Annotated in this window: 45 protein-coding genes and 2 pseudogenes (2 of these 47 running past the window's edge); 21 read left to right on the top strand and 26 right to left on the bottom strand. The window is 68.6% G+C overall.

Annotated elements, in window-relative coordinates; translation table 11 throughout:
- Window positions 1-1,093, bottom strand: the beginning of a protein-coding gene (gene recC / locus B7P44_RS06260; protein ID WP_084901860.1) for an exodeoxyribonuclease V subunit gamma. The gene continues 2,246 nt to the left of window position 1, outside the view; 1,093 of the gene's 3,339 nt are visible here — the first part of the coding sequence; the start codon lies at window positions 1,091-1,093; its stop codon lies beyond the left edge, outside the window.
- Between the two features lie 185 nt (window positions 1,094-1,278).
- Here recC and B7P44_RS06255 point away from each other — a divergent pair, with 185 nt between their 5' ends.
- Window positions 1,279-3,570, top strand: coding sequence for an FUSC family protein (locus tag B7P44_RS06255; protein WP_084901857.1), 2,292 nt, complete (start codon window positions 1,279-1,281; stop codon window positions 3,568-3,570).
- 241 nt (window positions 3,571-3,811) lie between these two features.
- Window positions 3,812-5,179: an amino acid permease gene (locus tag B7P44_RS06250; protein ID WP_084901855.1), complete on the top strand. Its 1,368-nt coding sequence runs from the start codon at window positions 3,812-3,814 to the stop codon at window positions 5,177-5,179.
- Between the two features lie 114 nt (window positions 5,180-5,293).
- Here the strand turns inward: B7P44_RS06250 and B7P44_RS35905 are convergent, their stop codons facing one another.
- A complete protein-coding gene (locus tag B7P44_RS35905; protein WP_088511418.1) occupies window positions 5,294-5,458 on the bottom strand; it encodes a hypothetical protein in 165 nt (54 codons plus the stop codon).
- 254 nt (window positions 5,459-5,712) lie between these two features.
- On the opposite strand from B7P44_RS35905, the gene B7P44_RS06245 reads away from it, so the two are divergent.
- Genes B7P44_RS06245 through B7P44_RS06235 form a run of 3 tightly spaced genes read left to right on the top strand, consistent with a single transcriptional unit; the run spans window position 5,713 to window position 9,227 of the window.
- Window positions 5,713-6,780: a Fe(3+) ABC transporter substrate-binding protein gene (locus tag B7P44_RS06245; RefSeq protein ID WP_084901852.1), complete on the top strand. Its 1,068-nt coding sequence runs from the start codon at window positions 5,713-5,715 to the stop codon at window positions 6,778-6,780.
- Window positions 6,770-8,449, top strand: coding sequence for an ABC transporter permease (locus B7P44_RS06240; protein WP_084901849.1), 1,680 nt, complete (start codon window positions 6,770-6,772; stop codon window positions 8,447-8,449). The genes B7P44_RS06245 and B7P44_RS06240 overlap by 11 nt, the downstream gene beginning before the upstream one ends.
- 4 nt (window positions 8,450-8,453) lie before the next feature.
- The gene (locus B7P44_RS06235; protein ID WP_084901847.1) at window positions 8,454-9,227 is read left to right on the top strand and encodes an ABC transporter ATP-binding protein; all 774 of its coding nucleotides are present in this window, start codon (window positions 8,454-8,456) and stop codon (window positions 9,225-9,227) included.
- Window positions 9,228-9,285: 58 nt separating this feature from the next.
- On the opposite strand, the gene B7P44_RS06230 is transcribed toward B7P44_RS06235, so the two are convergent.
- A complete protein-coding gene (locus tag B7P44_RS06230; RefSeq protein ID WP_084901844.1) occupies window positions 9,286-9,753 on the bottom strand; it encodes an Lrp/AsnC family transcriptional regulator in 468 nt (155 codons plus the stop codon).
- A gap of 142 nt (window positions 9,754-9,895) precedes the next feature.
- Here B7P44_RS06230 and B7P44_RS06225 point away from each other — a divergent pair, with 142 nt between their 5' ends.
- Window positions 9,896-10,570 (top strand): cysteine dioxygenase family protein, encoded by a 675-nt coding sequence (locus B7P44_RS06225; RefSeq protein ID WP_084906461.1) that lies wholly within the window; start codon window positions 9,896-9,898, stop codon window positions 10,568-10,570.
- Window positions 10,571-10,655: 85 nt separating this feature from the next.
- On the opposite strand, the gene B7P44_RS06220 is transcribed toward B7P44_RS06225, so the two are convergent.
- The 4 genes from B7P44_RS06220 to B7P44_RS06205 form a co-directional block, all read right to left on the bottom strand.
- Complete coding sequence (locus B7P44_RS06220; protein ID WP_231716658.1) at window positions 10,656-12,992, bottom strand: mechanosensitive ion channel family protein; 2,337 nt, start codon at window positions 12,990-12,992, stop codon at window positions 10,656-10,658.
- A 313-nt stretch (window positions 12,993-13,305) separates the two neighbouring features.
- Window positions 13,306-13,947, bottom strand: coding sequence for an NAD(P)-dependent oxidoreductase (locus B7P44_RS06215; protein WP_084901842.1), 642 nt, complete (start codon window positions 13,945-13,947; stop codon window positions 13,306-13,308).
- Between the two features lie 140 nt (window positions 13,948-14,087).
- Window positions 14,088-14,543 (bottom strand): Rrf2 family transcriptional regulator, encoded by a 456-nt coding sequence (locus B7P44_RS06210; RefSeq protein ID WP_084901839.1) that lies wholly within the window; start codon window positions 14,541-14,543, stop codon window positions 14,088-14,090.
- Between the two features lie 94 nt (window positions 14,544-14,637).
- Window positions 14,638-15,066 (bottom strand): BCAL1086 family glycoprotein, encoded by a 429-nt coding sequence (locus tag B7P44_RS06205; RefSeq protein ID WP_407924006.1) that lies wholly within the window; start codon window positions 15,064-15,066, stop codon window positions 14,638-14,640.
- 186 nt (window positions 15,067-15,252) lie between these two features.
- Between B7P44_RS06205 and B7P44_RS06200 the strand changes: the two genes are divergently transcribed.
- From B7P44_RS06200 to B7P44_RS06165, 8 genes and pseudogenes are all read left to right on the top strand, one after another.
- On the top strand, window positions 15,253-15,588 hold the full coding sequence (locus B7P44_RS06200) for a hypothetical protein (protein ID WP_084901837.1): 336 nt from the start codon (window positions 15,253-15,255) through the stop codon (window positions 15,586-15,588).
- Window positions 15,589-15,840: 252 nt separating this feature from the next.
- Window positions 15,841-17,034 carry an ammonium transporter gene (locus tag B7P44_RS06195; RefSeq protein WP_084901835.1) on the top strand — a complete coding sequence of 398 codons (1,194 nt, stop codon included), beginning with the start codon at window positions 15,841-15,843 and terminating at the stop codon, window positions 17,032-17,034.
- 160 nt (window positions 17,035-17,194) lie between these two features.
- Entirely contained in the window at window positions 17,195-19,153 is a 1,959-nt protein-coding gene (locus B7P44_RS06190) for a PhoX family protein (protein ID WP_084901832.1), read from the top strand.
- A gap of 496 nt (window positions 19,154-19,649) precedes the next feature.
- Complete coding sequence (locus B7P44_RS06185) at window positions 19,650-20,474, top strand: IclR family transcriptional regulator (protein ID WP_084901830.1); 825 nt, start codon at window positions 19,650-19,652, stop codon at window positions 20,472-20,474.
- 225 nt (window positions 20,475-20,699) lie between these two features.
- A complete protein-coding gene (locus B7P44_RS06180) occupies window positions 20,700-22,052 on the top strand; it encodes an MdtA/MuxA family multidrug efflux RND transporter periplasmic adaptor subunit (protein ID WP_084901827.1) in 1,353 nt (450 codons plus the stop codon).
- A gap of 15 nt (window positions 22,053-22,067) precedes the next feature.
- Window positions 22,068-25,181 carry an MdtB/MuxB family multidrug efflux RND transporter permease subunit gene (locus B7P44_RS06175; protein WP_084901825.1) on the top strand — a complete coding sequence of 1,038 codons (3,114 nt, stop codon included), beginning with the start codon at window positions 22,068-22,070 and terminating at the stop codon, window positions 25,179-25,181.
- Window positions 25,182-28,487, top strand: coding sequence for an efflux RND transporter permease subunit (locus tag B7P44_RS06170; RefSeq protein WP_084901823.1), 3,306 nt, complete (start codon window positions 25,182-25,184; stop codon window positions 28,485-28,487).
- Between the two features lie 78 nt (window positions 28,488-28,565).
- A pseudogene (locus B7P44_RS06165) lies at window positions 28,566-28,949 on the top strand (VOC family protein).
- A 49-nt stretch (window positions 28,950-28,998) separates the two neighbouring features.
- Here B7P44_RS06165 and B7P44_RS06160 read toward each other — a convergent pair.
- Window positions 28,999-30,495: an NYN domain-containing protein gene (locus B7P44_RS06160; protein ID WP_084901821.1), complete on the bottom strand. Its 1,497-nt coding sequence runs from the start codon at window positions 30,493-30,495 to the stop codon at window positions 28,999-29,001.
- Window positions 30,496-30,728: 233 nt separating this feature from the next.
- Between B7P44_RS06160 and B7P44_RS06155 the strand changes: the two genes are divergently transcribed.
- Window positions 30,729-31,358, top strand: a complete 630-nt coding sequence (locus B7P44_RS06155) for an SDR family oxidoreductase (RefSeq protein WP_084901819.1) — start codon at window positions 30,729-30,731, stop codon at window positions 31,356-31,358.
- Between the two features lie 84 nt (window positions 31,359-31,442).
- On the opposite strand, the gene B7P44_RS06150 is transcribed toward B7P44_RS06155, so the two are convergent.
- Complete coding sequence (locus tag B7P44_RS06150; RefSeq protein WP_084906456.1) at window positions 31,443-31,994, bottom strand: peroxiredoxin; 552 nt, start codon at window positions 31,992-31,994, stop codon at window positions 31,443-31,445.
- Between the two features lie 281 nt (window positions 31,995-32,275).
- Here B7P44_RS06150 and cdpA point away from each other — a divergent pair, with 281 nt between their 5' ends.
- Window positions 32,276-34,018 (top strand): cyclic di-GMP phosphodiesterase CdpA, encoded by a 1,743-nt coding sequence (cdpA, locus tag B7P44_RS06145; protein ID WP_193834355.1) that lies wholly within the window; start codon window positions 32,276-32,278, stop codon window positions 34,016-34,018.
- A 31-nt stretch (window positions 34,019-34,049) separates the two neighbouring features.
- The gene (locus tag B7P44_RS06140) at window positions 34,050-35,534 is read left to right on the top strand and encodes an HDOD domain-containing protein (protein WP_084901814.1); all 1,485 of its coding nucleotides are present in this window, start codon (window positions 34,050-34,052) and stop codon (window positions 35,532-35,534) included.
- A gap of 90 nt (window positions 35,535-35,624) precedes the next feature.
- Here the strand turns inward: B7P44_RS06140 and B7P44_RS06135 are convergent, their stop codons facing one another.
- The 7 genes from B7P44_RS06135 to B7P44_RS06105 form a co-directional block, all read right to left on the bottom strand.
- A complete protein-coding gene (locus B7P44_RS06135; RefSeq protein WP_084901811.1) occupies window positions 35,625-36,419 on the bottom strand; it encodes an ABC transporter substrate-binding protein in 795 nt (264 codons plus the stop codon).
- 268 nt (window positions 36,420-36,687) lie between these two features.
- On the bottom strand, window positions 36,688-37,719 hold the full coding sequence (gene astE, locus B7P44_RS06130; RefSeq protein ID WP_193834354.1) for a succinylglutamate desuccinylase: 1,032 nt from the start codon (window positions 37,717-37,719) through the stop codon (window positions 36,688-36,690).
- A gap of 7 nt (window positions 37,720-37,726) precedes the next feature.
- Window positions 37,727-39,067 (bottom strand): N-succinylarginine dihydrolase, encoded by a 1,341-nt coding sequence (gene astB / locus B7P44_RS06125; protein WP_084901806.1) that lies wholly within the window; start codon window positions 39,065-39,067, stop codon window positions 37,727-37,729.
- Between the two features lie 14 nt (window positions 39,068-39,081).
- Window positions 39,082-40,545, bottom strand: coding sequence for a succinylglutamate-semialdehyde dehydrogenase (astD, locus tag B7P44_RS06120; protein WP_084901803.1), 1,464 nt, complete (start codon window positions 40,543-40,545; stop codon window positions 39,082-39,084).
- 7 nt (window positions 40,546-40,552) lie between these two features.
- Window positions 40,553-41,584 (bottom strand): arginine N-succinyltransferase, encoded by a 1,032-nt coding sequence (gene astA, locus B7P44_RS06115; RefSeq protein ID WP_084901801.1) that lies wholly within the window; start codon window positions 41,582-41,584, stop codon window positions 40,553-40,555.
- A complete protein-coding gene (gene aruF / locus B7P44_RS06110) occupies window positions 41,581-42,636 on the bottom strand; it encodes an arginine/ornithine succinyltransferase subunit alpha (protein ID WP_084901798.1) in 1,056 nt (351 codons plus the stop codon). Before aruF ends, astA begins: the two co-directional genes overlap by 4 nt.
- A gap of 30 nt (window positions 42,637-42,666) precedes the next feature.
- Complete coding sequence (locus B7P44_RS06105; RefSeq protein WP_084901795.1) at window positions 42,667-43,899, bottom strand: aspartate aminotransferase family protein; 1,233 nt, start codon at window positions 43,897-43,899, stop codon at window positions 42,667-42,669.
- A gap of 192 nt (window positions 43,900-44,091) precedes the next feature.
- On the opposite strand from B7P44_RS06105, the pseudogene B7P44_RS37905 reads away from it, so the two are divergent.
- Window positions 44,092-44,167: pseudogene (locus B7P44_RS37905) on the top strand (ion transporter); the annotation flags it as partial.
- Window positions 44,168-44,512: 345 nt separating this feature from the next.
- Here the strand turns inward: B7P44_RS37905 and B7P44_RS06100 are convergent.
- From B7P44_RS06100 to hpnI, 9 genes are all read right to left on the bottom strand, one after another.
- On the bottom strand, window positions 44,513-45,556 hold the full coding sequence (locus B7P44_RS06100) for a GlxA family transcriptional regulator (protein ID WP_084901792.1): 1,044 nt from the start codon (window positions 45,554-45,556) through the stop codon (window positions 44,513-44,515).
- 22 nt (window positions 45,557-45,578) lie between these two features.
- Complete coding sequence (locus B7P44_RS06095; protein ID WP_084901790.1) at window positions 45,579-46,373, bottom strand: ABC transporter ATP-binding protein; 795 nt, start codon at window positions 46,371-46,373, stop codon at window positions 45,579-45,581.
- A gap of 21 nt (window positions 46,374-46,394) precedes the next feature.
- Entirely contained in the window at window positions 46,395-47,108 is a 714-nt protein-coding gene (locus B7P44_RS06090) for an ABC transporter permease (RefSeq protein ID WP_059564785.1), read from the bottom strand.
- Window positions 47,105-47,794, bottom strand: a complete 690-nt coding sequence (locus B7P44_RS06085; RefSeq protein WP_084901787.1) for an ABC transporter permease — start codon at window positions 47,792-47,794, stop codon at window positions 47,105-47,107. The genes B7P44_RS06090 and B7P44_RS06085 overlap by 4 nt, the downstream gene beginning before the upstream one ends.
- Before the next feature lie 302 nt (window positions 47,795-48,096).
- Complete coding sequence (locus tag B7P44_RS06080; RefSeq protein WP_084901785.1) at window positions 48,097-48,654, bottom strand: hypothetical protein; 558 nt, start codon at window positions 48,652-48,654, stop codon at window positions 48,097-48,099.
- A gap of 86 nt (window positions 48,655-48,740) precedes the next feature.
- Window positions 48,741-49,775 (bottom strand): HpnL family protein, encoded by a 1,035-nt coding sequence (locus tag B7P44_RS06075; RefSeq protein ID WP_084901782.1) that lies wholly within the window; start codon window positions 49,773-49,775, stop codon window positions 48,741-48,743.
- A complete protein-coding gene (hpnK, locus tag B7P44_RS06070; protein ID WP_084901780.1) occupies window positions 49,772-50,656 on the bottom strand; it encodes a hopanoid biosynthesis-associated protein HpnK in 885 nt (294 codons plus the stop codon). The genes B7P44_RS06075 and hpnK overlap by 4 nt, the downstream gene beginning before the upstream one ends.
- 3 nt (window positions 50,657-50,659) lie before the next feature.
- Window positions 50,660-52,102 (bottom strand): hopanoid biosynthesis associated radical SAM protein HpnJ, encoded by a 1,443-nt coding sequence (gene hpnJ / locus B7P44_RS06065; protein WP_306426965.1) that lies wholly within the window; start codon window positions 52,100-52,102, stop codon window positions 50,660-50,662.
- 97 nt (window positions 52,103-52,199) lie between these two features.
- Entirely contained in the window at window positions 52,200-53,375 is a 1,176-nt protein-coding gene (hpnI, locus tag B7P44_RS06060) for a bacteriohopanetetrol glucosamine biosynthesis glycosyltransferase HpnI (protein ID WP_084906453.1), read from the bottom strand.
- 626 nt (window positions 53,376-54,001) lie between these two features.
- Between hpnI and B7P44_RS06055 the strand changes: the two genes are divergently transcribed.
- Window positions 54,002-55,000 carry an LLM class flavin-dependent oxidoreductase gene (locus B7P44_RS06055; RefSeq protein ID WP_084901777.1) on the top strand — a complete coding sequence of 333 codons (999 nt, stop codon included), beginning with the start codon at window positions 54,002-54,004 and terminating at the stop codon, window positions 54,998-55,000.
- A gap of 37 nt (window positions 55,001-55,037) precedes the next feature.
- Here the strand turns inward: B7P44_RS06055 and B7P44_RS06050 are convergent, their stop codons facing one another.
- Window positions 55,038-56,099 carry an alpha/beta fold hydrolase gene (locus tag B7P44_RS06050; RefSeq protein ID WP_084901774.1) on the bottom strand — a complete coding sequence of 354 codons (1,062 nt, stop codon included), beginning with the start codon at window positions 56,097-56,099 and terminating at the stop codon, window positions 55,038-55,040.
- 175 nt (window positions 56,100-56,274) lie between these two features.
- On the opposite strand from B7P44_RS06050, the gene pdxY reads away from it, so the two are divergent.
- A complete protein-coding gene (gene pdxY, locus B7P44_RS06045) occupies window positions 56,275-57,135 on the top strand; it encodes a pyridoxal kinase PdxY (RefSeq protein WP_084901770.1) in 861 nt (286 codons plus the stop codon).
- 285 nt (window positions 57,136-57,420) lie between these two features.
- Window positions 57,421-57,671 carry the 5' portion of a phosphocholine-specific phospholipase C gene (locus B7P44_RS06040; RefSeq protein ID WP_084901769.1) on the top strand. It continues 1,909 nt past the right edge of the window, so the window shows 251 of its 2,160 coding nt (coding positions 1-251); the start codon lies at window positions 57,421-57,423; its stop codon lies beyond the right edge, outside the window.

Raw genomic sequence — 57,671 nt, 5'->3', positions numbered from 1 at the left:
GCAGCACTTCGAGCTGGCGCGCGAGACTGTGGCACACATGCACCTCGATCCCGTGTTCGGCCGGCGGCTCGCCGAGCTCCGCCTCGGACTGCAGGTCGAGGATCGCGTTCTGAATCCGCGCGAGCCACGTCGGCGCGGGATTGCCGACGTAGCGCGACGCGTCGCTCGACGCCGCGCTTTCGGTCAGTTCATGCAGCATGTGCAGCTGCGCCTGCGTCTGGCGGCCCCATTCGGCGAGCAGCGGATGCCCGACTTCCTGGTAGTCGAGCCGCCCCGCCGCGTCGAGCGCCTCGGCATGCGCGGCGGTGACGATGTCGAACCAGAATTCGCGGCACGGATTGAGCGCGTAGATGCGCACGTCGATCCAGCGCGACAGCTCGCGCAGCAGCGCGACGTGCAGCGGCGGCATCGTCGGCAGCGCGAACACGCTGACCGATTCCGGCCAGTCCGCGCGCGCGACGGTGTCGAGATCGAGATGCCGCGCGTCGCCGAGGAAGCGGTGCGCGGGCGGCGTGCCGCTGTCGCTCAGCTCCGCGAGCAGCGCGCGCCACAGCGCCGCCTGCCAGCGCTCGTCGTCGCGGGCCGCGTCGCCGATCCCGCGCGGCGCGCCGTCGCCCGCGAGCACCGATTCGCCCGCCTGCCACGCGGCAAGCCATTCGGGACGATAGGTCAGGTAGTGATCGAGGACCGTCGCGACGCGCTGCGCGAGCTCGTAGCGCATCGCGTCGTCGGACGCGGACAGATACCCGGCGAGCCGCGGCGACGCGAGCCAGGGCGCGTCGCCGCTCGCCTGCGCGAGCAGCCGGTAGCAGCGCCACACGAGGCGGTCGGGCGCGAACGGCGAACGCGCCGGCACCGTCATCACGCGGCCGATCTGCGCCCACAGCCACTGCGCGAGATAGGTGAACTCGACGTTCGCGCACACGCCGTGGCGCTCGGCGATATCGAGCTCGAGACGGCGACGCAGCGCCGCGCTCGGCACGATGATCTGCTGAGGCGCCCACGGCGCGTTGCGGGCCGGGAACGCGGCCAGGTCGTCGAGCAACGCGTCGGCCAGCGTTTCGTGACGGTTCGAATAGAAGAGATGGAGCATGAGGCAAGCATTGGGACGTCGCGCCGGCCGGGCCGGGCGAACGGAAGCACCAAGGATAGCAAAGGGGCGCCGCGAAGCGTATCTGTCGAACGGCCAGGGGCTTGGGCCCCGCGAAATACGATAGACTCGTCGCCAGTCTCGATGCCGCCCGGGCGTCGTCTCGTCGTCAGCCATTCCGCCCATCGATGCGCTATTCCGTCGAAATCAGAAAGTTTCTTTACAGCCAGTATTTTTTCGGTGGTCTGCGGATCGCGATCGGCGTGTCGCTGCCGGCCGTGCTGTGCCTGATCGTGTTCAACAACCGCGAGATCGGCTTCACGATCTCGACCGGCGCGCTCGGCGCCTGCGTCGTCGACATGCCGGGCCCGCTCAAGTACAAGCACAACGAAATGCTCGCGTGCAGCGTGATCGGCTTTCTCGCCGCGCTCGCGACGGGCCTCGCGACGCCCAACATCTTCGCGCTGTGGCTGACGATCGTGCCGCTCACGTTCGCGCTGTCGCTGATCGTCGTGTACGGCAACCGCTGGCCGCAGATCAGCTTCGCGACGCTGTTCATGATGGTGATGACGCTCGAGGAGAAGCTCACGCCGCTGCAGGCGTTCATCAACGCAGGCTGGATTCTCGCGGGCGGCCTCTGGTACACGTACTGGGCCACTGTCGTGTCGAGCTGGCAGGCGCGCCGGATCGAGCAGCAGGCGCTCGCCGAGAGCCTGTTCGCGTGCGCCGACTACCTGCTCGCGCGCGCGGCATTCTACGACCTCGACGCCGATCTCGACGAGTGCTATCGCAACCTGGTCGCGAAGCAGATCACCGCGGTCGAGACGCAGGAAACCGCGCGCGACATCGTGCTGCGCAACCTGCCGAAGCTGCGGCGCGGCAAGCTCGACCCGGGCCGCGTGGCGATGTACAACCTGTTCATCAACAGCGTCGACCTGCACGAGCTGTTCGTCGGCGCGCACACCGACTACCCGCTCGTGCGCAACACGTTCGGCGGCTCGGACCTGATCATCTTCTACCGCGACCTGATCCGCAAGGCGGCCATCGACCTCGAGCAGATCGGCCTCGCCGTGCTCGAGAACCGCGCGCCGCATTCGCGGATCAGCGTGAAGGCCGAACTGCGCGCGATCGAGTACGAGATCGAGCTGATGCGCAAGAAGAACTTCCCGACCACCAACGCCGAAGCGTACGCGGCGGTGCTCGCGACGTTCCGGCGCATCTGGAGCGCGACGCGCCTGATCGACCGGATGCGCCGCAACCTGTCCGGCCGCGCCGATCCGCAGCAGACCGAACTGCGGATCGACAAGGCGCTCACGCGCTTCCTGCAGCGCCGCAGCGTGTCGCCGCTGCTGATCCTCTCGAACCTGAACATGCGCTCGCCGAGCTTCCGCCATGCGCTGCGCGTGACGATCGCGGTCGCGGTCGGCTTCTGGCTCGGGCGGCTCCTGCCGCTCACCAACGCGTACTGGATCGTGATGACCACCATCATCATCCTGAAGCCCGGCTATTCGCTGACCAAGCAGCGCAACACGGCGCGTATCGTCGGCACGCTGATCGGCTGCGCGGCGAGCGTTGCGCTGATCTACACGGTCAAGGATGCGCACCTGCTGATCGCGATCATGTTCGGCTCGATGGTGATGAGCTACAGCCTGCTGCTGTTCAACTACGCGGCGAGCGTCGTGTTCACGTCGGCCTACGTGCTGCTGATGTTCCACCTGCTCGCGCCGGGCAACATGGCGATCATCGGCGAGCGCGCGATCGACACCGTGGTCGGCTGCATGATCGCGATCGCCGCGAGCCGGCTGTTCCCGTATTGGGAATACCGGCTGATGGGCAAGCAGGTCGCCGACATGCTGACGGCCACCCGCAAGTACTTCCAGGCCGCATGGCACGCCGGGCGCGGCACGTCCGCGCCGGCGGTGCCGACCGCCGACGGCGCGGCCGTCGTGCCGGTCGTCGCCGCGGTGGTCGAGGCGCCGGCCGCGGGCCTCGACGACGATTACCCGTACCGCCTTGCCCGCAAGAACGTGCACATCGCGTTCGCGAACCTCGGCCAGGCGTTCCAGCGGATGATGATCGAGCCGAAGGCGCACCAGCGCTTCGTGCCGGAGCTGAACGACCTGCTCGTGCAGACGCACGTGCTCGGCGCGCAGATCACGGCCGCCGCGCCGCTGATCCGCACCGCGTGCGCGGCCGAGCCGGGCGCAAGCCATGGCGACACGCTCGAACGCGGGCTCACCGCGATCCTCGAGAACCTCGAAAAGGCCGAGGCCGGCGAACCGCCGCCCGCACACCAGCTCGAAGCCACGAAGCAGATCACGCGCGAGCTCGACGCGATGGTGGTCGCCGCCGAGCAGTCCGACGCGGTCGGCGCGGAACTCACGCACGACCTGAAGGTGCTCGCGCACCAGTGCAAGCAGATGCTCGCGTCGTCGCTGCTGATCCGCAAGGATGCGAGCGTCATCCGCCTGCCCGCATGACGTTTGCCGCCGCGGGCCGGCCCGCGGCGTTTCCGGATAAAGCGAAGCCCCACGCATGACCTGCCCGCCTCGCGCGCACGCCGCGCGCCATTCCGTCCAGCGCGCCAGTCAGGGAATACCCGATTCCAGCTACCCGGCCCCGCTTGTTATCATTCGTTCACAATTAAGTTGTATAGACAACTTGAGACGACCGGACCGGCCCGCTCGCCCGGTTCGTCGCATAAACAATATCGGAGACTCGATGAAGAACTTGCAGCGCCACCTGAGCGCGCGGCACATCCGCTTTCTCGCGCTGGGCTCGGCGATCGGCACCGGCCTCTTCTACGGCTCGGCGTCCGCGATCCAGCTTGCGGGCCCGGCGGTGATCCTGGCGTACATCCTCGGCGGCGCGGCCGTCTACATGGTGATGCGCGCGCTCGGCGAGATGGCCGTGCGCGAACCGGTCGCCGGCTCGTTCGGTCACTACGCGACCGAGAACCTCGGCCCGTTCGCGGGCTTCGTCACCGGCTGGACCTACACGCTCGAGATGGTGATCGTCGCGATCGCGGACATCACCGCGTTCGGCATCTACATGGGCTTCTGGTTTCCGGGCGTGCCGCAGTGGATCTGGGTGCTCGCGGTCGTGACGATCATCTGCGGGCTCAACCTGTGCCACGTGAAGGTGTTCGGCGAGCTCGAGTTCTGGCTGTCGATCATCAAGGTCGGCGCGATCGTCGCGATGATCGGCGGCGGCGTCGCGATCCTCGCGACCGGCATGCGCATCGGCCACGCGGCCGATGCGCCGTCGTTCGCGAACCTGTGGAATCACGGCGGCTTCCTGCCGAACGGCATCGGGGGGCTCGTCGCGTCGCTGTCGGTCGTGATCTTCGCGTATGGCGGCATCGAGGTGATCGGGATGAGCGCCGGCGAGGCGAAGGACCCGGAGCGCGTGATCCCGCGCGCGATCAACGCGGTGCCGGCGCGGATCCTGCTGTTCTACGTGCTGACGATGGTCGTGCTGATGTCGATCAGCCCCTGGACGACCGTCGGCAACGACGGCAGCCCGTTCGTGCAGATCTTCTCCGCGCTCGGCGTGAAATCGGCGGCGACGATCCTCAACCTCGTCGTGATCAGCGCGGCGATCTCGGCGATCAACAGCGACATCTTCGGCGCGGGCCGCATGATGTTCGGGATGGCGCGGCAAGGCCAGGCGCCGCGCGTGCTGACGAAGACGTCGCGGCACGGGGTGCCGTGGGTCACGGTGCTCGTGATGGCCGGCGCACTGTTCGTCGGCGTGCTGCTCAACTACCTGATGCCGAAGGACGTGTTCCTGATGGTCGCGGCCATCGCGACGTTCGCGACGGTCTGGGTATGGCTGATGATCCTGCTGTCGCAGGTCGCGATGCGGCGGCGCCTGTCGGCCGCGGAAGTCGCGGCGCTGAAGTTCAAGGTGCCGCTGTGGCCGGTCGCGCCGGCGCTGACGATCGCGTTCATGGGCTTCGTGATCGCGATGCTCGGCTGGTTCGAGGACACCCGCATCGCGCTGGTCGTCGGCGCCGCCTGGCTCGTGCTGCTCGCAGCGGTCTTCTTCGTGCGGATCCGGCCGAAATTCGCCCCTGCGTCACGTTGACGCACGGTTGCGCACGCGCGCGGCGCTCTGCTCCGGCGGGCGCCCGCGCCGCTTCATCGCCGGCCGCGTGCCGGCCCTCCTCTCGCGGCGCCCTGCCGCCCGCGTCACGCCGCGTCAGTGCGCGGCCGACGCGCTCGACGCCACGGCCGGGTGCGCCTCGTCGTACGCGCGCTTCTCCGAGATCGCGTTGTAAAGGATCGTGCCGATCACGAGCAGCACGGCCACGACGATCAGGATGCTCACATTGCGTACAGGATTCTTCTTGCGCTGATCGTTCATGATTCGGCCCGGCTCCGTCAAATTCATCGAAGCGGGCATTCTACGCGCTTGCGCGCGCGCCGCCGCGCATTTCCCCACCCACCCCGCCCGCCCCTCCGCCTGTCCTTCCCCGCGCCCACCCCAAGCTTTCATTTGATAATCGTTTCCATTTCGATCTAGAATTCAGAATCTTTCATTCTGTAATGTTCCGGGTCGATCGAACGGCAGGCGCTGCCCGGAGCGCCCTCTTCGTCCGCCTGCCTCACGGAGCTCCCATGTCGCACTCGCGCACCCGCCTGCTTCCGCTCGCCGGCGCCTTCGCCTTCGCCTTCGCCTTCGCCTTCGCCTTCGCCGCCGCCACGTTCGCGCCGCTCGCCCACGCCGCCGAGGAAGTCAGCCTGTACACCACCCGCGAGCCGAAGCTGATCCAGCCGCTGATCGACGCGTTCACGAAGCAGAGCGGCATCAAGGTCAACACGGTGTTCGTGAAGGACGGCCTGCTCGAGCGCGTGAAGGCGGAAGGCGGCCAGTCGCCGGCCGACGTACTGATGACGGTCGACATCGGCAACCTGCTCGACCTCGTCGACGGCGGGCTCACGCAGCCCATCCGCTCGAAGGCGCTCGACGACGCGATTCCCGCGAACCTGCGCGGCGCGCAGGGCGACTGGTACGCGCTGTCGCTGCGCGACCGCGTGCTGTACGTCGAGAAGGACCTGAAGGTCGATGCGTTCCGCTACGAGGATCTCGCCGATCCGAAGTGGAAAGGCAAGGTGTGCATCCGCTCGGGCCAGCATCCGTACAACACGGCGCTCGTCGCCGCGATGATCGCGCACGACGGCGAGGCCGCGACCGAGAAATGGCTGCGCGGCGTGAAGGCGAACCTCGCGCGCAAGGCGACGGGCGGCGACCGCGACGTCGCGCGCGACATCCTCGGCGGCATCTGCGACGTCGGCCTCGCGAACGCGTACTACGTCGGCCACATGAAGCACTCGGAGCCCGGCAGCGACGCACGCAAGTGGGGCGACGCGATCAAGGTCGTGCGGCCGACCTTCGCGAACGAGAAGAGCGGCGGCACGCATGTCAACATCAGCGGCGCGGCGGTCGCGAAGCACGCGCCGCACAAGGCCAACGCGGTCAGGCTGCTCGAATACCTCGTGTCGCCCGACGCGCAGACGCTGTACGCGCAGGCGAACTACGAGTATCCGGTGCGCGCGAACGTGAAGCTCGATCCGGTCGTCGCGAGCTTCGGCACGCTGAAGGTCGATCCGCTGCCGCTCGCGGAAATCGCGAAGTACCGCAAGCAGGCGAGCCAGCTCGTCGACAAGGTCGGCTTTGACAACTGACGCCTCGTCCGCGCCCGCGCGCCGCTTGCGGCGCTCGCCGCGCCTGAAGGGCGGCCTGTGGCTCGCCGCGGCGCTCGCGATCGCCGCGGCGGTCGCGGCGCCGCTCGCCACGCTCGTCGCCGCCGCGTTCGATGCCGACCTCGCGCACTGGCGGCATCTCGCCGAATTCGTGCTGCCGCAGGCGCTCGCGAACACGCTGCTGCTGCTCGCGGGCGTCGGCGCGATCGTCACGCTGGTCGGCACCGGCTGCGCGTGGCTTGTCACCGCGTACGACTTCCCGGGGCGCCGCGCGCTGACCTGGGCGCTGCTGCTGCCGCTCGCGGTGCCGACCTACATCGTCGCGTTCGCGTATCTCGACCTGCTGCACCCTATCGGCCCCGTGCAGGGCGCGATCCGCTGGCTGCTCGGCTACGACAGCCCGCGCCAGTTCCGCCTGCCCGACCTGCGCTCGCTGCCCGGCGCGATCTTCGTGCTCGGCTTCGTGCTGTACCCGTACGTGTACCTGAGCACCCGCGCGATGTTCGTCACGCAGTCGGCGAGCCTGCTCGAAGCCGCGCGCACGCTCGGCGCGGGACGCATCGCGACGTTCTGGCGGGTCGTCGTGCCGCTCGCGCGGCCGGCGATCGCGGTCGGCGTGAGCCTCGCGCTGCTCGAGACGCTGAACGACATCGGCGCATCGGAATTTCTCGGCGTGCAGACGCTGACCGTGTCCGTCTACACCACCTGGATCACGCGCTCCGATCTCGCCGGCGCCGCGCAGATCGCGCTCGCGATGCTCGCGATCGTCGTCGGCATGATCGTGCTCGAGCGCTACGGGCGCCGCCGCCAGCGCTATGCGCACGGCCGCCGCATGCGCCCGCTCGCGCCGCGCCGCCTCTGCGGCCCGGCCGCGTGGGGCGCCGCCACGCTCGGCTGGCTGCCGGTGCTGCTCGGCTTCGGCGCGCCGGCCGCGTATCTCGCGGTCGAAACGGGCAAGCGGCTGCATCTCGTCGGCGGCGTGTCCGCGCAGCTGCTGACGGGGCTCGCCAACACGCTGACGATCGCGGGCACCGCGACCGCGGCGACGCTCGCCTGCGGGCTGATCGTCGCGTGGGCCGCGCGCGCGCAGCGCGACAGCGCGGGCGCGGGCCCGGCGCGCGTGGGCGCGCGGATCGCGAGCCTCGGCTACGCGGTGCCGGGCACGGTGCTCGCGATCGGCCTGCTGCTGCCGCTCGCGGCCGCCGATCGCGCGATCGGCGCGGCGTTCGGCCGCGACGGGCTGATCCTGATGGGGTCCGCGGCCGCGCTCGTGATCGCGTATACCGTGCGCTTCCTCGCGATCTCGGCCGGCAGCATCGAAGCCGGCCTCGCGCGCATCCCGCCGTCGCTCGAACAGGCGGCGCGCTCGCTCGGCGAAACCGCGGGTGGCACGCTGCGGCGCGTGCACCTGCCGCTCCTGCGGCCCGCGCTGACGACGAGCGCGCTGCTGGTGTTCGTCGACGCGATGAAGGAACTGCCCGCGACGCTGCTGCTGCGCCCGCTCAACTTCGACACGCTCGCAACCTGGCTGTATGCGGAGGCTGCGCGCGGCACCTACGAGGAAGGCGCGGTCGCCGCGCTCGCGATCGTGCTCGCGGGGCTGGTGCCCGTGATCCTGCTCGCCCGTACCCGCCACCCGATCGGATCCTGACACCGTGACCCTGCTTGAACTCGACGCCCTCACCCTCGCCTACGACACGCCGCACGGCCGCCGCACCGTGGTCGACGGGCTGAGCCTCGCGCTGGCCCGCGGCGACATCGGCTGCCTGCTCGGCGCGTCCGGCTGCGGCAAGACGACCGTGCTGCGCGCGATCGCCGGCTTCGAGCCGGTGCGCGCGGGCCGCATCCTGCTGGACGGCGCGCCGGTCGCGACGCCGACGCTCGACGTGCCGCCCGAGCGGCGGCGCATCGGCATGATGTTCCAGGATTACGCGCTGTTCCCGCACCTGAACGCCGCGGACAACGTCGGGTTCGGCCTGCGGAAACAGGCGAAGGCTGCGCGGCGCGCGCGCGTCGCGGAAATGCTCGAACTCGTCGGCCTCGCCGACGCCGCCGGCGCGTATCCGCACGAGCTGTCCGGCGGCCAGCAGCAGCGCGTCGCGCTCGCCCGCGCGCTCGCGCCGTCGCCGGAACTGCTGCTGCTCGACGAGCCGTTCTCGAATCTCGACGTGGATACCCGCGAACGGCTGGCGTTCGAGGTGCGCGACATCCTGAAGGAAACCGGCCACACGGCGATCGTCGTCACGCACAACCAGGCGGAAGCCGTCGCGCTCGGCGACCGGATCGGCGTGATGCACGAGGGCCGCCTCGCGCAGTGGGACACGCCGTATGCGCTGCGTCACCAGCCGGCCGACGCGTTCGTCGCATCGTTCGTGCGCGACGACGCGCTCGCCGACGAGCGCCGGCGCGCGCTCGCGCGCGGCTGCTGACGCCCCGCTCGGACGCTCGCGCCGAAGCAACGGGCCGCGCGCCCGTCAGCGCAAGCGGCTAGGCGCCGTCGCCGGCACGCACCGGCAGCGCGGTCGAATACTTGATCTGCTCCATCGCGAACGACGAGCTGACGTCGAACAGCGGCACCGCGCGGATCAGCTGCTTGTAGACGCGGTCGTAGTCGTCGATGCCGGCCACCACCACACGCAGCAGGTAATCGGTCTCGCCGCTCATCCGGTAGACCTCGACGACTTCCGGCATGTCGCGCACCGCCTGCGTGAAGCGCTGCGCCCATTCCTCGGTGTGCTGGTTCGTGCGCACCGCGACGAACACCGTCGTGCCGACCCCCAGCTTGCGCGGATCGCACAGCGCGACCTGCGCGCGGATCGCGCCGGTTTCCTTGAGCCGCTGAACGCGCTTCCAGCACGGCGTCTGCGACAGGTTCACGCGTTGCGCAAGCTCCGCGATCGGCAGCGTGGCATCCGTCTGCAATAACTCCAGCAGCTTGCGATCGATGGCATCCATTTCCCCGTTCCTTCGTGAATAGAAATTTATTCTATGCATACTTCGTTCGGGGGAACAATATGAAAACCGTTTCCCTGCGTCGACCGGTATAAATACCGACATGCGAGCGTGGCTCCGCCACGCGATCGACAACGAGAACGCCATGTCACCGTCAGCCGTTCTTTCCGCCGGCGCGCGTCATCGCGCCGCCCCGGGCGTCACGCAGGGCGCGCCCGCTGATGCGTCCGTCTGCGCGAACCCGCTGCGCCCGGCACTCGCGCGCCTGTGCCGGCAGATCGACGCCGCATTCGACGCGGCACTGGCCGCCGCTGCCGCGGGCGCGTCCACCGATCCGGCGCGGCACGCCAATTTCGCGCGCAGCGTGCGCGCGGCACTCGCCGAAGCCGGGGCAGCCGCACCGTGGCTGACCGGCGCGGAGCGCGCATGCGATCCGCAGAAATACTGCCGCCATCTGCTCGCGGCCGATCCGTCCGGCCGCTACGCGATCGTCTCGCTGGTCTGGCGACCCGGCCAGATGAGTCCCGTGCATGGCCACCGCACGTGGTGCGGCTATACGGTGCTCGACGGCACGCTGACCGAAACGCTGTACGACTGGGATGAGGCCACGGGTCTCGCGACCGACGCGCGCCGCCACGCGCGCGAAGCGGGTGCGGTGTCGTTCGTGCGCGCCGGCGCGCACGGCATCCACCAGCTCGGCCACGCCGGCGCGGCCGGTGATGCGCCGGCCGTGTCGCTGCACGTGTACGGCGTGCCGGGCGAACAGATCGCGACGCACGTGAACGATCTCGTGCGCGTCGCAACGCCGCTTCATGCGTGAATGATCGACCGCGCGCCGTGCGCGGCGCGCATGGACGCGAACCCTGGTCAGCGCGTCGCGATCGTCATCCGTCAATCGCGGCGGCTCACGCGCCGCCGCTGTTGCGCGCGGCCTGCGCTGCTGCCGCTGCTGCCGACGCAGACGCGCCGTGCGTCGACGCCAACGCTTCATTGGCCGCCCCCGCCTCGCCGGCGCCCACGACCGGCCCTTCGGCCGCCCCCTCTTCCGCCGCGCCGCGTGGCGGCGACACCACCTGCATCTGCGGCACCGGAATCGCGATGCCTGCCGCCTCCATCCGCGCCTTCACGCGCGCGTTGAACGCGCGCATCACGGTCGACTGCTGCAGTGGCTGCGTGCGGATCTGCCCCTTGAAGATCAGCCAGTTCGGCTCGAAGCGGTCGAGCCCCCACACCTCGACGCCGCCGAGCATCAGGCGCCGCACCGTGACGTCGCTCCACAGGTCGCCGCCCGCGTCGCGGATCAGATGCGTGATCTCGTCGACGTCGGCGGACAGCGGCGCGCGCACCTCGAACACCGCGCAGCCGAAGTCGCGCGACAGGTTCTTGACGATCTTGATCTGCGAGAACGGAATCGCGTGCAGCGCGCCCTGCCCGTCGCGCAGCCGCACGGTGCGGATCGACAGGTGCTCGACGGTGCCCGCGTGGCCGCCGTCGACGTCGATCCAGTCGCCGACCGAGATCGTGTCCTCGACGATGATGAAGAGCCCGGTGATCAGGTCGGACACGAGCGACTGCGCGCCGAAGCCGACCGCGAGGCCGATCACGCCGGCGCCGGCGAGCAGCGGCGTGACGTTGATGCCGAGGCTCGCCGCGGTGACGACCGCGGCGATCGTGAGGATCGTGACGAACACGACGTTGCGCACGAGCGGCAGCATCGTGCGCGCGCGCACGCTCGGATTGCGGCCGCGGCGCGCGGCCGCCGAATTGAGCGCCTCGAGGATCGCCGTATCGACGATGATCCACGTGAGCCACGACACGAACCACGTGACGACGATCGCGCTCATCGCCTGCGCGATGCCGCGCGCCGCGACGCTGTGCTCGACGATGCGCGCGATCGAGATGCCCCACAGCCGCGACGTCAGCTCGACGTAGCCGAGCCAGATGAACAGCGTCATCAGCGAGCCGGCGAAGCGCACGAGCCGCGCGACGTACGCGGACTGGTTGCGCCGCACGCGGCGGTGCGCGGGGTTCGGACGCGTGACGCGCAGCACGACCGCCGACAGGAAGAACGCGAGCACCAGCAGCAGCGCGGTGACGATCGACGTCTGCAGCAGGTTCGACGACGAACGGCTGCCGGCAAGCGTGCCGAACACCGCGGCGAACGCCAGCAGCAACACCGGCACCGGCCAGATCCAAGCGGCGAATTCGGCCATCTCGGTCGTCGCGCGATGCCCCGTGCGCAGCGCATAGCTGCGGTTGCGGATCAGGTGCGCGACCGGGCGCCGGAACGCGAGCGCGAAATACGCGCACAGCGTGGCCGCGATCATGTTCGCAACCGTCGCGATCAGGCCCGCGAGATTGGTGCCGAGCAGATGGGCGACGTCGTAGTTGAGCGCCGCGTCGCCGAGCGCGCCGAACGCGCCGATCACGCGCAGCAGGCGCCACGATCGCTCGATCAGCACGCGCCCCGCCGCGCGGCGGTGCCCGGCGCTGAACAGCGCGAACATGATCAGGCACAGCGCCGCGAACACCGAGCCCGCCACGATCGCATACGCGATCACGAGCGCGACGGTGCGGCCGAGCGATTCCGGCAGGTTGCGCGCGATCGACAGCACGAGCACGAACGCGATGATCCACGGGCCGACCCGGCGCAGCGCGAACATCAGCATCTCGTGCGCGCTCGGGTTCGGATTCAGCCTGGCGGCGGCGCCCAGGCGCGCAGCGAGCCGCTGCTGCACGGCGATCAGCGCGACCGCGCACGCGCCCCAGCCGACCAGCAGCAGCACGCAGTCGAGCAGGGTCATGCCGAACGATTCGGGGCCGTGGCCGCTCACGATCGTATAGAGCTCGTTGCCGGCCGCGGTGAAGCGCCCCGCCCAGTAGTGCAGCGGCGAATCGCCCTGCTTCATGCTCGATTCGACAGACGCCATCCCGGATGCGATCGCGCCCCACAGGCCGGCGTTCGCCGCCGACGGGGCCGATGCGGCGGATGCCGCCTGCGCGGACTGCGCGACGTCGCGCAACGCCTTGAGCTGCGACACGAGCGCGGTCCGCTGCCGATCGTTGTCGAGCATGCGGATCACGGCATTGAACGACTGGGCGATCTCGGCGGCGCTCGCCGGCGACGGCGCAGAGGCCGCCGCGGCGCCCGACGCGGCCGCGCCCGAGGCCGCCGACGCGGGCGCCTCCGCGACCGCGGGCGCGATCAGCTTCTGGAACGTCGCGAGTCCGGGCACGGGCACGGTCGCCGCCGGCGCGGGCTGCGCGAACCCGACCCCGAACACGAGCCCGAGCGCGGCGGCACACGGCGTGAGACGGGCCGCAATACGGGGCCGGACTGGCCGGCGCACTGCGACAAGGCTGGACAGCAAAACGACACAACAGGCCGTCACTGCCCAGCCCAGAAATTGCAAGGAGAACGAAAGCAAATTGCGATCCTGTCTGGGGAAGCACGGATCGCCTAGTGTAGCGTCAACCGGCAGCGGCCCCGCCGAAATGGCGGGGCGGGCAGCTGGGCGGGCAGCCCGGGAGCGGTCTCGCGCCGCCGGCCGCCGCTCAGTACGCGACGGTCGCGATCTCGCGCACGAAGCTGCCCTGCTCGAGCGCATCGACGAACGCGATCGCGTAGTCCTCGGCCGAAATCTTGCTGTCGCCGTTCGCGTCGACGATCAGCTTGCCGGCGCCGGTGCGGAACGTGCCCGTGCGCTCGCCCGGCGCGATCAGCGCGGCCGGCGCGAAGAACGTCCAGTCGAGATCGCCGGCGCTGCGCAGGTACGCGAGCGCATCGCGGTGCGCAAGCGCGACCGCCTTGTACGCGTCCGGGAAGCCTTCGGCATCGACGAGCTGCTTGCCCGGCGCGACTTCGAGCGAACCCGCGCCGCCGACCACGACGAGCCGCTTCAGGCCAGCCGCGCGCACGCCGGCGACGAGCGCGTGGGTCGCCGCGACGACCTTCGCCGGATCGTCCTGCTTCGGGCCGTATGCGCTCGCGACGACGTCGTGGCCCGGCAGCGCGGCCGCGATGCTCGCCGGGTCGAACAGGTCGGCGGCCTTCGCGGTGATGCCGTCGCCGCCCGCGCCCGGCGTGCGCGACAGCGCCGTCACACGATGGCCGCGCCGCGCGGCTTCCGCGGCGATGCGCGAGCCGATCGTGCCGGTTGCGCCGAACAGGGCGATGTTCAAGGTACGTTGCGTCATGTCGATTCTCCAGAAAGAAAAAATATGTAACTTATTTAATTACATATAAGGCCGAAAAAAATGGGGTGATCCACCCCGTTGTGCCGGCCGCGCGTCGCGCAGCCGGCTCACCGCTCTGTCATTCGCTCATCCGCGTCAGCTCATCCGCCGGCGCCGGCCCGATGCAGCAGAAGCTGCTCGGAATTCAGCACGTCGGCCGTCACGTCGGCCAGCGTGCGGGTGGCGAGGGACGCTTCCATCGCACGCTGCGCGTCGCCGATGTAGTCCGTCAGCACGCCCTGGATGTGCCGCCCGACGAGACACGCCGGGTTCGGCGCCTCGCGGTGCAGCGCAAACAGCTGCGCGTCGTCGACCGCCCGGTACACGTCGAGCAGCGTGATGCTGGCCGGCTCGCGTGCGAGCAGCGCGCCGCCGCCCGCGCCGAGCTGGGACGTCGTCAGCCCGACCGCCGCGAGCATCGACAGCAGCCGGCGAATCAGCGCCGGATTCGTGTTCACGCTGCCGGCGATGATGTCGGACGACAACGGAACGCCCTCCTGCATCGACAGCAAGGCGAGCACGTGCACGGCAAACGCGAATCGGCTGCTGGTATTCATTCCTTGCTCACTCGACCGGCGCCGGTTCGAACCGGCTGCCGGCGACAATGTGTAACCATGATAATTACATTTTGTGGATCATGCAAGCGGCCGGTCACTGGCCGCTGGCAGGCTTGGTGGCGGACGCACCCTGCTGGCTCCATTGCTGGAGCTTGCGCCCGGCTTCCGCGAGCTTCGCGCCGGCTTCGGACGCGGCGTGCGCGACGACCGCGGACGCCGCCGCGTCGATCTGCGCCTGCGCGGCGGACGCGAGGCCGCTCGCGGAGAGCGGCGGCACGGCGGACGCCGCGGACGCGATGCCGGCCTTCGCCGCGCCGAGCTGCTGGTTCACCGCGCTCGTCACCTGGTCGATAGCCTGCGTCGCCTGCTTCGCGGCGTCGGCGGCCGCGCTCGCGGCCGTGTCGGGTTGCGCGGGCGCGCCGGACTTCTCGCATCCGCCGAGCAGCAGCGCCGCGCACGCGGCGGCGACCGCCAGCACGGGACCACGCCCGCTCACTCGCCATTCACTTACCTTCATCTGCATTCTCCGGCCACGCGCCGCGCGGCCCTTTCTGGTTGAAACGATGTCGATGATACCGCCGATGTGCGCCGCATTTCGCTCACTCCGGGTTAAAAACAGCTTTCAATTTCGGACTCGTCTGATTCAATCGCGCGGGCGATCGCCCTAAAGTGAAGCCCCCCGACCCGCATCGCCCGCGATCCGCATTCCATGGATTTTCTCGTCAACTGGCTCATCGTCCTGGCCGTCCTGCTGGCCGCCACCTGGTTCCTGTGCCTGCGCGCGCCGCCCTCGCGCCATCCGCCGGAGCTCGGCCGCGCGCGCCGCATCGAATCCGCGCGCCTGCTCACGCAGGCGATTTTCGGCTTCTGGACGGCCGCGCTGATCGTCGCGCGCGAAATGCTGGTCGCCGACAGCGCCGACGCGTCCCCGGCCGGCTTCGCGGCAATCGCGTTCGCTGCGCTCGGGCTCGCGGCGGTCGCCGCCTACTGGTCCGCCTGCGCCGTGCGGCTGCGCCGCCCGCGCCTGTTCATCCGGCGCTCCTGACGCGCCAGGCCGGTGCGCGATGCCACATGATCGCGCACCATCGCGCGCCCCGCCCGCACCAGATCGGAACGTCCCGCACCACGCCCGTGCGACCGACGCCGCCCGGCCCGAACGACCGCCGGGCCCCGGTGCGCATGCACCGCGCCCGCGCCCCACGCGGCAGCGCGCGCCGCACCATTTCCACGCAATCATTCACCAAGTTGGCTCGATTTTTGCGTTCCTCGCCCATTTTTTGAGCAAGGAAGCTTCGGAATGGATGGTCTGAAATCCGGCGTCGACACGCTGTTCCTGTTGATCGGCGCCGTCATGGTGCTCGCGATGCACGCGGGCTTCGCGTTCCTCGAACTGGGCACGGTGCGCAAGAAGAACCAGGTCAACGCACTCGTGAAGATCCTGGTTGATTTCTCGGTGTCGACCATCGCGTATTTCTTCATCGGCTACACGATCGCGTACGGCGTCGAGTTCTTCGACGACATCGGCACGCTGTCGCAGCACAGCGGCTATGCGCTCGTGCGCTTCTTCTTCCTGCTGACGTTCGCCGCGGCGATTCCGGCGATCATCTCCGGCGGCATCGCCGAACGCGCGAAATTCAACCCGCAGCTCGTCGCGACGCTGATCATCGTCGGCTTCATTTATCCGTTCTTCGAAGGCATTGCGTGGAACGAACGCTTCGGCATCCAGGCGTGGCTCGCGCACGCGTTCGGCGCGCCGTTCCACGATTTCGCGGGCTCGGTCGTCGTGCACGCGTTCGGCGGCTGGGTCGCGCTGCCCGCCGTGCTGCTGCTCGGCGCGCGCCACGGCCGCTACGGCAACGACGGCCGGATCGCCGCGCACCCGCCGTCGAACATCCCGTTCCTTGCGCTCGGCGCGTGGGTGCTCGCGGTCGGGTGGTTCGGCTTCAACGTGATGAGCGCGCAGACGCTCGACAAGGTGAGCGGCCTCGTCGCGCTGAACTCGCTGATGGCGATGGTCGGCGGCACGCTCGCCGCGTGGCTCGCCGGCCGCAACGATCCGGGCTTCACGTACAACGGCCCGCTCGCGGGGCTCGTCGCGGTCTGCGCGGGGTCCGACGTGATGCACCCGATCGGCGCGCTCGCGACCGGCGCCGCGGCCGGCGCGCTGTTCGTCGCGATGTTCACCTGCGTGCAGAACAAATGGCGCATCGACGACGTGCTCGGCGTGTGGCCGCTGCACGGCATGTGCGGCGCGCTCGGCGGCATCGCGGCCGGCGTGTTCGGGCTGCCCGCGCTGGGCGGTCTCGGCGGCGTCGCGTTCGGCTCGCAGGTCGTCGGCACGCTCGGCGGCATCGCTATCGCGCTCGCCGGCGGCACGCTCGTCTACGGCGCGCTGAAGGCGACCGTCGGCCTGCGCCTCGACCGCGAGGCCGAGTTCGACGGCGCGGACCTGTCGATCCACCGCATCTCGGCGACGCCCGAACGCGATTGAGATTCGAACGGACGCTCGATCACCCTACAACTTCAATTCAAAAAACTTTCATCTAGCGTCCCTACACTTCCGTCCAGTTTTCAATTTGCCTTCGCATCGCTTGCCGTTTGCAAACGGTGCGGGGGCGACAACTCTTCCAACAATCGAAACTGGACACCACATGCCCGCGTTGCCCAATGCTTCCCGTCGTCAGGCCCTGAAGATTCTCGCCGGCGCGCCCATGCTGCCCCTTTCCGGACTCGCGCTGCCCGCCCTGCTGACGGGCTGCGGCGGCGACGACCATCCGGCCGCGACGCCGACCGCTGCGGCATTCGCCGCGGCAACCTTCGCGTCGATGGCCGCGCCCGCGCTCGACAACCCGGCGGCGATGGCGACGACGACGGTGGGCTCGACGCTGTCGGTGTCCTTCTCCGACGGCACGTCGCGCAACTTCAAGCTCGCGTACCGGCCGTTCTTCGTGACGGGCGACCTGGTGCCGGACGGCAAGGGCGGCACGATCCTCGCAGGCGGCTACTACGACATCAACAACCAGCCGATCATCGACCGCTCGGTCGCGGGCAAGGAGCGCCAGTTCTATTCGGACTGCCCGGACGGCAGTTCGCTGCTGACGCTGAAGAACGCCAGCGTGGCGGGCGTGAAGGGCAACACGGTGTTCGCGGTCGTGCAGTTCGAATACACGACACGCGACCAGGCGAGCGTGTCGCAATACGGCCAGCTGCCTTCGCCGATCGCGGTGCTCTCGCTCGACCAGGATCCGGCGAGCGGCGCGCTCAAGCTCGTCAAGTACCACAACGTCGACACGTCGAAGGCGCACGGGCTGTGGATCACCTGCGGCGCGAGCCTGTCGCCGTGGGGCACCCACCTGTCGAGCGAGGAATACGAGCCGGACGCGACGAAGGCCGCGACCGACGCCCAGTTCAAGGCGTTCAGCCGCAACACGTTCGGCGACGAGACCCGGGCCAACCCGTATCACTACGGCCACCTGCCCGAGATCACCGTCAACCCGGACGGCACCGGCACCGCGAAGAAGCACTACTGCCTCGGCCGCATCTCGCACGAGCTGATCCAAGTGATGCCGGACCAGCGCACGGTGATGATGGGCGACGACGCGACCAACGGCGGCCTCTTCATGTTCGTCGCGGACAAGCCGGCCGACCTGTCGGCGGGCACGCTGTACGTCGCGAAGTGGACGCAAACGTCGTCGGCGGGCGCCGGTTCCGCGACGCTCACGTGGTTCAAGATCGGCCACGCGACGAGCGCCGAGATCGAGGCGCTCGCGAACACGCTGAAGTGGTCGGACATCATGGACGTCGCGACGACCGATCCGGCCGACGCGAGCTACACGAAGATCCATTTCAGCGGCAAATTCAACTGGGTTCGCGTGAAGCCGGGCATGGAAAAGGCCGCCGCGTTCCTCGAGACGCACCGCTACGCGGCGCTGATCGGCGGCAGCATGGCGTTCACGAAGCTCGAAGGCACGACGGTGAACGCGAAGGACAAGATCGTCTACACGGCGATGTCGCGGATCGAGACGTCGATGGTCAAGGGCAACGCGGTGTCGCGCGACGTCGCGCTCGACAAGAAGATCGCCGCGGGCGCCGTCTACGCGCTGAACCTGAAGGGCGGCCAGCGCGACACGTCGGGCGCCGCGATCGACAGCGACTGGGTGCCGGTCGACATGAGCGCGCCGGCCGCGCTGGTCGGCGAGGACCTCGCCGCTGCCGACGCGCTCGGCAACCTCGCGAACCCGGACAAGATCGCGAACCCGGACAACCTGAAGTTCTCGGAGAAGCTGCGCACGCTCTTCATCGGCGAGGACTCGGGCATGCACGTGAACAACTTCCTGTGGGCGTACAACGTCGACACGAAAGCGCTCACGCGCGTGCTGTCCTGCCCGGCCGGCGCCGAATCGACGGGCCTGCACGCGGTCGACGAGATCAACGGCTGGACCTACATCATGAGCAACTTCCAGCACGCGGGCGACTGGGAGTCGCCGCTGCACGACAAGGTCAAGCCGACCCTCGATCCGCTGGTGCGCGCGAACTTCAAGGACCGCTTCGGCGCGAGCGTCGGCTACCTGACGGCCGAGCCGACCAGCATCAAGCTCGCGAAGGCCTGACGCCCTGCACCGGTTCCCGCCGCCGGCGGGAACCGCCCCCTGCTTCATCACGTTTCATTCGTGGCGCTACGCCGCTTCACGCGCGATGCCCCTTGCGGGCGTCGCGCTTTTTTTTTGCGTGCGCAAACGACGCGCGCAGCGAACGGACAAAAAAAAAGCGCCACGGAGACCGTGGCGCTAAAAAAGTTCTAGCCATTCCGAGGGCCGTGCTAGAACCTGAGAGACTGCGCGAATCAACGTTGCCGGTTAAACTCCGAAACGTTGTTTCGAAAACGTGAGACATTCTTTCCGTTTCCGCCGGACAAGTCAAGCGGTATTTGCACCCAACGACGCGGTTTTCCGCAATGCAGGATCGGGAGTTTTCCTAATAAACCAAGGGTGAACCCGTAAAATCCCGTCTCATGACCGGTTGACCCGAATAACATGCATCCTTTGACAATCATCCTACAATTCCAACAAAATTGAAATCCAGTTTCGGAAATAGAGAGAACGCCCCGTGTCGACACCCGTGAATCCTCCTGCTTCCCGCGAACGCGAATCGTCGCCCGATGAAATCACCGCGCTCGCGCGCGGCCTGGCCGTGCTGCGGCGCATCGCCGCCGCCGACGCGCCGGTCAGCAACCGCGAGCTGACCGAACTCACCGGCATCCCGAAGCCGACCGTATCGCGGATCACCGCGACGCTCGTCAGCGCCGGCTTCCTGTTCCAGCTGCCCGACAGCGAACGGTTCGTGCTCACCGCGTCGGTGCTGGAGCTGAGCCACGGCTTCCTGCGCAACTTCGACATCCGCGCGCGCTCGCGGCCGTTCATGATCGAGCTGGCCGAGCGCACGTCGCTGTCCGTGCACCTCGCGGTGCGCGACCGGCTCGACATGGTCGCGATCGACGTGATCCGGCCGCGCTCGGCGGTGCTCGTCACGCGTCTCGAGATCGGCTCGCGGATGGACATCGCGCGCACCGCGGTCGGCCGCGCGTACCTCGCCGCGTTCGAGGACGACGAACGCCGCGGGCTGATCGACGCGCTGCGGGCCGCCGCGGGCGACGACTGGCCGCACGTGTTCGCGCGGCTCAACCCGGCGCTCGACGACGCGCAGCGCCAGGGCCACACGATCGCGATCGGCGAATGGCGCGAGGGCCTGAACGCGGTCGCCGCGGGGTTCGTCGGCCCGTCGGGCCAGTGCTATTCGGTCAATTGCGGCGGCGCCTCGCACCAGTGCCCGCCCGAATGGCTCAACGAGCACGTGGTGCCGGCGCTGCACGAATGCATCGCGAAGATCACCCGCGAGATCGGCGGTGCGCCCGCCCGGCGCCGCGCCGCGTGACGGGCGCGCCCCCGCCCGTCGCCTTCTGTAACGACCGTAACCCGTTGAAAGATAGATCGCTGGACTGTAACGGGGACGGGACGTAGCATCATGCCCATCGTAGCGCCGCCCTCGCGGTGCGCACCGCTCTTTTCCCGCGCAGGCCGGGGCCGGGCCGGCTCCCCCCTGACGCCGCATGCACATGCGCTGCCCGCCTTGCGGCACGCCGTCTTTCCGACCGAACCGATGGACAATCAACAAAAGCCCACGCCCTCCGCGCACGAACCTGCGCCCGCCTCCCCCGCCGCGCGGCGCCCGCGCCGCAAGCTGATGCTCGGCGCGCTCGCGCTCGTCGCGGCCGGCGGCCTGCTGTGGTGGCATCCGTGGAGCGACGCGAGCGCCGACAAGCCCGGCTCGGGCGCGAGTGCGGCCAGCGGCCGCCACGGCCGCGGCGGCCCGGCCGCGATGGCGAACGTGCCGCAGCCGGTGCAGGTCGCGGCCGCGACGCGCGGCGAAATGCCGGTCGTGCTGTCCGCGCTCGGCACCGTGACGCCGCTCGCGAACGTGACCGTCAAGACGCAGCTGTCGGGCTACCTGCAGTCGGTCGCGTTCCAGGAAGGCCAGCTCGTGAAGAAGGGCGACGTGCTCGCGCAGATCGACCCGCGCCCATACCAGAACGCGCTCGAGAACGCCGAAGGCACGCACGCGCGCGACGAGGCCCTGCTCGCGACCGCGCGCCTCGACCTGAAGCGCTACCAGACGCTGCTCGCGCAGGATTCGATCGCGTCGCAGCAGGTCGACACCCAGGCGTCGCTCGTCAAGCAGTACGAAGGCGCGGTGAAGACCGACCAGGCGGCGATCGATTCCGCGAAGCTGAACCTCGTCTACGCGCGCATCACCGCGCCGGTGTCGGGCCGCGTCGGCCTGCGCCAGGTCGACCCGGGCAACTACGTGACGCCGGGCGACGCGAACGGCATCGTCGTGATCACGCAGATCCAGCCGATCAGCGTGATCTTCACGACGTCCGAGGACAACCTGCCGCAGATCCTCAAGCAGGTGAACGCGGGCAGCAAGCTGTCGGTCACCGCGTACAACCGCAACAACACGGTGCCGCTCGAGGCCGGCATGCTCGAGACGCTCGACAACCAGATCGACACGTCCACCGGCACGGTCAAGCTGCGCGCGACGTTCGCGAACCAGGGCGGGCTGCTGTTCCCGAATCAGTTCGTCAACACGCGGCTGCTCGTCGACACGGTCCGCGACGCGACGATCGTGCCGACGTCGGCCGTGCTGACGGGCTCGATCGGCCAGTTCGTCTACGTCGTCAAGCCGGACAGCACGGTGACGGTGCGCAAGGTCAAGATCGGCCCGGTCGACGGCGAGCGCACCAGCATCGTCGACGGCGTCGCGGTCGGCGAGCGGGTCGTCACCGACGGGTCCGACCGCCTGCGCGAAGGCTCGACGATCACGATCCCGGCCGACAAGCCCAAGGGCGCGTCGGGCGCGCACGGCGCGAGCGCGGCCGCCGGCGCATCCGGCGCGAAAGGCGCACACCGCGGCCAGCATCGCGGCGGCGCATCGCAGACGCCGGCACAGTAACGCGCGGGCCGTCCGATGAACCCATCCCGCATCTTCATTCTCCGGCCGGTCGGCACCGCCCTCCTGATGGTGGCCATCATGCTGGCCGGCCTCGTCGCGCTGCGCTTCCTGCCGCTCGCGGCGCTGCCCGAGGTCGACTACCCGACCATCCAGGTGCAGACCTTCTATCCCGGCGCGAGCCCGGAAGTGATGACGTCGTCGGTGACCGCGCCGCTCGAACGCCAGTTCGGGCAGATGCCGTCGCTGAACCAGATGTCGTCGCAGAGTTCGGCCGGCGCGTCGGTGATCACGCTGCAGTTCGCGCTCGACCTGCCGCTCGACATCGCCGAGCAGGAAGTGCAGGCCGCGATCAACGCGGCCGGCAACCTGCTGCCGTCCGACCTGCCCGCGCCGCCGATCTACGCGAAGGTCAACCCTGCCGACGCGCCGGTGCTGACGCTCGCCGTCACGTCGAAGACGCTGCCGCTCACGCAGGTGCAGGATCTCGCCGATACGCGGCTCGCGATGAAGATCTCGCAGGTCGCGGGCGTCGGCCTCGTCAGCCTGTCCGGCGGCAACCGCCCGGCCGTGCGGATCCAGGCCAACCCGACCGCGCTCGCGCAGTACGGGCTGAACCTCGACGACCTGCGCACGACGATCTCGAACCTCAACGTCAACACGCCGAAGGGCAACTTCGACGGCCCGACGCGCGCGTACACGATCAACGCGAACGACCAGCTGACGAGCGCCGACCAGTACCAGGACGCCGTCGTCGCGTACAAGGGCGGCCGGCCGGTGATGCTGACCGACGTCGCGAAGATCATCGCCGGCTCGGAGAACACCAAGCTCGGCGCGTGGGTCGATGCGGAGCCCGCGATCATCCTGAACGTGCAGCGCCAGCCGGGCGCGAACGTGATCCAGACGGTCGACGCGATCAAGGCGCAGTTGCCGAAGCTGCAGGAATCGCTGCCCGCGGCGCTCGACGTGCGCATCGTCACCGACCGCACGACGATGATCCGCGCGGCGGTGCGCGACGTGCAGTTCGAGATGATGCTCGCGGTCGCGCTGGTCGTGCTGGTGATGTACCTGTTCCTCGCGAACGTCTACGCGACGATCATCCCGAGCCTGTCGGTGCCGCTGTCGCTGATCGGCACGCTCGCGGTGATGTACATGGCCGGCTTCTCGCTGAACAACCTGTCGCTGATGGCGCTGACGATCGCGACCGGCTTCGTCGTCGACGACGCGATCGTGATGATCGAGAACATCGCGCGCTACGTCGAGGACGGCGACTCGCCGCTCGAGGCCGCACTGAAAGGCTCGAAGCAGATCGGCTTCACGATCATCTCGCTGACGGTGTCGCTGATCGCCGTGCTGATCCCGCTGCTGTTCATGGGCGACGTGGTCGGGCGGCTGTTCCACGAGTTCGCGATCACGCTCGCGGTGACGATCGTGATCTCGGCGATCGTGTCGCTGACGCTCGTGCCGATGATGTGCGCGAAGCTCCTGCGCCACTCGCCGCCGCCGGAGAGCCACCGCTTCGAGGCGCGCGTGCACCAGGCGATCGACTGGGTGATCGCGCGCTACGCGGTCGCGCTCGAATGGGTGCTGAACCGCCAGCGCTCGACGCTCGTCGTCGCGGTGCTGACGCTCGTGCTGACGGGCCTCCTCTACGTGCTGATCCCGAAGGGCTTCTTCCCGCCGCAGGACACCGGCGTGATCCAGGCGATCACCCAGGCGCCGCAGTCGATCTCGTACGGCGCGATGGCCGAGCGCCAGCAGCAGCTCGCCGCCGAGATCCTGAAGGACCCGAACGTCGAGAGCCTGACGTCGTTCATCGGCGTCGACGGCGCCAACATCACGCTGAACAGCGGCCGGATGCTGATCAACCTGAAGGCGCGCGACCAGCGCAAGGAGACGGCGGCCGAGATCATCCGCGACCTGCAGCAGCGCGTGTCGCACGTGCCGGGCATCTCGCTCTTCATGCAGTCGGTGCAGGACCTGACGATCGACTCGACCGTCAGCCCGACGCAGTACCAGTTCATGCTGACGAGCCCGAACTCCGACGAATTCGCGACCTGGGTGCCGAAGCTCGTGTCGCGGCTGAAGCAGGAGCCGTCGCTCGCCGACGTCGCGACCGACCTGCAGAACAGCGGCCAGTCGGTGTACATCGAGATCGACCGCGCGAGCGCGGCGCGCTTCGGCATCACGCCCGCGACCGTCGACAACGCGCTGTACGACGCGTACGGCCAGCGCATCGTGTCGACGATCTTCACGCAGTCGAACCAGTACCGCGTGATCCTCGAGTCCGAGCCGCAGATGCAGCACTACACCGACTCGCTGAACAACCTGTACCTGCCGTCCGCGGGCGGCGGCCAGGTGCCGCTCGCGTCGATCGCGACGTTCCACGAGCGGCCGTCGCCGCTGCTCGTGTCGCACCTGTCGCAGTTCCCGTCGACGACGATCTCGTTCAACCTCGCGCCGGGCGCGTCGCTCGGCGAGGCGGTGAAGGCGATCGACGCGGCCGAGAAGGAGATCGGCCTCCCCGCGTCGTTCCAGACCCGCTTCCAGGGCGCGGCGCTCGCGTTCCAGGCGTCGCTGTCGAACCAGCTGTTCCTGATCCTCGCGGCGATCATCACGATGTACATCGTGCTCGGCGTGCTGTACGAGAGCTACATCCACCCGATCACGATCCTGTCGACGCTGCCGTCGGCCGGCGTCGGCGCGTTGCTCGCGCTGATGATCACCGGGCACGACCTCGACATCATCGGCATCATCGGCATCGTGCTGCTGATCGGCATCGTGAAGAAGAACGCGATCATGATGATCGACTTCGCGCTCGAGGCCGAACGCGCGGAAGGCAAGCCGCCGCGCGAGGCGATCTACCAGGCGTGCCTGCTGCGCTTCCGGCCGATCCTGATGACGACGCTCGCCGCGCTGCTCGGCGCGGTGCCGCTGATGGTCGGCTCCGGCGCCGGTTCCGAGCTGCGCCAGCCGCTGGGCATCGCGATCGCCGGCGGCCTGATCGTGTCGCAGGTGCTGACGCTGTTCACGACGCCCGTGATCTACCTCGGCTTCGATTCGCTCGCGCGCCGCGTGCGCGGCTGGTTCGAGCGCCACGGCCCCGCCGCCGGCCCGCGCACGGATGCGTAAATGAACCTGTCCCGCCCCTTCATCACCCGCCCCGTCGCGACGACGCTGCTCGCGCTCGGGGTCGCGCTCGCGGGCCTGTTCGCGTTCATCAAGCTGCCGGTGTCGCCGCTGCCGCAGGTCGACTTCCCGACGATCCTCGTGCAGGCGTCGCTGCCCGGCGCGAGCCCGGAGACCGTCGCGACCAGCGTGACGAGCCCGCTCGAGCGGCACCTCGGCTCGATCGCCGACGTGTCCGAGATGACGTCGACCAGCACGGTCGGAAACGCGCGGATCATCCTGCAGTTCGGGCTGAACCGCGACATCGACGGCGCGGCGCGCGACGTGCAGGCGGCGATCAACGCTGCGCGCGCCGACCTGCCGGCGTCGCTCAAGAGCAACCCGACCTACCGCAAGGTCAACCCGGCCGACTCGCCGATCATGGTCGTGTCGCTGACGTCCGACACGATGTCGGCCGCGAAGCTGTACGACGCGGCATCGACCGTGCTGCAGCAGTCGCTGTCGCAGATCGACGGGATCGGCCAGGTGGCGGTCAGCGGCTCCGCGAACCCGGCGGTGCGCGTCGAGCTCGAGCCGCAGGCGCTGTTCCACTACGGCATCGGCCTCGAGGACGTGCGCGCGGCGCTCGCGTCGGCCAACGCGAACAGCCCGAAAGGCGCGATCGAGTTCGGCCCGCAGCGCTACCAGCTCTACACCAACGACCAGGCCTCGCAGGCGTCGCAATATCGCGACCTCGTCGTCGCGTACCGCAACGGCTCGGCCGTGCGGCTCGCCGACCTGTCCGACGTCGTCGATTCGGTCGAGGACCTGCGCAACCTCGGTCTCGCGAACGGCAAGCGCGCGGTGCTCGTGATCCTGTACCGCTCGCCCGGCGCGAACATCATCGAGACGATCGACCGCGTGCACGCGGCGCTGCCGCAGCTCACGGCGTCGCTGCCGGCCGACATCGCGGTCACGCCCGTGCTCGACCGCTCCACCACGATCCGCGCGTCGCTGCGGGACACCGAGCACACGCTCCTGATCGCGGTCGGCCTCGTCGTGATGGTCGTGTTCCTGTTCCTGCGCAACTGGCGCGCGACGCTGATCCCGAGCGTCGCGGTGCCGATCTCGATCATCGGCACGTTCGGCGCGATGTACCTGCTCGGCTTCTCGATCGACAACCTGTCGCTGATGGCGCTGATCGTCGCGACCGGCTTCGTCGTCGACGATGCGATCGTCGTGCTCGAGAACATCTCGCGCCACATCGAGAACGGCACGCCGAGGCTGCAGGCCGCGTTCGACGGCGCGCGCGAGGTCGGCTTCACGGTGCTGTCGATGAGCCTGTCGCTCGTCGCGGTATTCCTGCCGATCCTGCTGATGGGCGGCATCGTCGGGCGCCTCTTCCGCGAATTCGCGCTGACGCTGTCGCTCGCGATCGCGGTGTCGCTCGCGGTGTCGCTCACCGTCACGCCGATGATGTGCGCGCGGCTGCTTCCCGAGGCGCACGACAAGCGCGGCGAGGGCCGCTTCGCGCGCTTCCTCGAGCGCTGCTTCACGCGCCTGCAGCACGGCTACGAGCGCTCGCTGTCGTGGGCGCTGCGCCATCCGCTGATGATCCTCGCGATCCTGTTCGCGACGATCGGCCTGAACGTGTACCTGTATATCGTCGTGCCGAAGGGCTTTTTCCCGCAGCAGGACACGGGGCTGATGATCGGCGGCATCCAGGCCGACCAGAGCACGTCGTTCCAGGCGATGAAGCTGAAGTTCACGGAGATGATGCGGATCGTGCAGGGCAACCCGAACGTGAAGAGCGTCGCGGGCTTCACGGGCGGTTCGCAGACCAACTCGGGCTTCATGTTCGTCACGCTGAAGGACCGCACCGAGCGCAAGCTGTCGGCCGACCAGGTGATCCAGCAGCTGCGCCGGCCGCTCGCCGACGTCGCGGGCGCGCGCACCTTCCTGCAGGCCGCGCAGGACATCCGCGTCGGCGGCCGGCAGAGCAACGCGCAATACCAGTTCACGCTGCTCGGCGATTCCAGCACCGAGCTGTACAAGTGGGGGCCGCTCCTGACCGAGGCGCTGCAGAAGCGCCGCGAGCTGACCGACGTGAACTCCGACCAGCAGCAGGGGGGCCTCGAGGCGATGGTGACGATCGACCGCGCGACCGCCGCGCGGCTCGGCATCAAGCCCGCGCAGATCGACAACACGCTGTACGACGCGTTCGGCCAGCGCCAGGTCTCGACGATCTACAACCCGCTGAACCAGTACCACGTGGTGATGGAAGTCGCGCCGAAGTACTGGCAGAGCCCGCAGATGCTGAACCAGGTGTGGGTCAGCACGTCGGGCGGCAGCGCGAGCGGCGCGCAGACGACCAACGCGGCGGCGGGCACCTACGTCGCAACGAAGGCCGGCGCGTCGAGCGCCGGCACCGCCGCACAGAGCGCCGCCGCGATCGCGGCCGATTCCGCGCGCAACCAGGCGCTCAATTCGATCGCGGCGAGCGGCAAGTCGAGCGCGTCGTCGGGCGCGGCCGTGTCGACGGCGAAGTCGACGATGATCCCGCTGTCGGCGATCGCGACGTTCGGGCCGAGCACGACGCCGCTGTCGGTGAACCACCAGGGTCTGTTCGTCGCGACGACGATCTCGTTCAACCTGCCGCCCGGCGTGTCGCTGTCGCAGGCCACGCAGGTCATCTACGAGACGATGGCCGCGATCGGCGTGCCGCCGACCATCCACGGCGGCTTCCAGGGCACCGCGCAGGCGTTCCAGCAATCGCTGAACGACCAGCCGATCCTGATCCTCGCCGCGCTGATGGCCGTCTACATCGTGCTCGGCGTGCTGTACGAGAGCTACATCCACCCGATCACGATCCTGTCGACGCTGCCGTCGGCCGGCGTCGGCGCGCTGCTCGGCCTGCTGCTGTTCAAGACCGAGTTCAGCATCATCGCGCTGATCGGCGTGATCCTGCTGATCGGCATCGTGAAGAAGAACGCGATCATGATGGTCGACTTCGCGATCGACGCGACGCGCAACGGCGGGATGTCGTCGTTCGACGCGATCCACGAGGCGTGCCTGCTGCGCTTCCGGCCGATCATGATGACGACGATGGCCGCGCTCCTCGGCGCGGTGCCGCTCGCGTTCGGCAGCGGCGACGGCGCCGAGCTGCGCGCGCCGCTCGGGATCGCGATCGCCGGCGGCCTGATCGTGTCGCAAATGCTGACGCTCTATACGACGCCGGTCGTCTACCTGTACATGGACCGGCTGCGGGTGTGGGTCGAGACGCGCCGCGGCCGGGGTGCGTCGGGCGGCGCGACGGTCACGGGCAACTGACGCGGGCAAGCATCGACGATCGTCATCGGCTATCGTGTGGGCATGCGCGCTACCGCGCGCGTGTCATGGGGACACACCATGAACGTCCAACTGAACCATACGATCGTCTGGTGCCGCGACAAGCTCGCGTCGACCCGGTTCCTGACGGAGCTGCTGGAACTGCCGCCGCCGATCCCGTTCGGATCGATGCTGGTCGTGCGGCTCGACAACGGCGTGTCGCTCGATTTCCACGAGCAGGACGGCGCGATCAAGCGGCAGCACTATGCGTTCCTGATCGACGAAGCCGCGTTCGACCGCGTGTTCGCGCGCATTCGCGACCGCGGGCTGCGGTACTGAGCCGATCCGTCGAAACAGCGCGCCGGCGAAATCTACCGGCACAACGGCGGCCGGGGCGTGTATTTCGACGATCCGGACGGCCATTTCCTCGAAGTGATGACGCAGCCTTACGCGCTCGCCAGCTAGGGCCGCGCCGCCGCATCATACGTGCGCGGCGGCGCGCGTCAGCCGGCGCTTACTCGGCGGCCGGCGCGGTCTTGCGCGGACGACGCGCGCGCGGCGCCGTCTTGCGGGCCGGTTTTTTCGGCTTGGCGCCGGCGGCCGCCTCGGCGGCGGCTTCAGCCGGCGCGGCCGCTTCGGGTGGCGGCTCCACGGCGGCGACGGCAGCCGCCTTCTTGCCCGCGGGCGACGCGTCGGCATGCGCGCCGTCGACAAAGTTCATCTCGACCTGCGGAGCGTCCGCGTGCGTCCGCTCCGCATGCTTGCCGTCGCCGTGCTTGCGCTCGCCGTGCTTCGCGTCGGCATGCTTCGCCTCACCGTGCTGCTCGTCGCCGTGCTGCGCGCCGGCTTCCTTCGCATCCGTCTTCTTCGCGTCGCCCTTCTTCGTCCCGGCCTTCTTCGCCGCGCTCTTGCGCGCACGCTTGCGGCCATCCTTCTTCTCGTCGTGCACGTCGCCCGGCGCGCCCGGGCCGGCCGCGTCCGCGTGCCCCGCCGCTTCCGGCGCGGCGGCGTCCACCGCGTCGCGCTCGACCGCTTCGACCGCCTCGACCACGACCGGCGCCGCCGCTTCCTTCGCGCGCGCCGCGCCGCGCCGCCCGTGACGGCGCTCGCGTTCGGCATGCGCCGGCTCGGCCGCCCGCACGTCATCCGCCACCGGCACATCGGCAGGCGCCGCCGGCTCCGCTGACGCGGCCTGGCGCGCGCGCGACACGAACGCGCCCGACTTGTCGTCGCGGCCGACCTCGAGCAGGCCGCGCGCCTGCGCTTCGTCGAGCAGGTTGCCGAACGCGCGGAAGCCGTAATACGACTCGTTGAAATCCGGCTTGCGGCGCTTGATCGCGCTCTTCAGCACCGACGCCCAGATCTTGCCGACGTCGTCGCGCTCCGACGCCAGCGCGTCGAAGGTCTCGACCGCGAGCGCGATCGCCTCGGTCCGGCGCGCTTCGAGCTCGGGCTTGCGGGACGGCTCGTCGGGCCGCTTCGCGCCGCCGTTGCCGGCGCGCTGCTGTTCGCGCTTCGCGAGCGCGCGCTGCTGCTCGCGCACGAGATCGTCGTAGAAGATGAATTCGTCGCAATTCGCGACCAGCAGGTCGGACGTCGATTGCTTCACGCCGACCCCGATCACCTTCTTCGCGTTCTCGCGCAGCTTCGACACGAGCGGCGAGAAATCCGAGTCGCCGCTGATGATCACGAAGGTGTCGACGTGCGACTTCGTGTAGCAGAGGTCGAGCGCGTCGACGACGAGCCGGATGTCGGCCGAGTTCTTGCCCGACTGGCGCACATGCGGAATCTCGATCAGCTCGAAGCTCGCCTCGTGCATGGACGCCTTGAAGCCCTTGTAGCGATCCCAGTCGCAATAGGCCTTCTTGACGACGATGCTGCCCTTCAGCAGCAGCCGTTCGAGCACCGGCTTGATGTCGAACTTCTCGTACTTCGCGTCGCGCACGCCGAGCGCGACGTTCTCGAAGTCGCAGAACACCGCCATGCTGACGTTATCCAGGGGTAATGCCATGTGTACTCCAACCGGTTGGCCGACGCGTCGTCGCGCGTTGCGGCAAAAAATGCATCGCGCACATGATAGCCGGTTCGCGAGTCGCTTCCGCAGTCGCCGGCATGCGCTCGCCGCTCCTCGCCGCCGGTACGCCCCCATTTCCCCGCCCGCCGCCGGGCCAATTCGACATACACTTGAGTATCGTTCGTCCGTCCCCATCTGGACCGACGACGCATCGAGCAAGGAGCGGTTTCATGACGACGAAGGTACTGCTGATTGGCGCGACCGGCCGCACCGGCCAGGCCTGCGCGGATCTGCTGCTCAAGCAGCCGGAATTCGAGGTCACGGCGCTCGTGCGCCGGCACGGCTATACGCTGCCGGGCGCGAAGGTGATCGAGGCCGACCTCGCGGGCGACTTCTCGCACGCATTCCAGGGCGTCACGCACGCGATCTACGCGGCCGGGTCGGCCGAGTCGGAAGGCGCGGCCGAGGAGGAGCAGATCGATCGCGACGCGGTCGCCCGCGCCGCCGACTATGCGCTGGCCTGCAACGTGCAGAAGCTGGTCGTGATCAGTTCGCTGACGGCCTACTGGCCCGAGCGCAGCCCCGACGCGCTGCGCCACTATTCGCAGATGAAGCGCGAGGGCGACGACCACGTGATCGCGTCGGGCGTCGACTACGTGATCCTGCGCCCCGGCCCGCTCGCGGACGACCCCGGCGTCGGCAAGATCGCGCTGACCGAGGACCGCCTCGACCCGGCGCCGCCCGTGTCGCGCCAGGACGTCGCGTGGGCCGCGATCGAGGCGATCAAGCTCGGCATCTCGCGCAAGACCATCGGCTTCGTCGGCGGCGGCGTGCCGATCGAGCAGGCGCTGCGCGCATGATGCCTGCCGCCGCGGCCCCGGCGGCCGCGCGAGCGCCCGTCCCCGCCCCGCGGCGCGACCGCCGGGCGGGAGCCGCCGTCACCGTTACTGTTTCGGGTGCGCGTCCGCCCACGCCTTGACGGCGCCGAGCGTATTCTCGACGTGCTTGTCCGGCGACAGGCTCGTGTACTCGTACAGCACCTTCCCTTCCGGCGAAATCACGTAGGACACGCGGTTCGCGCGGTCGAGCGCGGGCAGCTTCGCGTCGTACGCGCGGATGATCCGCGCGTCGGGGTCGGCGGCCACCGGGAATTTGCTGCGGCATTCGCTGACCGAGAACTTCGTCAGCGTGTCGATCTTGTCGGCGGAGACGCCGATCACGGTCGCGCCGTACGCGGCATAGTGGTCGACCGCGTCCGCGAACGCGTGCGCCTCGATCGTGCAGCCCTTCGTGAACGCGGCCGGGTAGAAGTACAGCACGACCGGCCCCTTCTTCAGTGCGTCGGCGAGCGAGTACGTGTAAGTCTTGCCGCCCAGCGACGCCTGCGTCGTGAAATCCGGCGCGGTATCGCCCGGCTTCAGTTCTGCCTGCGCGTTCAGCGCGAGACCCGCCACCAGCGCCGCCGCGGCGCACATCACCGTCAGTTTTCGCTTCATCTGCGTCCTCATTTCTTATAAAGTCAGCCTCGATACGTGTTCGCAAATGTTCGACGATCGAACATCTGCACTTGATCCGGTCGCGCGAAACCGCTTCCATGCGGACCGCGCATGAATTAAAGATTCCGCGTGGTTTGCCGTTATTTGTTGCGGACAACCGGTTCCAGCCCTTCACGTCAGCGAGAAACATGGAAGCCAACAGGAAACAGACGCCACGCAAGGGCTCCTGGCGCAGCGCCCTGCATACGCTGCGCCGCTTCGCCTGGTCGGGCGGCGCGCTGATGCCCGCGCGCGCCAGCGCGCCGCGTCGCGACGACACCGTGCGCAACTGGCTGGAGCAGACGGTCGGCCCGGTGGATTTCCTCGCCCATGTCGATCGCGAGCTGCGCTTTCTGTACGTATCCGACGCGAGCCTGCGCTTCATCGGCTATCACCGCGACTACCTGCACACGTTGACGCTGCGCGACCTGATCGCCGAACAGGATACCGCGGCGCTCGAAGACCTGCTCGCGCGCGCCGCGCGTTCCGGCCAAGTCGAGAAGGCGACGATGTGCATCGTCAAGTCGCTGACCTACCCGCTCGACGTCGAGGTGCGCGCGGTGAAGAGCCGCCACCACGGCGTCGACGGCTTCGCGGTCGCCGCGTTCGACGTGTCGTCGTGGCGGGCGCTCGAGGCGCGCCTCACCTACGAGATGCACCACGACCCGATGACGGGGCTCGACAACCTGTCGGCGCTGGTGCCCGCGCTGATGCGCGCGCAGCAGCTCGCCGACGAGTCCGGCACCTGCGCGGCGCTCGTGCTGCTCGACCTCGACGACTACCAGCGGATCAACCGCGCGCTCGGCTACGACGCCGGCGACGCGCTGCTGCGCGAGACCGCGCAGCGGCTGCAGGCGCTCGTGACGCCGGACGAGCAGCTCGCGCGGGTCGCGAGCGACAAGTTCGCGGTGGTGTTCACCGCCGCCGACCGCGCGCGGGCGAGCGACATCGCGGGCGCGCTCGCCCGCCGGCTGCAGGCCGCGGTGCGGCAGCCATACGTGTACAACGGGCAGCCCGTGCACCTGTCCGCGAGCATCGGCATCGCGCTCTATCCGGACGAGCGCGCGGCGCCGCATCGCGCGCAGCACCACAGCCCGCTGCTGCGCCGTGCGGACCATGCGCTCGAGCAGGCCAAGGCGTCGGGCGGCAACGCGCTCGCGTTCCACACGCCGCTCGACGACCGGTCCGACGCCGAGCGCCTGAAGCTCGAGGCCGACCTCTACGACGGCGTGCGCAACGGCGAATTCTCGCTGCATTTCCAGCCGATCACGCGCAGCCAGTCGGGCGCGGTGGTCGGCGTCGAGGCGCTGATCCGCTGGAGCCATCCGGTGCACGGGCTCGTGCCGCCGGCGACCTTCATTCCGCTCGCGGAATCGATCGGCCTCATCAACTACCTCGGCAACTGGGTGCTGAAGGCCGCGTGCATGCAGCTCGTCGCGTGGGACCGCCAGGAGCTCGCGCTGCAGTACGTCGCCGTCAACGTATCGCCGCAGCAGTTCCGCGATCCGCGCTTCACGCAGAGCGTGCGCGACGCGATCTCGCTGACCGGCATCGATCCGCGCCGGATCGTGCTCGAGATCACCGAAAGCCTGCTGATGCACGATCCCGCGCGCGCGAAAGGGTTGCTCGAGGAGCTGACCGAACTCGGCATCCGCTTCGCGATCGACGATTTCGGCACCGGCTATTCGAGCCTTGCCTACCTCCAGCGCTTCCCGCTCGCAAAGCTGAAGATCGACCGCAGCTTCGTCGAGAACCTGTTGACGTCGCGCAACGACCGCGCGATCGTGTCGGCGGTCGTCGGCCTCGCGCAGACGCTCGATCTCGAACTCGTCGCCGAAGGCGTCGAGACCGAGGCGCAGCGCGAACTGCTGACCGAGATGGGCTGTAACCATATCCAGGGCTGGCTCGTCTGCCAGGCGCTGCCGTCCGAGGAACTGGCGCAGCGCTTCGAGGCGCAGCAGCTCCGCCTGCACGAGGCGGCCTGACGCGCCGCCCACGCGAACCGAACAGATCCGTATGTCAATCACCGAACACCTGCCCCGGACGGCGCTGCTCGACAAGCTGTGGATCCGGATGAACGAACGGGGCGACTTCCCCCTGCTGTCGGAATCGCTGCGCGCGACCATGGCCGCGATGAAGAACGACGATCTCGACTTCACCGCGCTCGTGCGCGTCGTGCTGTCCGATTTCGCGCTGACGCAGAAAGTGCTGCGGCTCGCCAACTCCGCGATGTATATGGCGTTCGGCGGCAACATCACGACCGTGACCCGCGCACTGATGGTGCTCGGCATGGACGCGGTCGGCCATCTCGTCGTCGGCCTGAAGCTCGTCGATCACTTCCACCAGAGCACGTCGCGCCGCATCGACGCGAAGCTCGAGCTGAACCGCGCGCTGCTGTCGGGCTGCGTCGCCCGCAAGCTGACCGAGCACGTGGACCTGCGCGCCGGCGAGGAAGCGGTCGTCTGCTCGCTGATGCGCCAGGTCGGCAAGCTGCTGGTCGTCTGCTACCTCGACAACGAATGGGACCGGATCCGCCGGCGCGCCGCCGAGCTGCACGGCGACGACGAGGCCGCCTGCGTCGACGTGCTCGGCGTCGGCTTCGACGAGATCGGCCTCGAGGCGGCCGCCCGCTGGCGGCTGCCCGACGTGATCCGCGCGGGCATGACCGACGACGACAGCCACGACCTCGTGGAGGACGACGGCGAAGCGCGCGACGCGTCCGACGACGACAGCCCGGCCAGCGAGATCGCCTGGCTGCGCGCGGTGAGCCGCTGCTCGACCGACGTCGCGAGCGCGCTGGCGATGCCGGCGAGCCCGCAGCGCGACGCGCGCATCGCGTCGCTCGCGCAGCACTACGGCGCGGTGCTCGACACCGGCCCGGACGCGCTCGTCGAGATCGCCGACCGGCTCGTGCGCGAAGAGGCGAGCGATACCGTGATGCGCGAGATCGTCGAGCTGCGCGCGAACGCGGATGCGATCGCGCGTGCGCAGGGCGAGCCCGAGGCCTGCCTCGAGGCCGGTCTCTCGGACCTGCGCGCGCTGCCGTCCGAACACGTGCTGACGCCGGTGCTCGCGCTCGCGTCGGAAAGCCTGCTGGCGGGCCTCGCGTTCACCCGCACGGTGATGTTCGTGCGGCACGACGACGGCACGTTTGCCGCGCGCCTCGGCTTCGGCGCCGGCGTCGACGCGGCGCTCGACAAGCTGCGCTTCGACGAGCGCTTCGAGCCCGACGTGTTCCACCTCGCGATCAGCAATTCCGTCGGCATCTTCATCGAGCAGGCGCGCGAGCCGAAGATGATGAAGCGGCTGCCGGCGTGGTATCTGGATGCGTTCGACGACGCGCACGCGTTCGTGCTGCTGCCGGTGCGCGTCGGCGCGGGTTCGGTGGCGCTGCTGTATGGCGACTGGGCGGGCGCGCAGCCGGCGCGGAAGATCACGCAGCAGGAAATGGCCGTGCTGAACGAGATGGCGCGGGAGTTGGGGCGGTTCTTCACGCACTGAGCGGCCCGGCGGGCCGGCCCCCCTCCCCTCAAAAGCAAACCGGCCGCATGAGCGGCCGGTTTGCATTGTGCGACGAGTCGAACCGCGCGCTTACTTCAGCGTCACCGGCACGCTGAAGTACTTCTTCGCGAGGTTGTCGATCGTGCCGTCCGCCTTCAGGTCCTTGAGCGCCTGGTCGAGCGCGGTCTTCAGCGCCGCGTCGTTCTTGCGCAGGCCGAAGCCGACGCCCGAGCCGAGGATCTCGGCGTCGCTCACCGTGCCGCCCGCGTACGCGAAGCCCGCGCCCTGCGGCTTCGACAGGAAGCCCTTCGCGCCCGCTTCCGAATCCTGGAACGTCGCGTCGAGACGGCCCGACTTCAGGTCCGCGTACGCGAGATCCTGGGTCTGGTACGGCACGACGTCGACGCCGGCCGGCGCCCACTTCTTCTTCGCATACGCTTCCTGGATCGTGCCCTGCAGCACGCCGACGCGCTTGCCCTTCAGCGATTGCGGCGTCGGCAGCAGGCCGCTGCCCGTCTTCGCGATCAGCTGGTTCGGGATCGTGTAGATCGGATCGGTGAACGCGATCGCGTGCTTGCGCTGGTCGGTGATCGTCATGTCCGAGTTGATCGCGTCGAACTTGCGCGCCTGCAGCGCCGGGATCAGGCCGTCGAAGTCGTTCTCGACCCACACGCACTTGGTCTTCAGCTTCGCGCACACCGCGTTGCCGATATCGATGTCGAAGCCGGTCAGCTTGCCGTCGGGCGTCTTGTACTCGAACGGCGCATACGATGCCTCGACGCCGAAACGGATCTCCTTCAGATCCGCCGCAAACGCGCTGCCTGCCGCCACGGCCACCGCCGTCACCACCGCGTGCGCGGCCACTTTTCGCCAATCCAACTTCATCAGGGAATCTCCTCGATACGAACGGATAGTTCTGGAACAACGTGCGCATGCATCATTGCAGGGCCGGAACGCCCGGACAATCGCGATGCGTCGCCGTGATGCGGCGCAACAGCCGCAAGGCCGCGATTGTACCAATCCCCGCGCGCCATCACGGCAAAGCGGCAGGCCGCGCGGCCTGCTGCACTGCATGCACGCCGCCACGCGGCGCGCATGCGGAACTTGCAAGACGATGTCGCAAATGCGCAAGGCAGCCGTCGCTGCCCGCGCGTCAGACGAGCGCGGCGAGCGTCTCGCGCGTGGTGTCGACGACGAGCAGGCCCGCGCGCAGGCCCGGCTTCACCGACGGGTTCGGAAACACGATCCGCTCCTCGTCGTGCCGCACCGTGTAGCGGTACGCGCCGTCCTGCGCGAGCACCGTGCCGCGCGGAAACGGCGTGAAGTTCGCGACGTCGGCCGCGACGAACAGCTCTAGCGCGTCGCTCTGCTTCGTGATCTGGTCGATCACCGTGAACACGCGCGGCAACGACGCGCCTTCGTCGCGCTTTGCGCCCGACACCAGCCGGCGCACCGCCAGATCGGCGGCCGCGAAGCGCGTCAGGTCGTTCTGGCCGAACGGCCGCACCTTGCCGAGCTCCAGCGTGCACGCGAGCGCGCCGCAATGCTCGGCCGTGAAATGCGAATACGTATGGCCCTTCGCGGTATGCAGCAGCACCGCCGCGATGCGCGCATCGCCGAGCCATTCGACCATCGTGCGCGACGGCGGCGTGCCCGTATGCGGCAGCAGCGCGAACTGCTCGAACACCGATGCGCGGATCGCCGTGTGCATGTCCACATGCCAGCGCGCGCCGGGTTCGGCCGGCGCCGCCGCGAAGAACGCCGCGGCAGCCGCCTCGAGCTGCGCGGCGCGCGGCGCCTCGCGGCTGTCCGGCACCTGCGCGTGGCGCCCGCTGAACAGGCGGTTCAGGTCGTCGTCGAGATAGCGCTCGCCCGCGCGCATCGCCGGCGAATTGCCAAGCACGACGAACAACCGGCACGCGAGCGGCAGCGTGCCGGCCGCGACGTCGCGCACCAGCATCGACAGCAGCTCGATCGGCGCGGTCTCGTCGCCGTGCACGCCGGCCGACACGAGCACGCTGCGGCGCGACGCCGGATCCGCCGCGCCTGGCTCGAGCGTGAGCAGCCCTTCTCCCTGCCACTGCCAGCGCACCGCGCCGCCGGCGCAGACGCCGTCGCGCACGGCCGGCGCGTCGCCGGCCAGCGTGAACGCGAGGAAGTCGTCGAGCCAGGCCGCGTCGCGCATGCGGGCCTCAGCGCTGGAAGTCATACAGCGACCCGACGCGCAGGATCTGCGTGAGTTCGTCGAGCGCGGTGCGCGACTCTTCGAGCAACGCCGGGTCGGCCAGGTCGTCCGGCGCGAGACGGTCGCGGTAGTGCTTCTCGATCCACGCGTCGAGCGACGCGAACAGCGTGTCGTTGATCCACACGTTCGACGTGACGGCCGCGCGCTCCGCGTCGTTCAGCACGACGCGCAGGCGCAGGCACGCCGGGCCGCCGCCGTTCTTCATGCTCTCGCGCAGGTCGAACACCAGCACGTCGCGGATCGGGCCGTTGCCGGCCGCGAGGCTGTCCAGGTACGCGGCGACGTTCGCGTTCTCGCGGCACTCCTGCGGCACGACGAGCACCTGCGAGCCGTCGGCGCGCGACAGCAGCTGGCTGTTGAACAGATACGACGTCACCGCGTCAGACACGCTCACCGCCGCATCCGGCACCTCGATCACGTTCAGGTGCGCGCCGCGCGCGTCGAGCGCCGCCGTCAGCGTGTCGTAGATCGCCTGCTTGTTGACGAACGCGCGCTCGTGCGTGAACAGCGTGTCGCGGTTGCCGACCGAGATCACGTCGTTGTGGAACACGCCCGCGTCGATCACGTCCGGGTCCTGCTGCGCGTAGACCGTCGCGTCCTCGCGCAGCCCGTGGCGATGCGCGACCGCGCGGCTCGCCTCGAAGGTCTGGCGCGCCGGGAAGCGCTTCGGCTCCGGCCCGCGGCGGTATTCCGAGCGGCCATACACGAAGAACTCGACGCCCGGCTGGCCGTACTGCGCGCAAAAGCGCGTGTGGTTCGCCGCGCCTTCGTCGCCGAGCGCCGGCGTGCCGGTCAGCGCCTCATGCACGACGAAGCGCGCCGGGTCGGCGAACAGCGTCGACAGCGTGCGACGCGTCGACTCGTGCTCGATCGCGCGGTGCAGCTTGCTGCACAGGTTCGCCGGCGTGAAGTGCACGCGGCCGTCGCTCGTGTCGGCCGACGGGCTCACCGTCGCCGCGTTCGCGGTCCACATCGCCGACGCGGAGCTCGCCGCGGCGAGCAGCTCGGGCGCCTGCTTCGCGGCCTTCGCGATCACGTCCGCGTCCTTGCCGGAGAACCCGAGCTCGCGCAGCAGGCGCAGCGACGGGCGCTCCTGCGGCGGCAGCACGCCCTGCGCGAAGCCGAGGTCGGCCAGCTGCTTCATCTTGCGCAGGCCCTGCTTCGCGGCGGCCTTCGGGTTCGCGGCCGATTTCTCGTTGTTCAGCGACGCCACGTTGCCGAACGACAGCCCGGCGTAGTTGTGGGTCGGGCCGACGAGTCCGTCGAAATTGGCTTCTTGTGCGTTCATCGTCGTTCCCTCGATCAGAAATGCAGGCCCGGCGACAGGCTCGCGGGCAGGGTCAATTGGGTGCTCTCCACCGACGCCATCGGATACGCGCAGTAGTCGGCCGCGTAGTACGCGCTCGGGCGGTGGTTGCCGGAGCGGCCCGCGCCGCCGAACGGCGCAGCGGACGACGCGCCGTTGGTCGGCCGGTTCCAGTTGACGATCCCCGCGCGGATCGTGCGGCGGAAGTGCGCCCACGCATTCGCGTCGTCGGCGATGAGGCCCGCGGACAAGCCGAACGCGGTGTCGTTCGCGCGCTCGATCGCTTCGTCGAACGTCGCGTAGCGGATGATCTGCGCGAGCGGGCCGAAGTGCTCCTCGTCGGGCAGGTCGGCGACGCCGGTCACGTCGAGGATCGACGCGTTGACGAAGCCGAGGCGCGGGTCGCGCTGTTCCATCGCGATGATCGGCTTCGCGCCCTGAGCGACGAGGCGCGATTGCGCGTCGACCAGCTTCGCGGCCGCGCGCGCCGAGATCACCGCGCCCATGAACGGCTGCGGATCGGCGTCGAACACGTCCGCCGTGATCTTCGACGTGACGTCGACGAAGCGCGCGAGGAAGCGGTCGCCCGCCGCGCCCTGCGGCACGAAGATGCGACGCGCGCACGTGCAGCGTTGGCCGGCGGACAGGAACGCCGACTGGATCGTGTGGTGCACGGCCGCGTCGATGTCCTCGACCTCGCCGATCACGAGCGGGTTGTTGCCGCCCATCTCGAGCGCGAGCACGATCTCCGGACGGCCGCCGAACTGCTTGTGCAGCAGCGTGCCCGTGTCCGAGCTGCCGGTGAAGAACAGCCCGTCGATCTGGCGATGGTTCGCGAGCGCGATGCCGGTGTCCTTCTCGCCCTGCACGAGGTTCAGCACGCCGTCGGGCAGGCCCGCGTCCTTCCATACTTCGACGGTCGCGCGCGCGACGCCCGGCGCGAGCTCGGACGGCTTGAACACGACCGTGTTGCCCGCGATCAGCGCCGGCACGATGTGGCCGTTCGGCAAATGGCCCGGGAAGTTGTACGGCCCGAACACCGCGACGACGCCGTGCGGACGGTGGCGCAGCACCGCGACGCCGTCGGCCATGTCCTGGCGCTTCTCGCCGGTGCGTTCCTGGTACGCCTGGATCGAGATGCCGACCTTCGCGGCCATCGCCGCGACCTCGGTGCGCGCTTCCCACAGCGGCTTGCCGGTCTCGCGGCCGATCGCCGTCGCGAGCGCTTCCTTGCGCTCGTTGAGCAGCGCCGCGAAGCGCTTCGCGATCTCGCAGCGCGCTTCGAAGTCGAGCGCCGACCAGCCGGCGAACGCGCGGCGCGCGCTCGCGACCGCACGGTCGACGTCGGCGGCCGACGCGCTCGCGCCCTGCCACGCGATCTCGTCGGTGCCCGGGTTGCGCGACGCGAAGACATGGCCCGAGCCCGCGACCCAGGCGCCGTCGATGAAGAGTTCCGTCATGATTCGTTTATCCCTGTTTGACTTTGAGCGGCAGCACGCGGACCGGATCGCCCGCCTTCACGTCGAGCGCGGCGGCATCGCCGGCCGACAGCACGAACGCGCCGTTCACGACGACGCCCGGCGCGACGCCGACGCGGAAGTCGCCGAGCGACGTGTTCGACACGAGCGACTTCGGCATACCCTCACGCTCGTCGGCTACGCCGATCGCGACCGGCACGACGACGCTCTCGCGCACCGTGCGCAGGTCGTTGACGTGGCATTCGAGCACCGGGCCCGCGTCGAAGATGTCGACGTGGTTCTGGTAGCGCAGCCCTTCCGCCTCGAGCATCTTGCGCGCCGGCAGCGTGTCGCGGTGCGTGAGGCCGACCGCGTCCTGCGCGTCCTGCGGCAGCAGGTCGACGTACACCGGGTAGCGCGGCATCAGTTCCGCGAGGAACGACTTGCGGCCGTGCGAGCTCAGGTAGTCCGCGGCGTTGAAGTCGATCTGGTAGAAGTGCGAACCGACCGCGCGCCAGAACGGCGACGTGCCGTCGTCGTCGAAGTGGCCGCGCAGCTCCGCGCAGATGCGTTCCGGAAACAGTTCGCGGAACTGCGCGATGAACATGAAGCGCGAGCGCGACAGCAGGCCGCCGACGCCGCCCGTGCGGTAGCGCGGGCTCAGGAACAGCGAGCACACTTCCGCGTAGCCGGTCAGGTCGTGCGAGATGTTCAGCGCGGACATCCGCGTCCACACGCCGAGCTCCTGGCTCGCGTGGACGACCGTGCTCACGCGGTAGTTGTAGAACGGCTGCTCGAGGCCGACTTGCGATTCGATTCCGCACACGCCCGCGATGTCGCCCGTCGCCGAGTCTTCCATCACGAAGAAGTAGCCGGCTTCCGACGGCTGTGCCTGCCCTTCGAGCGTGCGGCGCGTGCGTTCGATGCGCGCGGCGAGCGCGTCGCGGTCGGGCTTGAACGTGGTCAGGCCCGGACCGGTTTCCTTCGCGAGCGACACGAGCGCATCCACGTCGCCCGTTTGTACGACCCGAACGACGATCATGCTGCGTCTCCCTTCAATTCTTCGTCGTCGCGCTGGTGCAGCGGCACGCAGCGCACGACATCGCCATCCTTCACGTTCAGCGCGGCGCGCACGTCGCCGGCGAGCGGCGCGTCATTGCCGGCATCGGCCGGCAAATCCGCGAGCACGCAGCGGAACGATTCGCCGCTGCCGCTCGATACGAGGTACGCGGCATCGCCCTGCTGGTGCGCGGCTTCGCGCACCGTGCGTTCGGCCGCATGCTTCACGCATGCGGTGCGGTCCATCTGCTGGGTCAGCACCGGGCCCGCGTCGAAGATGTCGACGAAGCGGTCCGGCTCGAAGCCTTCCTCGAGATGGATGTCGTACGCGAGCAGCGCGCTCGCGTTCGGCTCGCCGAGCACGCGCTGCGCGGCTTCCGGCAGCAGCGGCACGTACAGCGGGTAGCCGGGCATCACTTCGGCGATGAACGTGCGGCTGCGGCCGCCCGACGCGATGTCGACGTCCTCGAAATCGCGGCCGAAGAACTTGCGGCCCACCGCTTCCCAGAACGGCGACGCGCCGTGCTCGTCGCTCACGCCGAGCAGCAGCGTGAACACTTCGGGCGTGAAGCGGCGGCGGTTCGCGGCGATGTACATCATCCGCGCGCGAGAGATCAGGTGCGCGGCCGCGTCGCCGCGCAGCGACGGATCGACGTAGAAGCCCGCGAGCCGGCTCTTGCCGGTCAGCTCGTGCGACATCGTCAGCGCGTGGATCTTGCGGTTCACGTGCAGCTCGCGCGATGCGTGGATCAGCGCGTCGTTGCGGAACGCGTAGAACGGCTCGGAGTAGCCGGCCGCCGCCACGATGCTGGCGGTGCCGAGCAGCTTGCCGGTCGCGGTGTCTTCCAGCACGAAGAGATAGAACTCCTCGCCGGGGAAGTCGACGTCCGCGCGGAACGAATCCTCCGAGAGCGCGACGCGCGCCTCGAGCGCCGCGCGATCGTGCGGCAGCGAGTGCAGGACCGGCTGCGCGGTGCGCGCCATCTGCGCGAGCGCATCGAGATCCGTGAGTTTGCCGGGGCGAACAAATAACATCGTCGTTCCTGTCTGCGATGGATGCGCCGATCAGCGCGCGTTGGCTTCCTGCGCGGCGAGCACCTGTTCGACCGCCTTCTCGAAGCGCGCGAGGCCTTCGTCGAGCGCGTCGAACGGGATCACCAGCGACGGCACGAAGCGCAGCACGCTCGGGCCGGCGATCAGCATGATCAGGCCCTGCTCGGCGGCTGCGGTCACGAAGTCCTTCGCGCGGCCGTCGAATGCGGCGGTGAGTTCCGCGCCGATCAGCAGGCCCTTGCCGCGCACTTCCTTGAAGATGCCGTGACGGGCATTGATGCGTTCGAGCGCGCCCTTCAGGCGCACGCTGCGTTCGCGCACGCCTTCGAGCAGCGCCGGGTCGCCGATCAGCTCGACGACCTTGTCGGCAATCGCCGACGCGAGCGGGTTGCCGCCGTAGGTCGTGCCGTGCACGCCGACCTTGAAGTGCGCGGCGAGCTCTTTCGTCGTCAGCATCGCGCCGATCGGGAAGCCGTTGCCGAGCGCCTTCGCGGTCGTCAGGATGTCCGGCGTGACGCCGGTGTCCATGTATGCGTAGAAGTGGCCGGTGCGGCCGACGCCCGTCTGCACTTCGTCGAAGATCAGCAGTGCGCCGTGCGCGTCGCACGCTTCGCGCAGCGCCTTCAGGAAGGCCGGATCGGCCGGGATCACGCCGCCTTCGCCCTGCACCGGCTCGACGATCACCGCGCAGGTCTGCGGGCCGATCGCCGCCTTCGCGGCTTCGATGTCATTGAACGGCAGGTGCTTGATGCCTTCGGGCACCGGGCCGAAGCCTTCCGAGTATTTCGGCTGGCCGCCGACGCTGACCGTGAAGAACGTGCGGCCGTGGAACGATTGCACGAACGACACGATTTCGAATTTGTCGGCGCCGTGGCGTTCGAACGCGACGCGGCGCGCGAGCTTCAGTGCGGCTTCGTTCGCTTCCGCGCCCGAGTTCGCGAAGAAGGCGCGGTCGGCGAAGGTCAGCGATTCGAGGCGCTTGGCGAGACGCAGCACCGGTTCGTTCGTGTAGCCGTTGCCGATGTGCCAGAGCTTGCGGCTTTGCTCGTCCAGCACCTTCAGCAGTTCCGGGTGGCTGTGGCCGAGCGACGTCACGGCGATGCCGCATGCGAAATCCACGTACTCGCGCCCCGCCGTGTCCCACACGCGCGAGCCTTCGCCGCGATCCGGCACGAACGGCGCGGGGGAAAACACCGGCACCATCACTTCGTCGAAAGTCTGGCGGTTCACGGTCAGGTTCGTCATGGCGGTTCCTTTCGGTAGAGGTCTTGAACAATAGGTTCAAGTTTAGGTAAGGGTGATGCAGGCGTCTTGCGGAATTGCGACGGGTTCTATCGGAACCCCTTTTGCCGGGCTTTTTTGCCTCCGGCGGGTTTGGTCAGTTTTTTGCGTGCGCGGGCTCTTTCGCTGGATCCCGTTTTCGGATCGGTCCATTAGCGTCGCCCCTCCCCGGGGCAGGGGTCACTTTTCTTTGTCTTGCCAAAGAAAAGTAACCAAAAGAAAGGCGCTGTGAAAACGCAAGACTTCCCGTGCCGTGGTCGTCAGAGTGGATCGCACAAAAGTGTCCGCGCCAGTCTCGACAACGGAGTGGTTCGAGCAAGCGATCTGACCCGCCGCACCACCCAACAGAGTGGTATACCGCTCATCGGTTCCATCCTCGCTGCGCTCGGCTGCAAGGTCCGCACAATCCACCAACCGATCGCACTGAAAGCATGGGTGGTTTGAGCGCCTTTCTTTTGGTTACTTTTCTTTGGCAAGACAAAGAAAAGTAACCGCCGCCCCGCGCAGGGGCGACGCTAATAGACCGACACGATCACAGGTGCTTCACGATCACCCCTGACCGACCACACAAAAAATCTCAGTCCTTGCTCACGCGCTCGACGAGCGCCCCAGCCCGCGGTTCGGCGCCGCCACCCGTCTGCTTCTCGAGCCACGCGCGCCGATCCTCCCGCGGCGTCACGCCAAACCGCTCGCGATACGCGTTGGAAAAATGCGCAGCAGAAGAAAACCCGCATGCGAGACTGACTTGCACAACCGACTTGCTGGTCCGCTGCAGCTGCGTGCGAGCCTTCAGCAACCGGAGATTGAGGTAATACTTGGAGGGCATCGCCCCGAGATACTGCCGAAAGAGCCGCTCCAATTGTCGGCGCGACACGCCGACCAGCCCGGCGATCTCATCCGTCGTCAACGGATCTTCGATGTTGGCTTCCATCAGCAGCAATGCATCGTTCAACCGAGGATGCCGCTCCCCGGGCGCAGTGACGAACGGAATCCGCTGGCGTTCCTCGCCACTCCTCAACGTCCCCGCGCCGAGCGCATCGGCAATCCTTTCCGCCAGTTCCGGCCCATGCTCACGGCCGATCATCGCCAGCATGAAATCGACCGTCGCCTGCCCGCCCGCGCACGTCGCGCGGTCCCGGTCGATCTCGAAGATCTGCTGCGTGACGATCGAGCGCTCGAACTGCTCGGCAAACTGCTGGTACGTCTCCCAGTTCACGCTCACCCGGTAGCCGGACAACTGCCCCGCCATCGCGAGCCACCACACGCCATGATGGATGCCCGTCACGAGCGGCGTGCGCTGCCCGACCCGCGCGAGGCTCGCGAGAAACAGCCGGTAATCGGCGAACTGCTGGAACCGCTCGCTGACGACGATCAGCCAGTCGCACGCGATCGCGTCGTTGAACGCCGCGTCGGCATGCCACTGCGCGCCGCCGGCGAGCGGCACCGGCCGCCCGTCCCACGAACACACCTGCCAGCGGTACAGCAACCGCCCGTCGATCTCGTTCGCGAGATTCAGCGCGTCGACGATCGGACCCACGCCCGACATCGACACGGGCGGCAATGCAACGATCGCCACCTGCGTCGTGCGGGTGGCGCCTGCGGGACGGAGCACCGTTACCACGTATGCGACCTGCTTCGTAACGTTACTTCAGGCTTCCGGACAGGAACTGCTTGAGACGCTCGCTCTGCGGACGCACGAGCACCTCCGACGGGTTCCCCTCTTCCTCGGTCCGCCCCTGATGCAGGAACATCACGTGGTTCGACACGTTGCGCGCAAAACCCATCTCGTGCGTAACGACGATCATCGTCCGGCCTTCCTCGGCCAGCTTCTGCATCACCTTCAGCACTTCACCGACGAGTTCGGGGTCGAGCGCGGAGGTCGGCTCGTCGAACAGCATCACGTCCGGATGCATCGCCAGCGCCCTCGCGATCGCGACGCGCTGCTGCTGCCCGCCCGACAGGTGCGACGGATACTGCTTCTCGACCCGCGGCGCCAGGCCCACCTTCTCCAGATACTCGCGCGCGCGCTCCTCGGCTTCCTTCTTCGAGATGCCGAGCACGTGCACCGGCGCTTCCATCACGTTCTCGAGCACGTTCATGTGCGCCCACAGATTGAAGTGCTGGAACACCATCGCGAGCTTCGTGCGGATCCGCTGCAGCTGCTTGTGGTCGGCGACCTCGAGCGCGCCGGCCTTGTCGGCCTTCGTGCGCACGGCCTCGCCGTCGACGACGATCTGCCCCGCATTCGGCCGCTCGAGGAAATTGATGCAGCGCAGGAACGTGCTCTTGCCCGAGCCGCTCGCGCCGATGATGCTGATGACGTCGCCGGCCTTCGCATTCAGCGAGACGCCCTTGAGCACCTCGTTGTCACCGTAGCGCTTGTGAATGTCGAGCGCCGCAAGCTTGCAGGCAGCGCCCGTTTGAGTGTTCTCGGCCAACTGGCTCTCCTCGAAGTGAAATCAATGACGGCCGGCCGCGAGGTACGCGAGCCAGTGGCGCTCCGCACGGCGAAACGCCGCGACGAGTGCGAACGATACCGCAAGATAGATCAGCGCGGCGATGCCGAACGACTGGAACGCCATATAGGTCGCGGAATTCGCGTCGCGTGCGACCTTCAGGATGTCCGGCACCGTCGCCGTGAACGCGACCGTCGTCGCGTGCAGCATCAGGATCACCTCGTTGCTGTACAGCGGCAGCGCACGGCGCAGCGCCGACGGCAGGATCACGCGGCGGTACATCGTGAACGGCGTCATCCCGTACGCGCGCGCCGCCTCGACCTCGCCGTGCGGAATCGCGCGGATCGCGCCCGCGAAGATCTCGGTCGTGTACGCGCAGGTGTTCAGCGCGAACGCGAGAATCGCGCAGTTGAAGCCGCTCCGGAAGAACGCGTCGAGCAGCGAGTGCGAGCGCACGAACTCCAGGCTGTACATGCCCGTATAAAGCAGCAGCAGTTGCACGTAGAGCGGCGTGCCGCGGAACACGTAGGTGTAGAAGCGCACCGGCATCGACACCCATTTCTTCTTCGACACCCGCGCGACCGCCAGCGGCACCGCGCAGACGAAGCCGAGCGAAATCGACGCGACGAGCAGCCACAGCGTGACCGCAAGGCCCGACAGGCGCTGGCCGTCCCAGTAAAGGAACGCCTGGCCGAATTCCTGGAGAATCTCGATCATAGTTCTGCGTGCCGCACGCCCATGGAATAACGCTTCTCGAGCTGCATCAGCACGAGGTTGGAAACGGTCGTGATCGCGAGGTAGATCAGCGCCGCGACGAGGATGAAGAAGAACATGTTGAACGTGCTCTTGCCCGCGTCCTGCGCCGCCTTCACGACGTCGGCGAGGCCGATGATCGACACCAGCGCGGTCGCCTTCACGAGCACCTGCCAGTTGTTGCCGATGCCCGGCAGCGCGAAGCGCATCATCTGCGGAAACATGATCCGCACGAACACCCGCATCCCGCTCATCCCGTAGGCCGCGCCCGCCTCGAGCTGGCCGCGCGGCACCGACAGGAACGCACCGCGGAACGTCTCGGTGAAATACGCGCCGTAGATGAAGCCGAGCGTCAGCACGCCGGCGACGAACGGATCGATGTCGATCTGGTCCCAGCCGGCCAGGTCGGTCAGCTGGTTCAGCCAGATCTGGATGCTGTAGAACAGCAGCAGCATCAGGACGAGATCGGGCACCGAGCGGATCAGCGTCGTATAACCGGTCGCGAGCGAACGCAACACCCGGTTGTGCGACAGCTTCGCCACCGCGCCGATCAGCCCGAGCACCACCGCGGTGGCGAGCGACAGCACCGACAGCTCGATCGTCTGCACGGTGCCCGCCCACAGGACGGGACCAAAACCGTAAAGAAACACGCGCGTCTCCAGAACGTGAATGAAAGCCGGCACAATTTCCTGTCCGCGCCGGGCTGAGGCGGATAGTCGCAAGCGAAAATGTTTGTCTCAAATCACCGCCCGCACGGTTGCTGCATTGCAACAACCCACTTCAGGATTCGCAATCGCGTGCTAGTCGTCTGTTTCGAAACGAAAAAGTCCGCTTCCTGACAGTCGGGCGACAAGCCGGGAAGCGGACTTTTTGCAATTTTCCGGTCGCTTTTTCGATATAGCGACGGAGGCGGACGATTGATGACGGAACGGTTGAGAATGGCGCGCCGCGGTCAGCGCCCTTTCAGGATGTCGGAGCGCGACGTCGTGTACACGCGCCCGTCCGGGCCGAAATGCACGTTGAAGAACGCGTCCTGGTTGACGCCATCCTCGAGCCAGCGCCAGCTCCACACCGTTTCGGGCTTGAGCGGATACTGCGCGATCTCGCCCGGCTTGCCGAGCAGGCGCCGCACCTCGTCCTCGCTCATCCCGGGCGCCACCTTCGCGAAGTTGGCCGCGGTGAGCACCTGCGTGGCGCCCATGTAGCGCCCGTTCGCGTCGATGTCGACGAACCAGGTCTGGTTGCCCATCGGGCCGCGCGGATACTCGAAGCGCTTCGAGCCGTCGGTGAACACGCGCTCGATCTCCGGCTTGCCCATCGTGCCGCGGATGTCGGCCTCGGTCGATTCGCCCGGCTTCAGGCCCTTCAGCAGCAGCTGAGCCGGCTTGATCGCCTTGAAGAAGTCCCGGATGCGTTGCACGTTGAACTCGCTTTGCTTGTCGTCGCACGCGGACAGCGCCAGCGTGGCGGCCAGCATGGCGACGGGGAACAGCCGGAAACGGAAAGTCATCGATGGAAACGCGCGTCGTGGAAAACACGCGGCAAGCATACCCGCGCGCCGCCAAAAGCGCGAGACGGGCGCGCGGCCCGTCTCGTTCAGTGCGTCGGTTCGGTTTCCCGCTCGGCGGCCTTCGCCGGCTGCGGCGCGCGCGGCGCGCTCGCCGTCATCCGGCGCCGCGTATGGGCGAGCTCGGCGAGCTGCCACGAGCCGAGAGCGAGACAGCCGAACACGACCTCGCGGGCGCGTTTCACGAGCGCGAGCGACAGCGCCGTATCGCGGTCCACGCCGAACATCTGCGCGAGCAGCACGACGGTCGCTTCCTGCACGCCGAGTCCGCCCGGCACCATGAACGCGGCGTGGCGCGCCGCCTGGGTCATCGCCTCGATCGCGAGCGCGCCGCCGATCGACACCGGATGGCCGAGCAGCTCGAGCGCCCAGTAGACCTCGAGTGCGCCGACCGCATAGCCGGCCAATTGCCAGAAGAATGCGCTGAACAGCAGGCCCGTGCGCGACATCAGCGCGTCGATGTCCGCGTCGAGGCGCCGGCCGTCGACGCCCTGCAGCAGCCGGTGCGAATCGCCGAGCAGGCGGCCCGCGAAGCGCTCGATCGCGTGGAAGATCCCGCCGCGCCGCATCAACACGACGCCGAGCACCGGCAACGGCAGCGACAGCAGCAGCGCGAGGCCGATCGTCCCGGCATTGACGTCGCGCGTCGTCGCGAGCAGCAGCACGAGGCCGAGCGCGGCGAACGCGTACTGGACGACGATCGTCACGAGCACCTCGACGATCACCGACGCGGTCACGCGGCTCGCGTCCGGGTTCCGCCAGCGCACGAGACGGATGCCGACGATCTCGCCGCCGATGCCGACCACCGGCAGCAGCCGGTTCACGGCCTCGCGGACGGTCGCGACCCACCACAGGAACGGCAGCGAGCTGCGCTTGTCGAGCAGCAGGTGCCACGCGTACGCGTCGAGCAGCAGCGGCAGCGCGTGGAACGGCACGAGCCACAGCAGCGCGAAGCCCGCGCGCCCGATCATCTGCGTGACGTCGCCGACGCCGTCATGGAGCACCAGCGCGAGCAGGATCGCGATGCCGATCGGCCAGCCGAGCCATTTGATCCACTTGCTCACGACGGCTGCGCTCCCGGTTGACGCGCCGCGCGCGGCGCGCGCGACGGCGAAGTCTGGCCGAACACGTCGGCGAAGCAGCCCGTCGCGACACCCGCCGCCTTCAGCGCGGCGGCGACGCGCGGCGACAGCAGCGCGTCCAGTTCGTCGACAGGACGGTAGTCGGCCATCGTCGGCGTGATCGGGCCGTCGCCCGCCTCGGCCGGATGGCAATAAATCTCGCCGACGCCCGGCGGCAGGCTCGCGAGCGCGTCGAGCAGCACCGCTTCGTCCATGCCGCCCGTGTGCTCGATGCCGACCACGTAGTCGTTGTGCGCGAGCCCCGCGCGGTCGAGCCGCGCGCGCACGAGCCCGATCCACGGCTTCAGCCACGCGGGCGCGGTCGTCTCGTACGGCAGCCGGACCGCGCGCAGCCCGTAGTCGCGGCCGATCTCGATGATCATCGACAGGATCGTCGGATGCAGATGGAAATGCTTGTGCGCGTTCACGTGGTCGAGCGGCAGGCCGCTCGCCGCGAACGCGTCGAACTGCGCGCGAATCTCGCGGCGCAGCTGCGCACGGACGTGCGGCAGGAAGAAGAAACGGCAGCCGTCCTTCGCCATCGCGTCGCCGAACCGCCCGTCGGGGCCGACGAGCGCGGGAATCTCATGCGCGGGCAGCGTGGCCGGGCCGTCCGCGAGGACGAGATGCAGGCCGACCGCGAGCGACGGCAGCCGCCGTGCGCGCTCGATCGCATCGGCCGCGGCCGGCGCGGCGACCATCAGGCTCGCGGCGTTCAGCACGCCGTCGCGATGCGCGCGCTCAACCGCCGCGTTGACGCGCGGATGCAGCCCGAAGTCGTCCGCGGTGAAGATGAGCGCCCGCGCCGCCCGCTGGGTCGTCACGAATCAGGCCTCGTGCGCGCGCAGGAAACGGAAGAATTCGACGCCCTCGCGCAGACGGCGCTTCATCATGTCCCAGCTCGTCAGCATCTCGCGCACGATCTCCCAGATCTTCGACGGACGGAAGTAGAACTGGCGATAGAACTGCTCGAGGTGGTGGTAGATCTCGTCGCGCGACAGATGCGCGTAGCCGATCGCCGCGAGCTGCACGCCTTCCTTGCTCACCAGGTTGATGGTCTTGTTCTCTTCCATCCAGCCGTTTTCCACGGCCTGCTTGTAGAGCGTCGTGCCCGGATACGGCGCGGCGAGCGAGACCTGGATCGTGTGCGGATTGATTTCCTTCGCGTACTCGATCGTCTTCTTGATGGTCTCCTGCGTCTCGCCCGGCAGGCCGAGAATGAAGGTGCCGTGGATCTTGATGCCGAGCTTCTTGCAGTCCGCGCTGAAGCGGCGCGCGAAATCGGTACGCACGCCCTTCTTGATGTTCACGAGGATCTGGTCGTCGCCGGATTCGAAGCCGACCAGCAGCAGGCGCAGGCCGTTTTCCTTCATGACCTTGAGCGTCTTGTACGGCACGTTCGCCTTCGCATTGCACGACCACGTCATGCCGAGCTTGCCCAGACCGATGGCGATGGCTTCGGCGCGCGGCAGGTCGTCGGTGAAGGTGTCGTCGTCGAACATCAGCTCCTTCACTTCCGGCATGTTGTCGCGGATCCACTTCGCTTCCGCAAGCACGTTCTCGACCGAGCGCGTGCGGTAGCGATGGCCGCTGACCGTCTGCGGCCACAGGCAGAACGTGCAGCGCGACTTGCAGCCGCGGCCCGTGTAGATCGACACGTACGGGTAGTTCAGGTAGCCAATGAAGTAGTTGTCGATCTTCAGGTCGCGCTTGTAAACGGGCGCGACGAACGGCAGTTCGTCCATGTTCTCGAGGATCGGACGCGCTTCGTTGTGCTCGATCGAGCCGTCCTTCGCGCGCCAGCTCAAGCCCTTGATCTCGGGGAACGGCTTGCCTTCGGCGATTTCCTTGCAGGTGTAGTCGAATTCCTCGCGGCACACGAAGTCGATGGCCTCGCTCGCCGTGAGCGAGTTGTGCGGATCGACCATCACCTTCGCGCCCACCATGCCGACCAGCATCGACGGCTTCATCTTCTTGAGATCCTGCGCGAACATCGCGTCGGTCGGGAACGACGGCGTGCTCGTATGGATGATCACGAGGTCGTAGTCATTCGCGATCTTCAGCGTTTCCTCGACCGACAGGCCGTCGGCCGGCGCATCGACCACGCGGCTGCCCGGCACGAGCGCGGCCGGCTGGGCGAGCCACGTCGGATACCAGAAGGAACGGATTTCGCGCTTCGCCTGGTAGCGGGAGCCGGCACCGCCGTCGAAGCCGTCGTACGACGGGGCCTGCAAGAACAGCGTTTTCATGAATGCTCCGGTAGCCTGCATAGTTCGAGTTCGTTTCAAGAATCTAGTAAAAAAAACCGCGGGCCGCCCACATGGGCGCCCGCCGCTCGTCATGGTTGGTCGGCCTGCGCCGTGCCGTTCAGCGGCCGTCGCCGCCCTCTACGGCCGTCGCGCGCTCGCCGCCGACGACCGTCATCCTGGCGCCGCGCCACACGACCTGCGTGCCGAACGCCGCGACGAGCCACTCGAGCGCAAGCAGCGTGTCGCGCACCGCGATCAGCGGCAAATCGCGCCAGAACGCGCGCCAGCCGTCCTCGCCGCGCGCGTGCAGCACGAGCCGCCCGAACGCGCCTGCCGCCGTCGCCGCGGCCGCCAGCGTGCCGGCGAACGTGCCGTCGAGACGCAGCGCAAGCCCCGCGCCGATCGCGAGCCACGGCGCGGTGAATGTGATGAACAGGAACGCGAAGCCGGCCGGGTTCAGCGACCGGATCGTGCGCAGCCAGCGCGTCTCGCGGTGCCAGAGCGGCCCGAACGACGCTTCGATCACGTCGGTCGCGACCTCGACTTCCGACAGCACCGTGCGCCGGCCGAGGCGGCGCGGCAGTTCGGCGAGCCAGAAATCGTCGGCCAGCTCGTCCTTCAGCGCCTTGAAGCCGCCGATCTTGTCGAGCGTGTCGCGCGTCAGCGCGAGCGTCGCGCCGAAGCCGAAGCGGCTCGAGCGGCCGAGGTGCGTGATCCGCACCGACGGCGCGAACCACGCGTCGACGAACTGCGCGCCGATGCGCGTCCAGAACCCGCCGACACTGCGCGCATGATACAGGCAAGTGACGACGCCGACCGACGCATCGGCGAGCGGCGCCGTCACGCGCTCGAGATAATCCGGCTTCACCGCGATGTCGCTGTCGGCGATCACGATCCGCCCGTACTTCGCGCGCTCGGCAAGATTGATCAGGTTGCTGACCTTCAGGTTCTTGCCGTACACGCGCGCGTCGATCACGAGCGTGACGTCGCAATCCGGGTAGTCCGCGCGCAGCCGCTCGACGACCGCCACCGCCGGGTCCGCCGCCGACGCGACGCCGAACAGCACCTCGTAGCGCGGATGGCGCTGCTCGCAGAACGTCGCGAGGTTCTCGTACAGGTGCGGCTCCGCGCCGCACAGCGGCTTGAGCACGCTGACGGGCTCGAAGCCGTCGCGCGCGGCCGTGCGCGGCGTGCGCGGACGCGGCGCGAACGCCGCGACGAGCGCATACCCGGCCGCCGCCAGCGTGAACGCGACCAGCAGCCACTCGATGAGCGATACGGCTGACGACGTCATGCGCACCGCCCTGCGGCGGCCGTGCCGCGGCGGTGATCGAATGAGCGAGCGATGATGGATGATCCGATTGGGACGAACGCGGGCACGACCCGACTCCTTGTTCCGGCAGCGTCTGTATCAGGGGCACGCAATGCTCGAAAGCAGCCCTGCCCCACTTGCGAGGCGCTCCTGCGCAACGCACAGGCGAAACGCAGAAAATGCGAACGGCAACCGTGAGCGCGAAATGGACAATCGCCGGATTTTAACAGCCGGCGACACCCCACGCTCGAACACACCATGAAACGGACTGATGCGAAACCGTTAAAGCCGGACAACGGACATTTTTCCGATGCAAACCTCGTTAACCCTAGCGTAAGCGGTTTGCAGGCGTATTGCAGTCTCCAAATCTTGGCCTTTCGTGGTTTTTTGTGTCTTCACACAAATTTGCACCCAATCTCCGTAAGATTTCGTAATTTTTCGATTATTACATCGATTACAGAAACAATCCGGGCATGGGGTCCGGTCACCCCTGACGGCCGCAGGGGTATCCGCGCGTCGTCAGCGCGATCCGGAGCCCTTTGGCAAAATCCTCCGCATCTGTTGCGTCCGCGCATCACCGCGCGCCCTCACGTTCGAAGGCCCATCCGATGATTCCGTTTTCCGTACTCGATCTCGCCCCCATTCCGACCGGCGCCGACGCCGCGCAGGCGTTCCGCAACACCCTCGACCTCGCGCAGCACGCCGAGCGCTGGGGTTATCAGCGCTACTGGCTCGCGGAACACCACAACATGCCCGGCATCGCGAGCGCGGCGACCGCCGTCGTGATCGGCCACGTCGCCGGCGGCACGCGGACGATCCGCGTCGGCTCGGGCGGCATCATGCTGCCGAACCATTCGCCGCTCGTGATCGCCGAGCAGTTCGGCACCCTCGCGTCGCTGTACCCGGGCCGGATCGATCTCGGCCTCGGCCGCGCGCCGGGCACCGACCAGACCACGTCGCGCGCGCTGCGCCGCGACCTGCTCGGCAGCGCCGATGCGTTCCCCGACGACGTGGCCGAGCTGCTGCGCTACTTCGCCGAGCCGGCGGCCGGCCAGCGCGTGCGCGCGGTGCCCGGCGCGGGGCTCGACGTGCCGGTCTGGCTGCTCGGCTCGAGCCTGTTCAGCGCACAGCTCGCCGCGATGCTCGGCCTGCCGTTCGCGTTCGCGTCGCACTTCGCGCCGGACTACCTGACGCGCGCGCTCGAGCTCTATCGCGCGCAATACCGGCCGTCGGCCGCGTGGCCGAAACCGTATGCGATGGTCGGGGTGAACGTGTTCGCGGCGGACACCGACGACGAGGCGCGGCGCCTGTTCACGTCGCTGCAGCAGCAATTCCTGAACCTGCGGCGCGGCACGCCGGGCAAGCTGCCGCCGCCCGTCGACGTGCTCGATGCAAGCGAGCTGGAGCTGGCGAGCGTCGCGCATTCGCTGTCGTTCGCCGCGGTCGGCTCGCGCGACACCGTGCGCGACAGGCTGCGCGAGCGGATCGCGCAGACCGGCGCGGACGAGCTGATCATCACCGCGCAGATCCACGATCACGCGGCGCGGCTGCGCTCGTTCGAGCTCGCCGCGCAGATTCGCGACGAACTCGCGAGCGACGCCCGCTAGCGCGGCACGTCAGCCGTCGCGCCGCGGCGCGCCCCCGTTACTGCGGGTGCGCCTGCGCGAGCCCGTCGAGCAGCGCCTTGTGGAACGCGTCCGGATCCTGGATCTGCGGCGCGTGGCCGAGCGCCGCGAACTCGACGAGCTGCGCGCCGGGGATCGCCGCCTGCGCGCGCTTCGCGAGTTCGGGGTAGTGCCCGAGCTTCGCGTGGACGTCGGGCGGCGCGACGTCCTTGCCGATCGCGGTGGTGTCCTTGTCGCCGATCATCAGCAAGGTCGGCACGCGGATCGCGCCCATCTCGTAGACGACCGGCTGCGTGAGGATCATGTCGTACAGCAGCGCGGAATTCCATGCGACCGCGTCGCGGCCCGGTCCGCGGTACATCCCCGCGAGCATCTGCACCCAGCGCTCGTAGGACGGCGACCACTTGCCCGCGTAGTACGTCGCCTGCTCGTAACGGCGGATGCCTTCGGCGGTCGTCTTCAGCTCGCGCGCATACCAGTAGTCGACCGTCAGCGGCGGCACGCCGAGCGCCTTCCAGTCTTCCAGGCCGATCGGGTTGACGAGCACGAGCTGCTCGGTCGCCTTCGGGTACATCAGCGCGTAGCGCATCGCGAGCATGCCGCCCGTCGAGTGGCCGACGAGCGTCGCCGACTTCACGCCGATCGATTCGAGCAGCGCATGCGTGTTGCGCGCGAGCTGCTGGAAGCTGTACTGGTAGCGCTCGGGCTTCGACGACTTGCAGAAGCCGATCTGGTCCGGCGCGATCACGCGATAGCCCGCATGGCTCAGCACCGTGATCGTCTCCTCCCAGGTCGCCGCGCAGAAGTTCTTCCCGTGCAGCAGCACGACGGTGTGCCCGTTCGGATGCGCAGGCTGCACGTCCATGTACATCATCTCGACGGTCTCGCGCTGCGACACGAACGAATAGCGGTGCACGGGCTCCGGGTACGTGAAGCCTTCGAGCCGCGCGCCGTACGCGGGCCCGTCGTTGCCGGCGGGCGCCGGGGCCGGCGCCGCGGCGGACGCCGCGCACGCGGCAGCGAGGCCCGCGCCGAGCATGGCGGTGCGGGCGGCGGACAACATCTTGCAAATCGAAACCATGGCGAACACGATGAGTGGAGACGCACGCGGATCACCGAACGGCGCCGCGCTCCGCGATTCTACGCGGGTCGCGTTGACGACGGCGCGCAACACTCCGTTGCCGGGCGGCTTTCTCGCACCGGGGGAACTCGGGTATCGTGTGATGTGAACCTGACCCGCGTGCAGGCGAATTCCCATGAAAAACGTCCTCAGCATTCAGTCTCACGTGATCTACGGCCACGCCGGCAACAGCGCGGCCGTGTTTCCCATGCAGCGCCTCGGCGTCAACGTCTGGTCGCTCAACACCGTCCAGCTGTCGAACCACATGCAGTACGGCCACTGGGCGGGCAGCGCGATCGATGCCGCGAAGATGGAGCAGCTCGTCGACGGCATCGCCGCGATCGGCGCGCTCAAGCGCTGCGACGCGGTGCTCTCCGGGTTCCTCGGCTCGCCCGCGCAGGCCCGCGCGACGGTCGAGATCGTGCGCGCGGTGAAGGCGACGAATCCGAACGCATGGTACTTCTGCGATCCGGCGATGGGCCAGACGGGCGGCATTCGCCCGGAGCCGGGCGTCGAGGAGTTCATCGTCCACGAAATGCCCGCGCTCGCGGACGGCATGTCGCCGAACCACACCGAACTGCAGAAGCTGGCGGGCCGGCGCATCGAGACCGTCGCCGAAGCGGTCGACGCGTGCCGCGCGCTGATCCGCCGCGGCCCGCAGATCGTGCTCGTCAAGCACCTGCACGACCGCAACAGTCCGGCCGACCGCTTCAACATGCTGGCCGTCACCGCCACCGAGGCCTGGATCGGCCAGCGTCCGCTGTATGCGTTTCCGCGCCATCCGGTCGGCGTCGGCGACCTGACGAGCGCGATCTTCGTCGCGCGGCGGCTGCGCGGCGACTCGGTGCGCGCGGCGTTCGAGCATACGCTCGCGGCCGTGCACGCGGTCGTCAAGGCGACCTACGACGCGCGCCGCTACGAGCTGGAGCTGATCGCCGCGCAGGACGAGATCGCGAGCCCGAGCGAGTGGTTCGGCGCGTGGGTCACGGACGTCTGACGGCGCTCGCCGCGTGACGACGCCCGACGCGCATCGCGCGCCGCCGGTCCGCGTCGCGGCCCGTGCCGATACACCGGCCGCGACGCCGCGCGCGTCCGCACGCCAACCCGCCGCGCTGCGCGGCCCCTCTGCGCAAACGTTTCCATCGCTTCACATGAATGACACCGTTTCGCCGCTATGCTCGCGGCGGCACGGCCCGGCACGCCCCTCTGTTCGCGCGCCGGGGCAGCACGATTGCACCACTCCCCGCCATTCGGCGCCCACCTTTTCCGCACGATACCGACCATGACCCGATCGACCCGTCGTGACTTCCTGCGCGTAGCCGCCGGCACTGCCGGCGCCACCGCGCTGAACCTCTTCCCGCCCGTGATCCGCGACGCGCTCGCGATTCCCGCCAACCGCCGCACCGGCACGATCCGCGACATCGAACACGTCGTGATCCTGATGCAGGAGAACCGCTCGTTCGACCATTACTTCGGCACGCTGCGCGGCGTGCGCGGCTTCGGCGACCCGCGCGCGCTGCGCCTCGCGAACGG

The sequence above is a fragment of the Burkholderia ubonensis subsp. mesacidophila genome, from assembly GCF_002097715.1.
Classification (GTDB): domain Bacteria; phylum Pseudomonadota; class Gammaproteobacteria; order Burkholderiales; family Burkholderiaceae; genus Burkholderia; species Burkholderia mesacidophila.
The sequence above is the reverse complement of the archived record's forward strand: the minus strand, read 5'-3'. Positions and strand labels throughout refer to the sequence as shown.

Bases quoted from the DNA above. Each gene is read 5' to 3' on its own strand.
- B7P44_RS06050 (WP_084901774.1), bottom strand. From the start codon at position 56,099: ATGGTTTCGATTTGCAAGATGTTGTCCGCCGCCCGCACCGCCATGCTC.
- pdxY (WP_084901770.1), top strand. From the start codon at position 56,275: ATGAAAAACGTCCTCAGCATTCAGTCTCACGTGATCTACGGCCACGCC.
- B7P44_RS06175 (WP_084901825.1), top strand. From the start codon at position 22,068: ATGAACCCATCCCGCATCTTCATTCTCCGGCCGGTCGGCACCGCCCTC.
- B7P44_RS06205 (WP_407924006.1), bottom strand. From the start codon at position 15,066: ATGCAGATGAAGGTAAGTGAATGGCGAGTGAGCGGGCGTGGTCCCGTG.
- hpnJ (WP_306426965.1), bottom strand. From the start codon at position 52,102: ATGCAGGCTACCGGAGCATTCATGAAAACGCTGTTCTTGCAGGCCCCG.
- B7P44_RS06225 (WP_084906461.1), top strand. From the start codon at position 9,896: ATGTCACCGTCAGCCGTTCTTTCCGCCGGCGCGCGTCATCGCGCCGCC.
- astE (WP_193834354.1), bottom strand. From the start codon at position 37,719: ATGCGCGACGCGGCCTGGCTCGACGACTTCCTCGCGTTCACGCTGGCC.
- B7P44_RS06215 (WP_084901842.1), bottom strand. From the start codon at position 13,947: ATGACGCAACGTACCTTGAACATCGCCCTGTTCGGCGCAACCGGCACG.
- astA (WP_084901801.1), bottom strand. From the start codon at position 41,584: ATGATCGTCGTTCGGGTCGTACAAACGGGCGACGTGGATGCGCTCGTG.
- B7P44_RS06135 (WP_084901811.1), bottom strand. From the start codon at position 36,419: ATGAAGTTGGATTGGCGAAAAGTGGCCGCGCACGCGGTGGTGACGGCG.
- B7P44_RS06160 (WP_084901821.1), bottom strand. From the start codon at position 30,495: ATGGCATTACCCCTGGATAACGTCAGCATGGCGGTGTTCTGCGACTTC.
- B7P44_RS06090 (WP_059564785.1), bottom strand. From the start codon at position 47,108: ATGATCGAGATTCTCCAGGAATTCGGCCAGGCGTTCCTTTACTGGGAC.
- B7P44_RS06245 (WP_084901852.1), top strand. From the start codon at position 5,713: ATGTCGCACTCGCGCACCCGCCTGCTTCCGCTCGCCGGCGCCTTCGCC.
- B7P44_RS06210 (WP_084901839.1), bottom strand. From the start codon at position 14,543: ATGAATACCAGCAGCCGATTCGCGTTTGCCGTGCACGTGCTCGCCTTG.
- B7P44_RS06140 (WP_084901814.1), top strand. From the start codon at position 34,050: ATGTCAATCACCGAACACCTGCCCCGGACGGCGCTGCTCGACAAGCTG.
- aruF (WP_084901798.1), bottom strand. From the start codon at position 42,636: ATGTTATTTGTTCGCCCCGGCAAACTCACGGATCTCGATGCGCTCGCG.
- B7P44_RS06155 (WP_084901819.1), top strand. From the start codon at position 30,729: ATGACGACGAAGGTACTGCTGATTGGCGCGACCGGCCGCACCGGCCAG.
- B7P44_RS06195 (WP_084901835.1), top strand. From the start codon at position 15,841: ATGGATGGTCTGAAATCCGGCGTCGACACGCTGTTCCTGTTGATCGGC.
- B7P44_RS06150 (WP_084906456.1), bottom strand. From the start codon at position 31,994: ATGAAGCGAAAACTGACGGTGATGTGCGCCGCGGCGGCGCTGGTGGCG.
- B7P44_RS06200 (WP_084901837.1), top strand. From the start codon at position 15,253: ATGGATTTTCTCGTCAACTGGCTCATCGTCCTGGCCGTCCTGCTGGCC.
- astB (WP_084901806.1), bottom strand. From the start codon at position 39,067: ATGAACGCACAAGAAGCCAATTTCGACGGACTCGTCGGCCCGACCCAC.
- B7P44_RS06230 (WP_084901844.1), bottom strand. From the start codon at position 9,753: ATGGATGCCATCGATCGCAAGCTGCTGGAGTTATTGCAGACGGATGCC.
- hpnI (WP_084906453.1), bottom strand. From the start codon at position 53,375: ATGACGTCGTCAGCCGTATCGCTCATCGAGTGGCTGCTGGTCGCGTTC.
- B7P44_RS06190 (WP_084901832.1), top strand. From the start codon at position 17,195: ATGCCCGCGTTGCCCAATGCTTCCCGTCGTCAGGCCCTGAAGATTCTC.
- B7P44_RS06080 (WP_084901785.1), bottom strand. From the start codon at position 48,654: ATGACTTTCCGTTTCCGGCTGTTCCCCGTCGCCATGCTGGCCGCCACG.
- B7P44_RS06055 (WP_084901777.1), top strand. From the start codon at position 54,002: ATGATTCCGTTTTCCGTACTCGATCTCGCCCCCATTCCGACCGGCGCC.
- astD (WP_084901803.1), bottom strand. From the start codon at position 40,545: ATGACGGAACTCTTCATCGACGGCGCCTGGGTCGCGGGCTCGGGCCAT.
- B7P44_RS35905 (WP_088511418.1), bottom strand. From the start codon at position 5,458: ATGAACGATCAGCGCAAGAAGAATCCTGTACGCAATGTGAGCATCCTG.
- B7P44_RS06170 (WP_084901823.1), top strand. From the start codon at position 25,182: ATGAACCTGTCCCGCCCCTTCATCACCCGCCCCGTCGCGACGACGCTG.
- B7P44_RS06250 (WP_084901855.1), top strand. From the start codon at position 3,812: ATGAAGAACTTGCAGCGCCACCTGAGCGCGCGGCACATCCGCTTTCTC.
- B7P44_RS06105 (WP_084901795.1), bottom strand. From the start codon at position 43,899: ATGACGAACCTGACCGTGAACCGCCAGACTTTCGACGAAGTGATGGTG.
- cdpA (WP_193834355.1), top strand. From the start codon at position 32,276: ATGCCCGCGCGCGCCAGCGCGCCGCGTCGCGACGACACCGTGCGCAAC.
- B7P44_RS06180 (WP_084901827.1), top strand. From the start codon at position 20,700: ATGGACAATCAACAAAAGCCCACGCCCTCCGCGCACGAACCTGCGCCC.
- B7P44_RS06255 (WP_084901857.1), top strand. From the start codon at position 1,279: ATGCGCTATTCCGTCGAAATCAGAAAGTTTCTTTACAGCCAGTATTTT.